Genomic DNA, 54572 nt, shown 5'->3' on the forward strand with positions numbered 1-54572 from the left:
GCGATCGCCGCCGCGCACGCGGTTGCGCGGGCGATTCGCCGGCACGGGATCGGCGGATCGATCGGCATCGATTTTCCGACCATCGCCGGCAAGGTGCAACGCGGCGCCGTCGCCGCCGCGATCGACGAATCGCTGCCGCCCCCCTTCGAGCGCACCGCGATGAACGGCTTCGGCTTCCTGCAGATCGTCTGCCCGCGCCCGCGTGCGTCGATCCCCGAGATTTTGCGCGCCGATCCGGTCGGCGCCGCGGTGCGCGCGACGCTGCGTACGCTCGAGCGGACCCCGCCGACCGCGTCGCGCCGCCACACGCTGCCTGCCAGCGTCCACGCACGCCTCATGGCGCGCGCCGAGTGGCTGGCGGAACTCGCACGCCGCACGGGCGTCGTCCACGAACTGGAGAGCGCATGATGTCCACGACCACCACGTCCGTCAAATGCCCGATCTGCGACCAGCCCGCGGTGCCTGCGTACAAGCCGTTCTGCTCCAGCCGGCACCGCGATCGCGATCTGTTGCAGTGGCTCGGCGAAGGCTATCGCATCCCCGGACGCGCAATCTCGCAAACGGGGCTGGACAGCGCCGAAGACGCCGACTAAACGCGCCCTTCCGATCGCAAGGTCGGACCCTCTTCCGGTCCCAGACCGGACGTGCCCGGATAGCTCAGTTGGTAGAGCATGCGACTGAAAATCGCAGTGTCGGCGGTTCGACCCCGTCTCCGGGCACCATTTTTCTTCTAGCGATTTGAATGGGCGACAGCCTCGCCGGGCAGCGCCCGAGCCAGACGCTCGTACAGCCCCTCCCCGCGCGTTCTCATCACCGTACTGCCAACTCGTCGCAGTTCGCTTTGCGTGGCTCTCTATCGGCGAGTGTCGCTGACTTGCGACGACACTGTCGGGAGGGACCGCGTCGCTAACACCAGGCATGCGGTCGATCGCGTCGAGATCATCGACGACGAAACCATCACGTATGGAAGCCCGCAGGTCATGACTGGGAGAATGGAGATGTTTGTGGTGACACCACTACGCTAGCCATCCTCGGGATGGACAGTCAGCCTTCCCAATATAGTGGGAAAACTGGAGCGGGCGAAGGGATTCGAACCCTCGACCCCAACCTTGGCAAGGTTGTGCTCTACCCCTGAGCTACGCCCGCTCTGGCGCCTATGTCTCCGGTCTGAAGCGACACGGTGACTGGGTGAGGCGCGCTGTTAGCCCGGGGTTTCGAGATCGGCAAGCACCTTTTCGACTTTAATGTGAAATTCTGTCGAAACGAGATTCCGCTTGGAGACTCGACCCATAGAACATTACAAGAACACCGTGAACGAGTCGTCCGCCCTGATCGCCCGCCTCAAGCGGATCGCCACGATGGGAATGCCGATTCAGGCCGACGACCGGTCCGCCGATAGTTGGCTGGCACAGGGTATGCCGCCCGCGCAGCTGCACGAGGTTTTCGCGACGATGGACGACGCCGCCTGCGGTGCGGGGTTCGCGGTCGCCTGTGCGCTGGTGGGCGGTGCGGCGCCGGTGATGTGGCTGCGTACCGAGGCGAGCGAGCGCCAGGGCGGACGGCTGCATGCCGGCGGGCTGGTCGAGATCGGTCTCGACGTGTCGTCGCTGGTGCTGGGCGTGGTCGAGGACGAGGCGAGCCTGTTGCGCGCCGCGGCCGATGCCGCGCGGTGCCCCGGATTGGGGATGCTGCTGATCGAATCCTGGGGTCGGGCGCCCAAGATCGACCTGACCGCGACGCGGCGGCTGATGCTGGCGGCCGAGGCATCGGGCGTGACGATCCTGAGCCTGCGGATCGGTGCCGACCCGGTCCCGAGCGCGGCGGCGACGCGCTGGCAGGTCGGCGCGCTTCGCTCGCGGCCGCTGGAGGCCGATGCACCGGGCAAGCCTGCCTTCAATATCGAATTGCTGCGTCGACGCGGAGGCCAGGCCGGGCTTCGCTGGCGTGTGGAGTGGGACCGTGACACGTATATCTTCAACAAACTCGCTGCTGAAACCGCCGCCGGCGACACCGCAGACGCCCCGCTCGCCGTCGTCCCGATCGGAGCCGGGGATCCCGCGGCGCTATCTCGCGCTGGTGTTTCCGTGGCTGCCGATCGAGCGGCTGCGGACGATGCGGCCGCATCTGTTCGTCGGACGGGATGAGACCCCGGTCGCCTTTGTCGAGACGGTGGCGGGCGGAATCCGGCTGAAGGCGCTCGACCGCGCGGCGGTGCGCGCGGGGCTGGAGCCGGGGCTGACGCTGGCGGATGCGCGCGCGCGCGTTCCCGAGCTCGAAGTCTATGACCATGATTCGCATGCCGATCACGAATGGCTCGAGCGGCTGGCCGACGGGTGCCAGCGCTATACGCCCTCGGTCGCGCTCGACGCGCCCGACGGGCTGATCCTCGATATCGCCGGGTGCGTGCACGAGTTCGAGGGCGAGCGCCGGCTTGCCGCCGATCTCGAGGACCGGCTGGCGCGGCGCGGGCTGCTGGTACGCCACGCGTTCGGCGACACGCCCGATACGGCGCGCGCGCTGGCACGCTATGCCGGTGCGCCCGCCCCCGATGAAAAGCGCGCGGTCAAGCGGTTGCCGGTCGCCGCACTCGGGCTCGACGAGGATGCGACGACGGCGTTGTGCCGGGCCGGGCTGAAGACGGTCGGCGACGTGATGGCGCGCCCGCTGAGCGTCATCGCCGCGCGGTTCGGCGAGGAGGCGGCGATGATGATCCGCCGGCTCGACGGATCGGTGAAGGGGCCGATCGTCGCGCGGCGCACCGTGGCCAAAATCGGCGTCGAGCGCCGCTTTGCCGAACCGATCACGCGGACCGACTATGCGCTGGAGATACTGGCCGAACTGGCGGCCGAGGCGAACGTCCAGTTGACCGAGCGCCATGAAGGCGGCCGGCGCTGGGAAGCGCGGCTGTTCCGGGCGGACGGCCTGGTCCAGCGGTTGCGCATCGAGACGGGCCAGCCGACGCGCGACGTGGCGCTGCTGATGCGGCTGTTCCGCGAGCGGATCGACAGCCTGGCCGATCCGCTCGATCCCGGGTTCGGCTACGACCTGCTCCGGCTCGACGTCGCGCTCGCCGAGACGCTCGATGCGTCGCAGTTGAAGCTGGAGGGCGGCGAGGCGCAGCGGGGCGATGTCGCGCAGCTCGTCGACCAGCTCAGCACGCGGCTGGGCCGGACTCGCGTACGCCGGTTCTCGGCGCGCGACAGCCATATTCCCGAACAGGCCGAGCTGATGCTGCCGGCGGCCGAGACCCCTGCCCCGACCGCATGGATCACCCCCGAAAAGGGCGAGCCCCCGCTCCGTCCGATCTATCTGTTCGATCCGCCGCAGCCGATCGAATCGATGATGTCCGAGGTCCCCGACGGACCGCCGCACCGCTTTCGCTGGCGCCGCACCGTCCACGACGTCGCGCATAGCGAGGGGCCGGAGCGGATCGCGGGCGAATGGTGGCGGCGCGAGGATATCCCGACGCGCGATTATTACCGCATCGAGGACCGGCGCGGCCGCCGCTTCTGGATCTTCCGCCACGGGCTGTATTCGGAGGTGGAGACGCCGCGCTGGTATCTCCACGGCCTGTTCGCGTGATGCGTATCGATCGCCTCGCACCATGACCCGCTTCGCCGAACTGGTCGCGGCGACCAATTTCTCGTTCCTCGACGGGGCCAGTGATGCGGGCGCGATGGTCGGCCGCGCGGTGGAGCTCGGGCTCGGCGGGATCGGGATCGCTGATCGCAACACCGTGGCGGGCGTGGTCCGCGCGCATCAGGCGTTGAAAAAGGCCCGCGACGGTTTGCTGGGCATGGCGATGCCGCCGATCGACTTCCGGCTGGTGGTCGGCGCGCGGCTCGTGTTCGAGGACGGGACGCCGGACATCGTCGCCTATCCCGCGACTCGAGTCGGCTGGGGGCGGCTGACCCGGTTGCTGACGGTCGGCAATCGCCGTGCGGAGAAGGGCGGTTGCATCCTCGGGCTCGGCGACCTGATCGCGCATTACGCGGACATGATGCTGGTGGTGATGCCGAAGAGCAGCGCGCGCGGTGCGACGCCGGTGTCGCCACTGCCGGAGGGCGATGCGCTGCCCGAACGCCGCGAGCGCGACCTGCCGACGGTGCTCCAGGCGGTGAAGCGACTGGGCGCGGACTCGGTCTGGCTCGGCGTGACGATGCCGCGCGGCGGTCGCGATCGGCGGCGGCTGGCACAGTTCGGGCGGATTGCGGATGCGGCAGGCGTCCCCGTGCTGGCCACGACGGACGCGCTCTATGCCTATCCCGACGATCGCGACCTGCACGACGTCGTCACCTGCATCCGCGAGCGCACGACGATCCACAAGGCGGGGCGGCTGCTCGCGGCGAACGGCGAGCGGCATCTGAAGCCCGAGGAGGAGATCGTGCGGCTGTTCCGCGATCGCCCCGACGCGGTGGCGCAGAGCGCGCGTCTGCTGCGCCGAATCGCCTTCACGCTCGACGACCTGAAATACGAATATCCGCACGAGCCGATTCCGGCGGGGTGGGACGCGCAGGCGTGGCTCGAGCATCTCGTCTGGCAGATCGCGCTCGACCGCTACGACTATCTCGTGCCGGCCAAGATGCTGAAGCTTTTGTACGAGGAGTTCGTGCTGATCCGCGAGCGCAAATACGCCTATTATTTCCTGACGGTGCACGACATCGTCCGGTTCGCGCGCGCGCAGGATCCGCCGATCCTGTGCCAGGGGCGCGGCTCGGCGGCCAATTCTGTCGTGTGTTACCTGCTCGGCGTCACCTCGGTCGATCCGATGAAATACGACCTGCTCTTCTCGCGGTTCGTCTCGAGCGAGCGCGACGAGCCGCCCGATATCGATGTCGATTTCGAGCATGAGCGGCGCGAGGAGGTGATGCAGTATATCTATCGCCGCTATGGCCGCGAGCGCGCCGCGATCGCCGCGACCGTCATCCATTACCGCCCCAAGAGCACGGTGCGCGAGGTCGGCAAGGCGCTGGGCCTGACCGAAGACGTGACGCAGCGGCTGACGAGCACGGTGTGGGGCAGTTTCTCGAGCCGGTTCCAGGAACAGCGCTTTGCCGAAACCGGGTTCGACATCGACAACCCGGAGATCGCGCGGCTCCGCGGGATGGTCGACCGGCTGCTCGAATTCCCGCGCCATCTGTCGCAGCATGTCGGCGGGTTCGTGCTGACGCAGGGGCGGCTCGACGAGATGGTGCCGATCCATAACGGCGCGATGGAGGACCGCACCTTCATCGAATGGGACAAGGACGATATCGACGCGCTCGGGCTGATGAAGGTCGATATCCTCGCGCTCGGGATGCTCACCTGTATCCGCAAAAGCTTCGACCTGATGCGCGAGCACGGCCACGGCGATCACCTGCTCGACACGATCGCGGTCGCCGAGGATCCGCGCGTCTACGACATGCTGTGCAAGGGCGACAGCATCGGCGTGTTCCAGGTCGAGAGCCGCGCGCAGATCAACATGCTGCCGAGGCTCCGCCCGCGCGTGCTGTACGACCTGGTCGTGCAGGTCGCGATCGTCCGGCCGGGACCGATCGAGGGCGACATGGTCCATCCCTATCTCCGGCGACGCAGCGGCAAGGAGAAGGTCGAGTTCCCGTCGCCCGATCCGAAGTTCGGGCCGCCCGACGAATTGCAGCAATTGCTGCGCTTCACCTACGGCGTGCCGCTGTTCCAGGAACAGGCGATGAAGCTGGCGATCGTCGCGGCGGGGTTCACGCCGAACGAGGCGAACCAGCTGCGCAAGTCGATGGCGACGTTCCGCAAGGTGGGCGGCATGGACAATTTCCAGGCCAAGCTGGTCGGCGGGATGGTCGCGCGCGGTTATCAGGCGGAGTTTGCCGAGCGGTGTTTCAAGCAGATCGAGGGGTTCGGGTCGTACGGATTCCCGGAGAGCCATGCGCTGTCGTTCGCGCGGCTGGTCTATGTGTCGTCGTGGATCAAATGCTTCCACCCCGCGGTGTTCTGCTGCGCGCTGCTCAATTCGCAGCCGATGGGGTTTTATGCGCCCGCGCAACTCGTGCGCGATGCGGTGGAGCACGGCGTGACCGTGCTGCCGGTCGATGTGAATGCGAGCGGATGGGACAATGTTCTCGAATCCTCCCCGGCACGGGGAGGGGGACCACGCGAAGCGGGGTGGAGGGGGGCTTCCGCAGACGGATCGCTTGCGTCTGCCACTGTTACAGACGGTGCGTTTGCGTCTGCCACTGTTACAGACGGCGCGATTGTGGATGCCACCCTTCCAGGCGGGACGTTTGCGGCGCGCCCCCTCCACCATCCTGCGGATGGTTCCCCTCCCCGTTCCGGGGAGGATTTGCGGCTTGGATTCCGGCAGGTCGATGGGTTCCGTCAGGACTGGGCCGACGAGATCGTCCGCGTTCGGACCACGCCGTTCGCCAGCATCGAGGACCTCGCGCGCCGCGCGAACCTGCCGCAGCGGGCGATGAACCTGCTCGCGGATGCCGACGCGTTCCGGTCGGTCGCCAAGCCGCGGCGCGAGGCATTGTGGGATGTGCGCCGGACGCCGCCCAAGCAGCTCGCGCTGTTCGCCGCGGCGGAGGTGCCCGAGCTTGGCGAGGAGCCCGACGCGCATCTGCCGGCGATGCCGCTGTCCGAACAGGTGGCCGCGGATTACCAGACGACGCGGCTGTCGTTGAAGGCGCATCCGATGAGCTTTCTGCGCGCGCGGTTCGCAGCGGAAGGCATCCTGTCCAGCGCGCAGGCCAACGCCACCAAGGACGGACGCCGCGCGAAGGTCGCGGGCGTGGTGCTGGTCCGCCAGCGCCCGGGCAAGGGCAACGCGATCTTCGTGACGATCGAGGACGAGACCGGGATCACCAACGGGCTGATGTGGGCGCGCGATTTCGAGGCGAACCGGCGCGCGGTGATGGCGTCGCGGCTGATGGTGCTGGAGGGCGTGATCCAGCGCAGCGAGGAAGGCGTCACGCACCTGATGACCGCGCGCGTGCAGGACCGCAGCGACATGCTGCGGCTGTTGTCGGAGGATCACGCGATGGAGCCGCCGCTGGCGCGCGTCGACGAGGTGATCCGGCCGGTGCTGACGCGGAGTCCGGACGCTCGCGCGCACCACCCGCGCGCGACACACCCTCGCGATGTGCGCGTCCTGCCCAAGTCGCGCGACTTTCATTGATGGCGTGGCCAGTGCTGCAACCAACCCCCAGCTTCCCGCCGTCACCCCAGCATAAGCTGGGGTCGCATGGTGTGGCGCTCGTCACGTGCCACGTGACATACCCCAGCTTTCGCTGGGGTGACGGGTTTGGGACGGTAGATGCCGCGACGGCCGGGCGCGCATTGTCCTTTGCCCGCGACATTCTGAAAGCTGGCATTCGCGGCGTCCGCCCCCCAAATAGCGCATCTGGATTACACGGGAGTTGAACTTGGCCACGCTTGGAATGTCCCCCGCGGAGAAGGACGCCGTCGAAGCGTTCCGTCGCGATGTCGTCGAACCGTCGATGATGAAGCTCGTGATCATCGATTTCTGGGCGGAATGGTGCGGGCCGTGCAAGGCACTGACCCCGACGCTGGAGAAGGTTGCCGCGGATTATGCCGACAAGGGCGTCGTGCTGGCCAAGGTCGATACCGACAAGAACCAGTTCATCGCCGCGCAATTCCAGATCAAGTCGATCCCGACCGTCTATGCGATGTTCCAGGGCCAGCTGGTCGCCGACATGACCAGCGCGCGCACCGAGTCGCAGCTGCGCGTGCTGCTCGACCAGTTGCTCAAGCAGCTGCCGATCGAGGCCGAGCCGGCGGATCCGGCCGCCGATGTCGAGCCGCTGATCGCGATCGGCGAAGAGGCGCTTGCCGCGGGTGACGGCGAGCGTGCGCTGGGGCTGTTCCGCGAGATCGCCGAGATCGCGCCTGAGCATCCACAGGTCCATGCCGGCTTCGTCCGCGCGCTGGTCGCGACCGGGCAGCTCGACGAGGCGAGCGACTGGCTGGCGAATCTCGATCCGGCGATCGCCAAGGATCCGGCGATCCACCGCGCGCAGGCGGCGCTCGCGCTCGCGCAGTCCGCCCCGCCGGTTGCGGACCTGTCGCCGCTGCTCGCTGCGGTCGAGGCGAACCCCGACGACCTGGACGCCCGCTTCGCGCTCGCCAACGGCCAGATGGCGGCGAACGACCGCGATGCGGCGGCGGACACGTTCCTCGGCATCATCGCCACCGAGCGCGACTGGAACGAGGGCGCGGCGCGCGCGCAGTTGCTCAAGCTGTTCGAGGTTGTCGGGCTCGAAGACCCCTGGGTCTCTGGACAGCGACGGCGTCTGTCTGCGATCCTGTTCGGATGACCACCGAGTCGCCCCCGCGTGCTACCACACGACTGTCGATCTTCCCGCTGCCGGGGGCGCTGCTGTTCCCCGGCATGCACCTGCCGCTGCACATGTTCGAGCCGCGCTATCGGGCGATGATCAGCGATGCGATGGCGCGCGACCGGCGGATCGGGATGATCCAGCCGCGGGGCGGCCCGCATGACGATGCGGATGCGCTGTACGACATTGGCTGCGTCGGCAAGATCGCCGAGGTCGAGGCACTCGACGACGGGCGGTACAATGTCGTGCTGGAAGGCATCGCGCTGTTCCGGATCGTCCGCGAGCTCGACGTGACGACCGCGTTCCGGCAGGTCGAGGCCGAGCTGCTGCCTTTGGTTGAGGATGACGCCTTGTCGCTCGGGCGGCGGTCGTCGCTCGAGATGGAATCGCGCCGGTTCGCGGACATGCAGGGCTATGCGGTCGACTGGGATGCAGTCGGGCGGCTCGACGACGAGAGCCTGGTCAACGGCATCGCGCAGATCGCGCCGTTCGATTCGGCGGCCAAGCAGGCGTTGCTCGAGGCGCCGGACATCGAACACCGCGCCGAGCTGATCATCCAGCTGATGCAGTTCTTCGGGCGGCACGATGGCGACGAATCGGTGACGTTGCAGTGAGCGCGCTCGACCCCTGGCTGCTCGAGCGCCTGGTCTGCCCGATGACGCGCACGCCGCTGCGCTATGACGAGCCTGCACAGGAACTGGTGTCCGAGGCGGCGGGCCTCGCCTATCCGGTCCGCGACGGCGTTCCGGTGATGCTGGTCGAGGAAGCCCGACGGATCGACGCCCCCGCCTGATGCACTTTGCCGACCGTCGCCTGCTGGTTCTCGGCGCGGTCTGGGGGATCGGCCTCGTCGCATCGGGCTGGGCACCGTTCGATCGCGCGACGTGGTGGATGGAGATCGCCCCCGTGCTGATCGCGTTCCCGGTGCTGGTCGGTCTGCGCCGCCGCTTCGTCTTCACCGACCTCGCACTGCTGTTGATCGCGGTCCACGGCCTCGTGCTGATGCTGGGCGGCGCCTACACCTATGCGCGCGTGCCGATCGGGTTTGCGGTGCAGGACTGGCTGCATCTCGCGCGCAATCCCTATGATCGGTTCGGGCATCTGATGCAGGGATTCGTGCCCGCAATCGTCCTGCGCGAAGTGCTGGTGCGGACCGGCGTGATCGCTACGGGCCGGGTGCTGGCGATCACCGTGCTCGCTTACTGCCTGTCGGTCAGCGCGCTGTACGAGCTGATCGAGTTCGGGGCCGCGGTCGCGCTCGGCCAGGGCGCGGACGCGTTCCTGGGGACGCAGGGCGACCCCTGGGATACGCAATGGGACATGCTGATGTGCCTGATCGGCGCCGCGCTGGCGCTGATCCTGCTGTCACGGCCGCATGATCGGCAGATCGCCCGCCTCAGATCGTGAGGCCTTGCAACAGCTTGGGCAGATCGCCGCTTTCGCCGCGCGCCTCGGCCATGAAGCGATCTTTCAGCGGCGGGATCGCGTTGACCGCGCTGATCCCGAAACGCCGGACCGCGCTGGCGGTCTTGCCCGGCAGGCCGAACAGGCGGGTGAGCGTGTCGGTCGCCGCCGCGGTCATGAACGTGTCGAGCCCACGCCAACGCTGGTAGCGCGCGAGCAGCGCGGCATCGCCGAGATCGAGGCCGAGGCGCTTGCCCTCGACCAGCACTTCGGTGAGCGTCGCGACGTCGCGGAAACCGAGGTTGAGGCCCTGCCCCGCAATCGGGTGGATGCCGTGCCCTGCGTCGCCGACCAGCGCGAGCCGCGTGTCGGTGATGCGCGCGGCGTGGTGGAAGCCGAGCGGATAGGACGAGCGCGGCGTCGCCATCGACAGCGCGCCGAGGAATCCGCCCATGCTCTTTTCGGCTTCGGCGAGGAATGCGCGGTCGCCGAGCTTCAACATGCCGGGGGCGTTCTTCGCGTCGACCGTCCAGACGATCGCGGAGCGGTGACCGTCGGCGTCATCGGGAAGCGGGAGCAGCGCGAACGGGCCGCTCGAGTAGAATATCTCGTATGCGACGTCGTCGTGCGGGCGTTCGTGGTGGAACGCGGCGATGATCGCGGTGTGATCGTACGACCAGCGCGCGATGGTGATCCCCGCGGCCTCGCGAGTCGGCGAGTTGCGGCCCTCCGCGGCGATCAGCAGCGGGGCGCGGATCACGGCGCCCGAGTCGAGCGTGACGGTCACGCCCGAGTCGGCGCGGTCGACCGACGTCGCACGCGTCGTCATGCGCAGGTCGACATTGGCGGCTGCGGTGGCGGCATCGAACAGCGTGCGACGGATCAGCTTGTTCTCGTACATCGTGCCGAGCGCGCCATCGTCGGCGGCGGGGACAAAATCGAGCGCGCCGGGTTCGAGCCCGTCGCTGACGCGGATCTGGCGGATCGCACAGCCCTGCCCCGCCAGCGTCGCGCCGACGCCGATCGCGTCGAGCATGCGGTGGCTCGCGCTCGCCACCGCCGACGCGCGGCCGTCAAAGCCCGGCGCCAGCGTCACCGCGGGGTCTGCCGGGTCGATCACGATCGTCGAGATGCCGTGCACGTCGAGCGCCACGGCGAGCGTCGCGCCGACCAGCCCGCCACCGAGGATGATTACATCTGTGTCCATGACGCCGCTCTATCCCGCCAGCCGGTCGCTGCCAACGCCGATCCGGGCGCGGTTTAACCCGTGTTGTCCGCGCGCGACCGCGCATTGCCGACGGGGTCGGCTTGACGTCCGACCAGCCCAGCGCGATGCACTAACCCTATTATAGTGATTCTGGAGAATACGGGTCATGGCCAGCCGCGCGCAGCCAGCCTTGTGGCGTGAGACGGTGAAAGCGGGTGCCGTCCGCAGCGGTGCGCTGATCGCGGCGATCGCGTTGTTCGTCGGCACGCTGCTGATGGCGCTGGCGCTGGCGAGCTATCACCCGAGCGACCCTGCGCTCAACACCGCGTCGGGCGGGTCGCCGGCCAATCTGGTCGGCCCGCCGGGCGCGTGGTTCGCCGATATCGCGCTGACCCTGTTCGGCCCCGCGGTCGCGCTGCTGCTGCCGATCGGGCCGATTCTCGGGCTGCGGCTATGGCGCGATCTGCCGCTGGGCCACTGGGTGCGGATGCTGCGCGGCGCGGCGATCGGCGTCGCGCTGATGGCGAGCGCGCTGGCGTTCGTCTCGGGCTCGTCGGTGCTCGCGCTGCCCGCCGGATGGGGTGGCGTGATCGGGCTGTCAGTCGCGAGCGCGGTTCACTGGGCGCTGAGCTTTGTCGGCGAGCCGGTCGCCGAGCTCTGGTCCGCGCGCGCGATCGGGCTGGTCGCGGCGATCGCGGGCGCGATCGTCTGGGGCAAGAGCATCGAGATCGATCTCGGCGAGCGCAAATGGCGCTTTCCCCGCCGCAATCGCACCGAGGCGCTCGGCTATGACGGCTTTGCGGAGATCGACGAGGACGACGACGAGCCGCTGACCCTGACGCGCAAGCCGGTCGAGCCGCGCGCGCTCGCCGAGCCCGACCCGCGCCCTGCCCCGGTCATCGCCGATCGCCAGACTGCGCCGAGCCAGGCCAAGCCCAAGGAGCGCCAGTCGTCGCTCGACCTGCGCGACAATTTCACGCTGCCCAGCCTCGACCTGCTGACCCCGTCGCCGCCGAGCCAGGGCAATGTCGTCGACAAGGCGGGGCTCGAGCGCAACGCAAGGCTGCTGGAGAACGTGCTCGACGATTTCCACGTGAAGGGATCGATCATCGAGGTGCGGCCGGGCCCGGTCGTGACGATGTACGAGCTGGAGCCCGCGCCCGGCATCAAGGCGAGCCGCGTGATCGCGCTGGCCGACGATATCGCGCGCAACATGTCCGCGATTTCCGCGCGCGTCGCGGTGATCCCGGGGCGCAACGTGATCGGCATCGAGCTGCCCAATGCGCGGCGCGAGGCGGTGTCCTTGCACGAGCTCGTCGGCAGCCAGACGTTCGAGGACCAGTCGGCACAGCTGCCGATCATCCTTGGCAAGAACATCGCGGGCGATTCGGTGATCGCCGATCTCGCGCCGATGCCGCATCTGCTGGTCGCGGGTACGACGGGGTCGGGTAAGTCGGTCGGCCTCAACAGCATGATCCTGTCGCTGCTGTACAAGCTGACGCCGAACCAGTGCCGGATGATCATGATCGATCCGAAGATGCTCGAACTGAGCATGTATGACGACATCCCGCATCTGTTGTCGCCGGTCGTCACCGATCCCGCCAAGGCGGTGCGCGCGCTGAAATGGGCGGTCGAGACGATGGAGGATCGCTATCGCCAGATGTCCTCCGTCGGCGTGCGCAGCCTCGCCGGGTTCAACGACAAGGTGCGTGGCGCCAAGGCCAAGGGGCAGCCGCTCGGGCGGAAGGTGCAGACGGGCTATCACCCGGATACCGGCGCGCCGATGTACGAGGAAGAGAAGCTCGAATACGACGTGCTGCCGCAGATCGTGGTGATCGTCGACGAGCTCGCCGATCTGATGATGACCGCGGGCAAGGAGGTTGAATTCCTGATCCAGCGGCTCGCGCAGAAGGCACGCGCGGCGGGCATCCACCTGATCATGGCGACGCAGCGGCCGTCGGTCGACGTCATCACCGGCGTCATCAAGGCCAATCTGCCGACGCGGATCAGCTTCCACGTCACGTCGAAGATCGATTCGCGCACGATTCTGGGCGAACAGGGCGCCGAGCAGCTGCTCGGCAAGGGCGACATGCTCTACATGCCGGGCGGCAAGGGCATCGTCCGCGTCCACGGGCCGTTCGTGACCGATGACGAGGTTCGGCTGGTGGCGGATCACTGGCGCTCGCAAGGGCTGCCCGACTATATCTCGTCGGTGACCGAGGAGCCCGAGGAGAGCTTCGCGCTGGAGGGATCGCCGACGGGTGAGGATTCGGCGGAGGACCAGCAATATCGCCAGGCGATCCAGCTGGTATGCGAGTCGCAAAAGGCGTCGACCTCGTGGCTGCAGCGGCAGTTGCGGATCGGGTATAACTCGGCCGCGCGGTTGATCGAGCGGATGGAGAAGGACGGCATCGTCGGCCGCCCCGATCATGTCGGGCGGCGCGAGGTGCTGCGCGATACCGAGGGGCATGCGATCTAAGAACGCGGTGCAATCCTCCCCCGCCAGGGGGAGGTGGCAGGCGTCAGCCTGACGGAGGGGGCGGACAGGAATGGCCGCCGTTCCGTGTCCTCCCCCTCCGTCGCCTTCGGCGCCACCTCCCCCTGGCGGAGGAGGATTGGCGGGACCTGCGACCGTTTCGCCGCATGCGACATGACGGAGGGTTTCGGACGATCGAGGTGCGGTCTACGGGGGAAACACAAGTTACGGACGACAGGTGGGATTGATGGGGTATCGGCGATTGGGCGTGGCGGCGTTGGCGCTCGCGATATCCGGGCAGGGTTGGGCGCAGGACACCGCGAAACAGACCCCCGGCAGCACCGCCACCGACACGCAGCACCGGCCGCGTTCAGGCGTTCGCCGCGACAGCGATCTGTCTCCCTCCGCGCTGACCGCGGATACGCGCCGCACCCCGCCGCCCGGGCTATTCGCCGACTGGTTCGATATCCGCAAGAAGCTGGCGGATCGCGGTATCGGGCTGAGCGCGCGCTATGCCTCGGAAAGCGGCTATAACTTCTCGGGCGGCGACCGGAAATTGCTCCGCGAGACCGGCCAGTTCGACGTCGGCGTACTGCTCGATCTCGACAAGGTCGTCGGGCTGCAGGGCGGTGCGTTCCAGGCGACCGTGACCTATCGCCGCGGCCGCGATCTGGGCGCTGACGCCAATCTCGGCGTGCTGCAACAGGTGCAGGAAGTGTATGGCCGAGGGCAGACGCTGCGCCTGACGCAATTCTGGTACGAGCAGATGCTGGGCGAGAAGCTCGAGCTCAAGATCGGGCGGACCAATCCCGGCGAGGATTTCGCGGTATTCTCCTGCTATTTCCAGAATCTCAGCTTCTGCGGGGCGCAGCCGGGCAATCTGGTCGGCGATTACTGGCAGAACTGGCCGGTCGGGCAATGGGGCGCGCGGCTGCGCTACGACGTCAACGACCATGTCACGCTGAAGACCGCGGCGTATGAGGTGAACCCGCGCAACCTGGAGAAGGACTTCGTGATCGGCCGGTTCCACGGCGCGACCGGCGCGCTGATCCCGGTCGAGGCCGAATGGCGGCGCGGCGACGATGATGGCCGGGTCGGCGCGTACAAGGTCGGCGGCTGGATCAACACGTCGAACGGCGACGACGTGTATTACGACGTGAACCGCCAGCCGATCGCGATCACCGGCATGGCGCCGCTCCGCCACGACGCGCGCTACGGCGTATATTTCAACGTCCAGCAGCAGATCACCGGCACGTCGAAGGACGGCAAGTCGGTGACCGGTCTCAGCGTGTTCCTCAACGCGACGCAGGCCGATCGCGCGACCTCGACCACCGATAACCAGATTGCGGCGGGGCTGTTCTACAAGGGGCTGGTGCCGTGGCGACCGGGCGACATCCTGGGCATCGGCGTCGCGCGGACCAATGTGAACGGGCGCGTCGCGAAGGGACAGGCACTCGATCCGACGCGGCCGGCGGTGCAGGATGCGGAATATGCGTCGGAGATCTATTACAGCGTCCATCCGACCAAGTGGCTGGAATTACGGCCGAACGTGCAGTTCATCCACAATCCGGGCGGCGTGCATGGCGCCCGCGATGTCGGCGTGCTCGGGTTGAAGGGGGCGATCACGCTGTAGGGGGCGACGGTCCTCGCGCCCTCCCCGTCATCCTGACGAAAGTCAGGATCCAGAGTAATATCCGCGGCGCTGCTTGATCCTGGGTCCTGACTTTCGTCAGGATGACGAAGTACCGAATTCAGTGGCGGTTCAAGCGCGGGCCGGCAATTGTCCGCGCTTCAAGGAGATTTCGATGTTCAATACCCGCCCCGCGGTGATCGCGACGATCGCCGCCCTCTCGGTCGCCGCCGTCCCCGCCCCTGCCGTCGCGCAGGCGAGCGGCGATCTCGCTGCCGTCCAGAAGCATCTCCAGTCGGTCGAGACGATGACCGCCAGTTTCTCGCAGGCGGATCGCAACGGCAAGGTGCTGACCGGCGTGCTGACGCTGAAGAAGCCAGGCAAGCTGCGCTTCCAGTACGAGAAGGGCGTGCCGATCCTGATCGTCGCGGAGGGCGGCGCGCTGACCTTCATCGATTATTCGGTGAAGCAGGTGCAGCGCTGGCCGATCAAGAACTCGCCGCTGGGCGTACTGCTCGATCCGACTCGCGACATCACGCGCTATGCCAAGCTGGTGCCCGGCTATGACCAGCGCATCGTGTCGGTCGAGGCGAACGACCCGAAGCACCCCGAATATGGCCGGATCACGCTGGTGTTCGTGCGCAACGCGGGCGCGCCGGGCGGGCTGATGCTGCAGGGCTGGGTCGCGCTCGACAGCCAGAACAACCGGACGACGATCCGCCTGACCAACCAGAAGTTCGGCGACGCGGTCAGCGACAACACCTTCCGCTGGAACGATCCGCGCCGCACGGGTGGAAGAAAGTAACAAAACTTTCGCGTCATTCATGCCAGCGACAGGTTTCGGTCCCTAGAGAGTGGGCCGCGGATGTGGGGCATTCGGGATTTTTCCCCCTGTTGCCCGGATGGTTTCTCCACAGTCTGCCTGCGTGACGAACGCTGAGTCGGCCCTCGCTCCATGCCCCCGGAGCGGGGGTCATTTCATGTGAAGGGCGGCGCGAAAAAGCATTTTGCGCGACTCGCCCGAACACGGCCGACGGGCCCCCTCTTTCTCTAGGGCCCGGTCGACGACAGCGGCTTTGCCGATGGCGCCTTCTACCGTCTTCGAAGCTCGAGACGCTTGCTTGTCCCGCCCCCCACGCGACGCTACATCGCGGCTGTGAAAATCGCCTCCTGGAACATCAACTCGGTCCGGTTCCGGATCGCCATCGTCGAACAGTTTCTGCGCGACGAGCAACCCGACATCCTGTGCCTGCAGGAAACCAAGGTCATCGACGGCGACTTCCCGTTCGAGGCATTCCGCGCGCTGGGCTATGAGCACATCGTCCTGCACGGCCAGCGGATGCACCACGGCGTCGCGATTCTCAGCCGCGTGCCGATCGTCGAGGACGACCGGTTCGACTGGCAGGCGAACAGCGAGGCGCGTCATGTCGGCGTCCGGCTTCCCAACGGCGTCCGGCTGGAAAATGTCTACATCCCCGCCGGCGGTGACGTGCCCGACCGCGAGGCGAACCCCAAATTCGGCCAGAAGCTCGATTTCCTCGAGCGGATGACGCGCTGGTCGGAGACGCTCGCGGGGCCATCGATCCTGGTCGGCGATTTTAACATCGCGCCGCTCGAATCGGACGTGTGGAGCCACAAGCAGCTGCTCGACGTCGTCAGCCATACGCCGATCGAGGTCGAGGCGCTCGCCCGGTTGCAGGCGGCGGGCGACTGGGTCGATCTCGGCCGCCGCTTTCACCCGGCGCCCGCGCGGCTCTACACCTGGTGGAGCTACCGCGCGAAGGATTGGGAGGCGTCGGATCGCGGGCGGCGGCTCGATCACATGTGGGCCACCGGTGCGGCCGCGGACGCCGCGGTCGAGCATCACGTATATGAGCGGTGCCGCAGTTGGCTGAAGCCCTCCGACCACATCCCGATCCTCACCGAGTTCGCGTTTTGAGCGATCCGCGCGCTGCGGCCCGCGCGGTGGACGCGTTGCGGCGCGGGTGGCCGATCGCGATCGACGGGCTGGTCCTGCTCGCGGTCGAGACGGCGGATGCAGCGCGGCTGGCGGCGTTCGATCCGGACGCGACGGGGGGCGTGCTGATCTCGTCGGGGCGCGCCGCGACGTTGAAGCTGGCGAACCAGCTGGCCGCCGCGGATCCGACCGAGCCCGTGCTGGTCGATCGCGCGCCGTGGATCGACTTTGCCGCGGCGACCGCGCTGGCCGATCCGCAATTCGACCTGGCGACACCGATGAAGGGGCCGTTCCGGACGGTCCCGGTGGCCGATCCGCAGGCGGCCGCGGCGGCGCTGCGGCTCGCGCGGATCGCCGGGCTGTTGCCCGCCTTCTTCCTCGGCACCGGCGAGCCCGAGGTGGCGATCGCCCACGCCGATATCGATGCGCACGAGGATGCGACCCGCCTGACTCTCGCGACGCGCGCGCGGCTGCCGGTCGAGGGCGCGGAGGATGCGGAGATCGTCGCGTTCCGCAGCCCCGAAAGCGGCGACGAACATATTGCGTTGCTGATCGGCCAGCCCAATGGCGAGCCGCCGCTCGTCCGGCTGCATAGCGAGTGCCTGACGGGCGACGTGCTCGGCAGCCTGAAGTGTGATTGCGGGCCGCAGTTGCACGCCGCGATCCATGCGATTCGCGACAGTGGCTGGGGTATCCTGCTGTATCTGCGGCAGGAGGGGCGCGGGATCGGGCTGGTCAACAAGCTGCGCGCCTATGCGTTGCAGGACCAGGGCTATGATACGGTCGATGCCAACACACGGCTGGGCTTTGCGGTCGATGCGCGCGATTTCGGCGTGGCGGCGCGGATGCTGACGTTGCTCGGGCAGCGCGAGGTGCGGTTGCTGACGAACAACCCGGCCAAGGTCGCCGGGCTGGCGGCGGCGGGCGTGACGGTGATCGAGCGCGTGCCGCATTTCTTGCCGTCCAATCCGCATAACGCGCAGTATCTCGCGACGAAGCGCGACCGCACGGGGCACCAGTTCTGACCGACATCCCGCCTTCCAGGCGCCTGATCGTCGTGTTCGGCGCGGCGGTCCGTCCCGACGGCCGCCCGAGCCCGACGCTCGCGCGACGGATCGCGTTCGCGGCGGCGGCGGCGGCGCGCTATGTCGATGCGGACCTGTTCTGCTCGGGCGCGAAGGGCGCGCATGGGCCTTCCGAGGCGTCGGTGATGGCGGAAATGCTGGCCGAGACGGTCGACCGGTCGCGGATCCATCTCGACGAGGCGAGCGTCGATACGTTGCAGAGCGTGGTCGCCGCGACCGCGTTCGCGCGTGCGGGCGACTATGCGCAGTGCATGATCTGTACTGACGGCTATCACCAGCCGCGGATCCGCATGCTGTTCACGATGCTGGGGATGCCCGCGAGCGCGATCCATGTGCCGCATGGCGGGAGCCGTCGGTATCAGCTGAAGATGCGGACTCGGGAAGCGGCGGCGATCCCGTATGACCTGGTCGCGGGGATCGGCGCGATCTGGCGGCGTAAGCGGGGCTAACCGCTACTGCGGACGCGGCCGCTTTGCGTCTGCGCATTTCTCAAGCGGGGACCTCCCCGGCGAAGGCCGGGGTCCAGTTGGGAAGGCCGATGTAACGAAGGTCCGTCCGCCGTTTTGGCCGTTCCCCGACTGGGCCCCGGCCTTCGCCGGGGGGGGGGGGGGGGGCTTTTTTCCCCAACCCAAAAAACCGGGGGGGGGGGGGGGGGGGGGGGAGCTATTGTCCCCAACGTCAAGAACCGGGGGCGAGCTTATCCCAGCAGTCGCGCGACGTCGTCGAAGCTGTCGGCCAGCGCGTCGACGCCGATCGCCTTCAGCCGTGCGCCATGGTCTGCGTTGCAATGCGAGCCGGCGGACAGGCCGATGACATAGCCGCCCGACGCCACCGCACCGGTCGCGCCGACGGGGGAGTCTTCGAGGATCGCAGCCCGCGTGATGTCGACGCCGAGCTGGCGCGCGCCGAACAGGTACAGATCGGGCGCGGGCTTGCCGTTCGTCACATGCTCGCGGCCGCTGTAGAGATGGTCGCCGAACGCATCGCGCAGGCCGATATGCTCGAGATGGCGCGCGATCCAGCTGACCGGGCTCGACGAGACGATCGCCTTGGGCAGGTCGGCGGGGAGCGACCGGACGAACGCCACCGCCCCCTCGATCGCGTCGACGCCCGCGGCCATGACGCGCGCGTCCTCGGCTCGCCGCGCGGCGTAGAACTCGTCGGGGAGCGGCCGGTCGATCCAGCGCTCGATCGCGTCGATGAACTGCGGCCCGGCGAGTCCCATGAAGTTCGCCATCGATTCGTCGGCGGTCGTCGGATGGCCCGCGGCGGTGAGCCACTCCGCGATGTGTCGGTTGCCGACGGCTTCGCTGTCGATCAGGACGCCGTCAAAGTCGAACAGCAATGCGTCGAAGTTCATGCCGCGACGCCCCGCGCGCCGAACAGCGCACTGCCGATGCGGACATGCGTCGCACCGATCGTCACCGCGGTCTCGAAATCGTCGGACATGCCCATGCTGAGCCCGGTCAGCCCGGACTCGCGCGCGAGCTTGGCGAGGAGCGCGAAATAGGGTGCGGGTTCGATATCGGCGGGCGGCAGGCACATCAGCCCGGCGATCGGCAGCCCGGCGGCGCGCGCTTTTTCGAGCAAAGCGGGCAGATCGGCAATCGCGCAGCCGCCCTTTTGCGGTTCGTCGCCGATATTGACCTGGAGGAAACAGTCGGGTCGCCGATCGCCCGCGGCCATCGCCTTGCCCAGCGCCTCGACCAGCGAGGGGCGATCGACCGCGTGGATGCAGTCGAACAACGCGACCGCCTCGGCGGCCTTGTTCGACTGGAGCTGGCCGATCAAATGGAGCTCGACGTCGGGATAGGCCGCGCGCAGGGCGGGCCATTTCTCCGCCGCCTCCTGAACGCGATTCTCGCCGAATGCGCGCTGGCCCTGTTCAAGCAGCGGCGTAATCGCCTCGGCGGGGTGCGTCTTGGAGACCGCGATCAGCGTGACGTCGCTCACGCGGCGATCGGCGATGTCGGCGGCCTTGGCGATCCGGGTGCGGATGGACTCGAGCGGCGTGGTGTCGTCAGATGTCATGGCCCGCGCTATAGGCAGCGACGTGTCGGTCCGAAAGCCCATCCCCGAGCGCTGGTTGATGACCGACGAGCGGATGGGCGACGCCTGGTGGCCAGCACTCCGGCGATTGCCGCCCGGATCGGGGGTGGTGTTTCGCCATTACGCGACGGCGACGGCAGAGCGACGCTTGCTGTTGCGACGGGTTCGACGGCTGGCGCATGCGCGGCGACTAGTGCTGGTGGTGGCCGGGACCTCGACGATTCGCACCGACGGCGTTCATGGTGGCGCACGCACGCGCGGGATCAGGACGTGGCCGGCGCATTGCCGGGGCGAGGCCTTGGCAGGCGAGCGCGCGGGGGCCGATGCGTTGTTCGTGTCGCCGGTCTACGCGACGCGATCGCATGAGCGCGCGGTTGGGTTGGGTCCGGCGCGGGCCGTTCGGATCGCGCGTGGGCTCGGTACGAAGGTCGTGGCGCTGGGCGGGATGGACGCGGCGCGGTGGCGACGGATCCGGCGGTTCGGGTTCCATGGCTGGGCCGCGATCGATGCCTGGATGCGCTAGGGTTGGCGAGGAGGTCGGCTAGCGCCCCCTCCCCCGTCATCCCAGCGCACGCTGGAATCTTGTCGTTTGGCGGGCGTCGCGAGCCACGAGGGATACCCCAGCTTTCGCTGGGGTGACGGTTTTTGATGAGCCCGCGGCAGTCGGTCTGCAATAAGCACGCGTTCTGCCGCTGTTTGGCAACTGGTCGGCATGCGCTCCGCAAGCCGCGTTACCACGCTTAGAAGCGGAAGGCGGTGCCCAGATAGACGGCTTGGCTGTCGCGGCGGTCGTCATCGACCTTCACGAAGCGCTCGCGGTCCGAGCGGTAGCGGACGCCCGCCGTCACGGCCAGGTTCCGCGTCAGCGCGTAGGAGCCGCCGAGATCGACCGAGTAACTCGGCATATCCTCGATCAGGTGCGGCGTGTTCGGCAGCGGACGATCGGCGGCAGCCTTGACGGTGCCGCTGAACCGCTTGGCGCTGTAGCTGATCGCCAGATCGGCCGCCTGGCGGCTGCCCGGCAGGCCGCCGAGATCGAGCTTGTTCACGTCACCCGAGATCGCGAACCGCTTCCAGCCGACCGACATGCCCAGATTATACGCGATCGGCGCGATGCCGACGGTCGGCGTCGTCGATGCGAGGCTGGCGGTGTTGGCGACGCCGCGGTTGGTCTGCGCACGGACCGCGACGGTCACCGCGCGATTGTCCTGCCGCGTTTCGGCGGGGGTGAAGCGGAACCGGCCGGCGTCGAAGCCGCCGCGCGCGAACATCGCGGCAAGGCGGGGATCGGCGGCGGCGGGGGTGAACGATCCGATGCCGCGGACGGCCGCGACGTTGCGCTTGGCGATCCGAGCGGGCTGTTCGCTGGCGCCGAAGGCGGGCGCGACGATGGCGGCGGTGGCGACAAGCGCCCCGGCAACCACCCCGACAATACCCCCACGCGTCATCACAACGAATTTGTCCTTCGAATCCCGTAATCGGATCCTGTTAAACAGCACCTAACATGAATTGATCCGTAGCAAAGGCCGCAGACCTACGCATTATCCCCCATCGTCACCGAATTGTCCGACAGTGTTGCAATCAGCACACAGATCGCTGCGATAGCGCTACCGATCGGGGCCCGCTCCGCTGCCGAAGCGATCCCCGCGCCGACGCTCGTCTGCCTATGTGGCGTCTGCTTGCGGGCGCGCGGGCACGCCTGTAGAGCAAGGGCTGATTTTCTTGCCAGGATGATGCCCATGTTCCGCCGCTCGCGTATCGCAGTCGTGCTGTTTGCCCTGCCTCTCGTCGCATGCGGCGGCGGTTCCGCCCGTCCCAAGGCCGATCTGGCGGCTTCGAAGATCACCACGATCGGCGTGAACAGCTATCTGTGGCGCGCGAGCCTCGACACGCTGGGCTTCATGCCGCTGCTCCAGACCGATTCCAACGGCGGCGTGATCGTCACCGACTGGTACACCAACCCGCAGACCCCGACCGAGCGCATGAAGGTGACCGTGTCGATCCTCGATCAGGATCTGCGCGCCGATGCGCTGCGCGTCGCCGCCCTCCGCGAAGTCAATCGCAACGGCCAGTGGGTGTCGTCGCCGGTCCAGGCCGCGACCACGCAGAAGCTCGAGGATATCATCCTGACCAAGGCTCGCGACCTGCGCCGCGCCTCGATCGCGGGCTGAGGACACACTCATGGCGTCGCGTTTCAATGCGTTGAAGGCGGACGCGGCGTGGCAGAAGGTCTGGGACGAGCGCAAGACGTTCGCCGCTGACGATTCTTCGACCAAGCCGCGTTCGTACGTGCTCGAGATGTTCCCCTATCCGTCGGGGCGCATCCATATGGGGCATGTCCGGAACTACACGATGGGCGACGTGCTCGCGCGGTTCCGTCGGATGAAGGGCATGGAAGTGCTCCATCCGATGGGCTGGGACGCGTTCGGCATGCCCGCCGAGAATGCGGCGATGGAAAAGGGCGTGCATCCGGGCACCTGGACGCGCGCCAACATCGCGACGATGAAGGCGCAGCTCAAGCGCCTCGGCTTCGCGCTCGACTGGACGCGCGAACTGGCGACGTGCGAGCCCGATTATTACGGGCATGAACAGGCGCTGTTCCTCGACCTGTTCGCGGCGGGGCTCGTCTATCGCAAGGAATCGGCGGTCAACTGGGATCCGGTCGACATGACCGTGCTCGCCAACGAGCAGGTGATCGACGGGCGCGGCTGGCGATCGGGCGCGCTGGTCGAGCGGCGCAAGCTGTCGCAGTGGTTCCTCAAGATCACCGACTTTGCCGACGAGCTGGTCGACGGGCTCGGCGCGCTCGAGCATTGGCCCGACAAGGTCAAGCTGATGCAGGAGAACTGGATCGGCCGCAGCCAGGGGTTGCAGTTCAAGTTCGCGCTCACTGCTCCCCTCCCGCTTGCGGGAGGGGTCGGGGGAGGGCCTGACACGACCGCGGCGACGGCGATTGGGGAGGCCTCCCCTACCCTGACCCCTCCCGCAGGCGGGAGGGGAATCGATTCGGTCGACGTGTTCACGACTCGTCCCGACACGATGTTCGGATCGAGCTTCGTCGCGGTCGCCGCGGATCATCCGATCGCGCGCGCGATCGCTGAGACGAACCCAGATGCGGCTGCGTTCATCGAACTCTGCAAGCGCGGCGGCACCACCGCGGCGGAGCTCGATACGCAGGAGAAGCTGGGCTTCGACACCGGCATCCGCGCGACGCATCCGCTCGACACGACGTGGCAACTCCCCGTCTACATCGCGAACTTCGTGCTGATGGACTACGGCACGGGCGCAGTGTTCGGCGTGCCCGCGCACGACCAGCGCGATCTGGATTTCGCGCGCAAATACGACCTGCCGGTCAAGCGCGTCGTCTCCGAAGGCGATGACGAGGCTCCCGTGTTCGTCGGCGACACCGCCTGGACGGGTGCCGGCGCTCTGGTGAACTCGCACTTCCTCGACGGGATGGATATCGAGGACGCCAAGCGCACCGTGATCGAGCGCGCCGAGGGCGAAGGCTGGGGCAAGGGCACGACCGTGTTCCGCCTGCGCGACTGGGGCGTCAGCCGCCAGCGGTATTGGGGCACGCCGATCCCGATCATCCACTGCGACGCGTGCGGCGCGGTGCCGGTGCCCAAGGACCAGCTTCCGATCGTGTTGCCCGAGGACGTCTCGTTCGACATCCCCGGCAACCCGCTCGATCGCCATCCGACGTGGAAGAACGTCCCCTGCCCGTCCTGCGGCGGCGCAGCACGGCGCGAGACCGATACGCTCGACACGTTCGTCGATTCGTCGTGGTATTTCATCCGCTTCGCCAGCCAGCCGGACGCAAAGCCGTTCGACCGGACGGGCGCGGAGAAGTGGCTACCGGTCAACCAGTATATCGGCGGCGTCGAGCATGCGATCCTGCATCTGCTCTACGCGCGCTTCTGGACGCGCGCGCTGAAGCATATCGGCATGCTCGACATCGCCGAGCCGTTTGCCGGGCTGTTCACGCAAGGCATGGTCACGCACGAGACGTACAAGTCCGCGGACGGCCGCTGGCTCGGCCCTGACGACGTGCGCGACGGCATCGAGATCGCGACGGGTGACGCGATCACCGTCGGTCGCATCGAGAAGATGTCGAAGTCGAAGAAGAACGTGGTCGATCCCGAGCCGATCGTCGACCAGTACGGCGCCGACGCGGTGCGCTGGTTCGTGCTCTCCGACTCGCCGCCCGAGCGCGATCTGCCCTGGAGCGAATCGGGTATCGAAGGCGCGTGGCGGTTCGTGCAGCGTCTCTGGCGTCTGATAGAGTCCGACGGTGCCGCCAAGGCCGAGGGCGACGACATCGCGTTGCGCAAGCTCTGCCACCGGACGACCGTCGGTATCGAGAGCGATATCAATGCCTTGCAGTTCAACAAGGCCGTCGCACGGCTCTATTCCTTGTGCAGCGCGATCGAGAAGGCGGCGCCCTCCGCGGATCGCGAAGAGGCGGTCCGCACGCTGCTGCTGCTCGTCAGCCCGATGGTCCCGCACGTCGCCGAGGAAGCCTGGGCGACCGCGGGGAATGACGGCCTGATCGCCGACGCCGCCTGGCCGATCGTCGATCCGGCGATGCTGGTCGACGACGAGGTCACGATCGCGGTGCAGGTCAACGGCAAGCTGCGCGATACGCTGGTGTTCCCCAAGGGCGCCCCGAAGGACGCGGTCGAGGCGGCCGCGCTCGCCTCGGAGAAGATCGTCCGCCTGCTCGAGGGCAAAGCGCCCCGGAAAGTGATCGTCGTGCCCGACCGTCTCGTGAACATCGTCGCATGAAGCGGCTAGCGATCCTCGGCGCGCTCGCGCTGGCACCGCTCTTGTCCGGCTGCGGGCTGCATCCGCTTTATGCGGGCGGCAGCAGCGGTCCGGTCGCGGGCGCGCTCGGCCAGGTCGAGATTGCGCCGATCGCGGGCAAGAATGGCTGGCTGATGGCGACGGCTCTCAGAGATCGCCTGCCCTCGAACGGCGCGCCGGCGCTGTACCGGATCGATATCCGCCTCGACGACCAGATCAGCGGGCTCGGCGTGCGGACCGACGACAGCGTCTCGCGCGAACGCCGGACGCTGCGCGCGCGCTATCAGCTCGTGCGGATCGGCGACAATTCGGTGCTGCTCGATGCGACCGCGGGATCGGATGCCGGCATCGACGTCGTCCGCTCCGAATATGCGACGATCGCGGCCGAGAATACCGCGCTCGAACGCCTCTCGGCGATCGTCGCGGACCAGATCGTCGCGCGCATCGCGCTGTACGCGCGCAATACGCCTGCCGTCGCCGCGGCGCAGGGCACCGCACCGGCGAAGTGAAGGCGTCCGCTGGCCAGATTCGCGGTGCGCTGGCCAAACCGGGTGCGGAGATCCGCCTCTACCTGCTGCACGGCCCCGACGAGGCCGGCGCCAGCGACCTCGCGCGCCTGCTCGCCAAGGCGATGGGAGCCGATGCCGAACGCGTCGATCTCGACGGATCGACGCTCAAGAGTGATCCCGGCCGGCTGACCGACGAGGCCGCGTCGCTGTCGCTGTTCGCGGGCGCACGGTTCGTCCGCGTCGCCTCGGCGGGGGAGGAAAGCCTCGAGGCGTTCACCAACCTGTTGGCCGCCGAGCGTGTCGGCAATCCGGTCGTCGCGATCGCGCCGACGGTCAAGTCGACCGCGAAGATCGTCAAGCTCGCGATCGATTCGCCGCGCGCGATGGCGTTCGCCTGCTACGCCCCCACCGCGCAGGATGCCGAGCGGCTGGCGACGACGATCGCGGGCGAGAACGGGCTGCGTCCTGCCCCCGGCGTCGCGCGACGGCTGGTCGACACGACCGGCGGGGATCGCGCGGTCATTTCTCGCGAGATCGAGAAGTTGGCGCTGTACCTCGACGCCGCGCCCGATCGGCCGGCGGACCTCGATCATCATGCGCTCGACGCGGTCGGTGCAGACTTGGGCGACGCGGAAATGAGCCGCGCGATCGATGCGGTGATCGAGGGACGAGTCGACGATCTCGGCGCCGAACTGGCCGTGCTCGAAGAGGCGGGGACGTCGCCGATCCCGTGGCTCCGCCAGCTCGTCCGCCGCCTGATCGCGCTGGCCGACATGCGCGGCGAGATCGACCGGGGGGACTCGGTCGATGCGGTGATGAAGCGGCACCGGGTGTTCTTCAAGGAGGAGGCGAGCACCGCGCGCTCGCTGCGCCGCTGGACGCCCGTCATGCTCGCGACGGCGATTCAGAGGGTCCGGACTGCCGAGCGTGCGATCATGGCGTCGGGGAATGCCGGCGGGGTTGTGGCCGAGGCGGCTGTCGTCGCGCTGTCGCTGGCGATCGCACGGCGTAACTAGCTCGCCGGCGCGTCGTTCCTTTGGCCGTCCTCCCCACAACCACCCCCACCTCCGTCATCCCGGCGCACGCCGGGACTTTTGGACAGGCCGCGTTCTCTTGTGAAACGGACCGCAACCGTGGGTCCCGGCGTCCGCCGGGATGACGGGGGGTGTGGGGGTGGCCCCCATTCTCCGCTCCCTCCCCTCACCCCGTTCGTCCTGAGCGAAGTCGAAGGAAGGTTCCGTGCGCAGGTGCTTCGACCTCGCTCAGCACGAACGGAGGGGGATCGGTCCGGGCTCGCGCGTGACCTAGATCGCGCCGCCCGTCAGCCGCTGGCAGACCATGTCGAGCTGATCGAGGGTCGAGTAACTCAGCGTCAGCGTGCCCCCGGTCTCGGTATGCGCAACGCGCACCTGGAGCCCCAGAAGGTCCGCCAACTGCCGCTCCAGCGCCGCGATGTCCGCATCCGGGATCCGCGGCTCGGACGGCCCACCGCTGCGGTTCCGCCCGGGCTTTGCGTCGCGCGCCAGCTTCTCCGTCTCGCGCACCGATAGCCCGCGCGCCACGACCTGATCCGCCAGCGTCTCGACATCGGGCGATCCCAGCAACGCGCGCGCATGCCCCATCGACAGCGATCCATCGACCACCTGCGATTGGACCTGCGCGGGCAGTTCGAGCAGCCGCAGCAGGTTCGCGACATGGCTGCGCGACTTGTGGACGATCTTGGCGAGCACCTCCTGCGTGTGGCCATACTCGCCGGCCAGCCGCTGATACGCCTGCGCCTCTTCGATCGCGTTGAGATCCTCGCGCTGGATGTTCTCGATCAGCGCGATCTCGAGCGTCTCGGCGTCGTCGAAGTCGCGGACGACGACCGGCACCTCGTGCAGTCGCGCACGCTGTGCCGCGCGCCAGCGCCGCTCGCCTGCGACGATCTGATAGTCGTGGCCATGCGGCCGGACGACGATCGGCTGGATCAGCCCGCGCGATGCGATCGACGCCGCGAGTTCGTCGAGCATCGCCTCATCGAAATGCCGCCGCGGCTGATCGGGATGCGGCGACAGCGAACTGACCGGGAGCATCCGGACGCCCGACGACTGCGGCGCGGGCGCGCCATCGGCCGACACTGGCGTCTCGCGCGCCATCTCGCCGAGCAGCGCGTTGAGGCCCCTGCCCAGCCCCGGCCGTCCGCGCTTGTTACCCTCGCTCATGCGGCCGCCTGTGCCGACGCGGGAAGACGTCCGATCAGCTCACGTGCCAGCGCGATATAGGCCTGCGAACCCGAGCAGCGGTGATCGTAGATCAGCGCCGGAAGCCCGTGGCTCGGCGCCTCGGACAGCCGCACGTTGCGCGGGATGACCGTCTCGAACACCACTTTCCCCAATACCGCACGGACGTCTGCCGAGACCTGGTCGGTCAGGCGGTTGCGCCGATCGAACATCGTCAGCGCGACGCCCAGGATCGACAGGCCCGGATTGAACCGCTGGCGGATCCGCTCGACCGTGCTGAGCAATTGCGACAACCCCTCGAGCGCAAAGAACTCGCACTGAAGCGGCACGAGCAGAGAATCCGCCGCGACCATCGCGTTGATCGTCAGCAGCCCTAGCGACGGGGGGCAATCGATCAGCGCGATATCCCATGCCCCGCGCGCGACCTTCATCGCGCGATCGAGGCGGTGCGTGCGCGCGTCGAAGTCGACCAGCTCGATCTCGGCCCCCGACAGGTCGACGGTTGCGGGCACGATATCGAGCCGCGGCACGCGCGTGTGGACGACCGCATCGTCGATCGACGTCTCGCCGATCAGCACGTCGTAGCTCGACCGCTCACGCTGCGAATGACCGATGCCGAGCCCGGTCGATGCGTTGCCCTGCGGATCGAGATCGACCAGCAGCACGCGCATGCCCGTCGCCGCCAGCGCGGTCGCGAGATTGATGGCGCTGGTGGTCTTGCCCACCCCACCCTTTTGATTGGCGACCGCGATGGTGATCATCGCGCGCTCACCGTATCCAGAACCACGATCGACGACTCCGGGTTCGTGACGCTTTGTTCCACGTGGAACATAAACCGCCAATGCTGATTGAGCGCGGCCAGCTCTTCCTCATCGAAACGCCCCCGAGGAAGCAGCCACCGCGTCTCCTTTGTGGCGCAGTGCGCCGCGCCACGCAAAAGGTTTTGCAGCGACGCGACAGCGCGCGCCGAAATGATCGCAGCGTCGGCGGTCGCATTCTCGACCTTCGACGCGTGGACGCGGACCTGCTCACCGAGCCCGAGCCGGGCGACGCAGAGCTGCAGGAAGTCCGCACGGCGGCGGCGCGGCTCGACGAGATCGATCGGGCCTTCGCGTACGAGTGCGACGACCATGCCGGGAAAGCCCCCGCCCGTGCCGATATCGAGCCAGCGTTTCGCGCCCGTGTTGGCGCCTGCGAGCGCAACGAGCTGGAGCGAGTCGACGACGTGGCGATCCCAAATCGTCGGGATCGTCGACGGCGCGATCAGATTCTGGTGCGGTGTCTCCGCGACGACCATGTCGACGAACGCCGCCAATCGGTCGGTCGCCTCGGGGCCAAACCGGTCGGTGACCCAGGCCTTTGCGTCGTCTTCGGTCATGCGGGGACTCGTTTCGTATGCAATAGGACCGCCGACAATGCGGCGGGCGTGATCCCGCGGACGCGGGCGGCGGCGGCCAGCGAGGTCGGACGGGCGGCGCTCAGGCGATCGATCATCTCGTTCGACAGGCCGGGTATGCGATCATAGGCCAAGTCCTCGGGGAGGCGGATCGCCTCGTCGGCACGCAGCCGCGCGACCTCCTGCGCCTGCCGTTCGATATACGGCGCGTAGCGGGCGTCCTCTAAGACTTCGTCAACGACCGCGGTCGGAATGCTGTCTGCCGCATCCGGCGCGACATGCGCGAGCGTCACGCCGTCGAACCGGAGCCAGTCGAACGCGCTCCGCCGCGCGCCGTCACGACCGATTGCCGCACCCTGGTCGGCGACGTGGGTTGCGGTGCGTTCGCAGTCGAGTGAGGATCGGAAGCGGGCGCGATGCTCGGCCAGCACATGCTGGTGCGCGAGACGCTCCGAACCGAGGCACCCAGCCGCTTCCGCAATGCCGCCAAGCCGGGTCTCGGCATTGTCCGCGCGCAGCGACAATCTGAACTCTGCGCGCGCTGTGAGCATCCGATAGGGCTCGGTCACGCCCTGCAGCGTGAGGTCGTCGATCATGACGCCGAGATAGCTCGACGCGCGATCGAGGATCACCGGCGCCAGGTCGCACGCATAGGCCGCGGCATTAAGCCCGGCGACGAGCCCCTGCCCCGCCGCCTCTTCATACCCCGTCGTGCCGTTGATCTGGCCGGCGCAGAACACGCCGTCGATCGCGCCGAGCGCGAGCCGCGTGTCGAGCGCGCGCGGATCGATATGGTCATACTCGACCGCATAGCCGGGCATCGTCATCGTCACGCGTTCGAGACCGGGGATGCTCGCCAGCATTGCGGCCTGGACCTCGACCGGGAGCGAGGTCGACAGGCCGTTCGGATAGACCGTCGCGTCGTCGAGCCCCTCGGGTTCGAGGAACACCTGGTGCCCGTCGCGATCGCCGAAGCGGTGAACCTTGTCCTCGATCGACGGGCAATAGCGCGGCCCCGCGGCCTCGATCGCACCGGTGAACAGCGGCGAGCGATGGAACGCCTCGCGGATGATCGCGTGGGTTTGGTCGGTCGTGCGCGTGATCGCGCAGGCGATCTGCGGGAGCGGACGCGCGCGAGTCATCGACGACATCGTCCAGGGATCGAGGTCGGAGGGCTGCTCGGCGAGTGCGCCCCAGTCGATCGTGCGGCCGTCCAATCGCGGTGGCGTACCCGTCTTCAGCCGCGCCATCGGCAGGTCGCGGGCGCGGAGCTGGTCCGCCAGCGGCTTGGCCGCACGTTCGCCAATCCGTCCGCCCTCCTCGCGATCGTCGCCGCGAAAGATGCGGCCGCCGAGGAACGTGCCCGTCGCCAGCACGACCGCGCGCGCCTTGACGATCGCGCCGTCCGCCAGCACGACACCCGCCATGCGATCGCCCTCGAAATGGAGCGCGATGGCCTCCGCTTCGACGATCGACAGCCCCGCGGTCGCCGCCAGCATCGTCTGGATCGCGTGCGAATATAACCGACGATCGGCCTGGATCCGCGGTCCCTGGACCGCCGATCCCTTGCTGCGATTGAGCATCCGGTAATGGATCGCGGCAGCGTCTGCGGCGCGTCCGATCAGCCCGTCGAACGCGTCGACCTCGCGGACCATGTGCCCTTTGCCGAGCCCACCGATCGCGGGGTTGCAGGACATGGCGCCAATATGCCGCGCGTCGAACGACACGAGCGCGGTGCGCGCGCCCCTGCGCGCCGCCGCGGCTGCGGCTTCGGTTCCGGCATGGCCACCGCCAACCACCACTACATCGAACATGCCACCGCCCTAGAACGGCGCAGGGAGCGCGTCAAAGATGTTCCACGTGGAACATCACTTGCCGATGCAGAATCGCCCGAACAGCGCGTCGAGCATCTCCCCCGTCGCGTCGAGGCCGAGCACGCCGGCGAGGATTGCGCGCGCCTGACGGAGGTGCTCGGCGACGATAAGCGCATCCGAGCCGGGATAGCGCAGCGCATCGACCGCAAGGCGGCATTGCCGCCGCTGGTGCGCCTTGAGCGCGATCGCGTCGCTGCGCGGGAGCATCGCCGCCGCGCGGGCATGCAGGGCCGCCCATAGCCGATCAAGCGACCCGCGATCGGTCTGCGCTATGGCGAACGCGCGGCCCGGCGGGATCGCGCCCCGCCCCGGCAGGTCGGCGCGCGCGTGGATCCAGATCGCGTCCGAGCGCGGCGGTGGCGTGTCGGCCAGCCAGAGGACGATGTCCGCGGCGGCCAATGCATCCTCGGCGCGCGTCACGCCAATCGCCTCGATCGGGTCCTGCGTGTCGATCAGCCCCGCGGTATCGGTCAGCACATAGGCGACGCCGTCGCGGGTCACGGGCAGTTCGATCCGGTCGCGCGTCGTCCCCGAGATCGGCGAGACGATCGCCGCGTCGCGCTCGCCAAGCAGATTGAGCAAGGTCGACTTGCCGCTATTGGGCGGGCCACCGATCACGACACGCAGCCCGTCCTTGAGCCGCTCGACCGGTGGGGCGGCGACCACCGTTTCGATCTCGGTGGCGAGCGCCTCCACCCCGGCGACGATCGCATCGAACGCCGCGCTGTCGCTGGCAACATCGTCCTCGTCGGCAAAGTCGAGCATCGCCTCGATGTGCGCGGACAGCATCGCAACCGAGTCCATCCACCCGCGCACCGCCTGGCTCACCCGCCCTTCCGCCGCGGTCATCGCCGCGACGCGCTGCCCCTCGGTTTCGGCTTCGAGCAGGTCTGCGAGGCCCTCGGCTTCGGTGAGGTCGATGCGGCCGTTGGTGAGCGCTCGGCGGGTGAACTCGCCGGGTTCGGCGGGACGAAGCCCGGCGACCGCGGACAAGGCCAGCTCGACCGCGGCGATCACCGCCCGACCGCCATGGCAGTGGAACTCGACGAGATCCTCGCCGGTCGCGGTATTGGGGCCCGGGAAGACGATGACCAGCGCGCGGTCGAGCAACGCGCCCCCCGCATCGCGCAAGCCCCGCAGGCTCGCATGACGCGGCGCGGGCAGCGGCCCCGCCAGCGCCTGCGCCGCGGCGAACGCGTGTGGGCCGCTCACCCGGACGACAGCGATCGCCGCGGGCGGGCGCCCGCTCGATACCGCAAAGATCGTTTTCACGGGAAACTCAGCTGCTTTTCGTCGCGGTGTCGAACATGCGTTTCCACATCGCCATCCCCGCCTCGCCCATCGGCTGCCACCCGCGCATCATCGATTCGAGCATCTCGGGCTTCATCTGGCCGTCGGGGATCGCGTCCATCATCATCGCGACATAGCGGTCATGGATCGGCGTCAGATCGGGCAGCCCGACCGCGCGGCGCGCCTCTTCCGGGGTACATTCAATCTCGATATTCATCTTCATGTGCGACACCCCCGATGACGCTTGAGCGGCCGATCGGGGCGCTGCATAGCAAGGCCATGTATGCGCGCGATGCCGCCTCGATCGCAACGCCAATCGGGCTGGTCCGCGTGACCGGCACCGCGGACCGGATCGACTCGATTGCGATACTGGCGGGCGGCGATGCGGTCGCGACCGATGCGCCGGCGATCCGCGAGGCGCTGCGACAGATCGAGGCGTATTTCGCAAGGCGGCTGACGGCATTCGATCTGCCGCTCGCCCCCTCGCCTACCGACCGCGGCGCGGTCCTCCGCCAGGGGATCGTCGACATCGGCTACGGCCAGACCGCGAGCTACGGCGCGCTCGCCAAGTCGATCCGGTCGAGCCCGCGCGCGATCGGCCAGGCGTGCGCGCGCAATCCGTTTCCGATCATCGTCCCCTGCCACCGAATTCTGGGAGCCGGGGGCAGGCTTGGTGCGTATTCCGCGGGCAACGGCCCCATCACGAAATCCAGGCTGCTCGACCACGAACGGCCGCAAGGAGGATTGCTATGACGAACACCACCACTATCCCGACGCTCGCCGGCGATGGCGACTTCACCGCGTATCGCGCGACCCCGGCCGGGACGCCCAAGGCCGCGATCGTCGTGATCCAGGAGATCTTTGGCGTTAACGCCGGCATCCGCCGCAAGTGCGACACGCTCGCCGAGGCGGGCTATCTGGCGATCGCGCCCGACCTGTTCTGGCGGCTGGAGCCCGGCATCGAACTCGATCCCGACATCAAGCCCGAGTTCGACCGCGCGCTCGAACTGATGGGCCAGTTCGACCAGGACAAGGGTATTGCCGATATCGAGGCGAGCATTCGCGCCGTCCGGAGCGAACTCGGTGACGGTGCTAAGGTCGGCGTGGTCGGCTACTGCCTCGGCGGTCGTCTCGCGTTCATGACCGCGGCGCGCACCGACGTCGATGCGAGCGTCGGCTATTACGGCGTCGGGATCGACGGGCTACTCGGTGAGAAGAACGCGATCGCGCATCCGGTGCTGCTCCACGTGCCGGAGGAGGATCACTTCGTCGACAAGGATGCGCAGGCCGCGATGCACGCCGGGCTCGACGATCACCCCAAGGTCACGATCTACGATTATGCGGGCGAGGATCACGGCTTCGCCACCGAGTTCGGCGAGCGCCGGTCGGATACGTCGGCGAAGCTGGCGGACGAGCGGACGGCGGAGTTCTTTGCCGAGCATCTGGGCTAAGGGCCCCCCTCACCGCAACTGTCGTCATTCCCGCGGAGGCGGGAATCCATACTGGCTGGCGTCGCTTAAAAATCGCCGCCCTTTGAGGATATGGATCCCCGCCTGCGCGGGGATGACGATGGTGGGGTTTGTGTCGGAGCGCACAATACCCGGCATGACGACCAAGCGACGGACATGAAAAAGGCCTCGCCGGACGATCCCGGCGAGGCCTTTTTTGCTATCTCAAGAATGGCGTGATTAGCCGAGCAACGAGATGATCCCGAGCGTCTCGCCGGTACCGACCCAGCCTTCGTAGATCATCTTCACCGCGACCACGAGAATCACCACCAGGCCGATATAGGCGATCCAGCGATACCGGTTGATGACGCGCGCGATGTAGTTCGCCGCCAGACCCATCATCGCGACCGACAGCAACAGGCCGATCACGAGGATGCCCGGATGCTCACGCGCCGCACCCGCGACCGCAAGCACGTTGTCGAGGCTCATCGACACGTCGGCGACCGCGACCGCCCAGGCGGCGCTGGCAAAGCCCTTCGACGACTTGATCCCCGAGCGCTCGTCGCCCTCGATCTCTTCCGACCCGGCATTCTCCGCGCCCTCGCGGATTTCGCGCCAGAACTTCCAGCTGACCCACAGCAACAGCAAGCCGCCCGCGAAAATCAGCCCGACGATGCCCATCAGCCACGTCACGATCAGCGCGAAGAAGATGCGCAGGACGAGCGCCGCGCCGATGCCGATCAGGATGACCTTCTTGCGCTGGTCGGCGGGAAGCCCCGCGGCGAGTGCGCCGACGACGATCGCATTGTCGCCTGCGAGGACGAGGTCGATCATCAGGACCGATCCGAACGCGGCCAGCGCCTTGGGATCGCCGAGGTTGGAGAAGTCGGCGACGATGTGCTGCCAGATCTCCAGCGGCGAGCCGGGTCCGGCGACTCCCGATGCGGCGGTGGCCAGCATGGCGATGATACTCAAGATGTCAGCTCCCGGTGACGGGCCACCGCCGGTGCGCGGGGGTGGCGGATTTCGAAGGGTTTAATAGCAAAGCGGCACGCGAAAGCCATTGCTCTCGCGTGCCGCCTGGTCGGTCTTTTGGGCGGACATGGGCAAAGCCCATGTCGTCGGTCGGAGCTTCGCCCCGCCGGCCGAACCGGTGCGGCCTGCTGCAGCTTGCAGCAGGCCGCACTCGGTTACTGATTCATGCTGTCGAAGAAATTCTCGTTGGTCTTCGAATCCTTCATCTTGTCGAGCAGGAACTCCATCGCGTCGATCGTGCCCATCTGCATCAGGATGCGACGCAGGACCCACATCTTGGAAAGCTTGGCCTTGTCGACCAGCAGCTCTTCCTTGCGCGTGCCTGACTTGCCGACGTCGAGCGCCGGGAAGATGCGCTTGTCCGCGACCTTGCGATCGAGCACGATTTCCGAGTTGCCGGTGCCCTTGAACTCCTCGAAGATCACCTCGTCCATGCGGCTGCCCGTATCGATCAGCGCGGTGGCGATGATCGAGAGCGAACCGCCCTCCTCGATGTTGCGTGCGGCACCGAAGAAGCGCTTCGGACGCTGGAGCGCATTCGCATCGACACCGCCCGTCAGGACCTTGCCCGACGACGGCACGACGGTGTTGTACGCACGCCCCAGACGCGTGATCGAGTCGAGCAGGATCACCACGTCCTTCTTGTGCTCGACCAGGCGCTTGGCCTTTTCGATCACCATCTCGGCGACCTGTACGTGGCGCTGTGCGGGTTCGTCGAACGTCGAGCTGACGACCTCGCCCTTCACGCTGCGCTGCATGTCGGTGACTTCCTCGGGGCGCTCGTCGATCAGCAGGACGATCAGGAACACCTCGGGGTGATTGTCGGTGATCGCCTTGGCCATGTTCTGCAACATGACCGTCTTGCCGACACGCGGCGGGGCGACGATCAGCGTGCGCTGGCCCTTGCCCTGCGGGCTGACGATGTCGATCACGCGCGCCGACTTGTCCTTGACGGTCGGGTCGGCGGGATCGAGCGTCAGCTTGCTCTCCGGGTAGAGCGGCGTGAGATTGTCGAAATTGACGCGGTGGCGGACGACGTCGGGATCGTCGAAATTGACGGCCGTGAGCTTCACCAGCGAGAAATAGCGTTCGCCATCCTTCGGCCCGCGAATCTCGCCCTCGACCGTGTCACCGGTGCGCAGGCCGAACTTCCGCACCTGGTTCGGCGAGATGTAGATGTCGTCGGGCCCGGCGAGATAGTTGCTCTCGGGCGAGCGCAGGAAGCCGAAGCCGTCGGGCAGCACTTCGATTGTGCCGAGCCCCATGATCTGGTCGCCATTGTCCGCCTGCACCTTCAGGATCGCGAACAACAGGTCCTGCTTGCGCAGCGTCGAGGCGCTCTCGACCCCCAATTCCTCGGCCAGCTGGACCAGCTCGGCAGGCTTCTTTTTCTTCAGGTCTTTGAGATGCATGGGGATTTCCGGATAGCGATCAACGGGAACAGGTTCGGTCTGCGCGTGCGCTGGAAAGCGGAACTGGGCGAGCCGAACAGGCAGGACCACACGACCGGGCAGGACGCCAGGAGGCCGTGCTGAAAATCGGGGTAGAATTGAGGGGGCGGTTAGTCAAGCGGGAGTGCGCGTCCACCCTCGGCCGTCATCCTGGGCTCGACCCAGGATCCAGAGCCACACGCGGTGTCCTCCGCCGCTCTGGATCCTGGATCACGTCCAGGATGACGTGGAGAATCAGAACGGCTTCACGATCGCCAGCACGACGATCAGCGTCACCGCCAGCGCAGGCACCTCGTTGAGCATCCGCAGCTGCTTGCCCGTCAGCGTGGGCTTCCCCGCCGCGAGCTTCTTGGCATAGCCGACCGTCCAGCCGTGATAGCCCGACAGCGCCAGCACCAGCAGCAGCTTGAGGTGCAGCCACCCCAGCCCCGGCGCGCCATCCGCCAGCCCGAGGTTCAGCGCCAGCGCGATCCCGAGCACCCAGACAACGATCATCGCCGGCGTCAGGATGATGTGGCGAATCTTGCCCTCGCGCTCGACCCAGTTTGCCGCCTCGGCCGCGTTGCCGGCCGCCAGCGCTTCCTGATGGTAGACGAGGTAGCGCGGCAGCATGAACAGCCCCGCCATCCAGAAGATCACGAAGATCAGGTGCGCGGCCTTCACCCAGTCATAGGCCGCCCCGAGAAAACCGCTCATGTCGTGCTCCTGACGCGGGCGATGAGCTGCTCGACATGCGCGATCGGCGTGTCGGGCAGGATACCGTGGCCCAGATTGAAGACGTGCGGCCGATCGACGAACGCCGCGAGGATCCGGTCGATCGCCGCATCGAGATCCGCGCCGCCCGCGATCAACGCGAGCGGATCGAGATTGCCCTGCACGGGCATGTCGGCAGGCAGCGAGGCATGCGCCCAGACCGGATCGACCGTCTCGTCGAGCCCGATCGCATCGACGCCGGTCTCGCGCGCATAGGCGGGAAGCTTGCCCCCTGCCCCCTTTGGAAAGCCGATCACCGGCACGCCGGGGCAGCGCGCATGGAGGCGATCGACGATCGACGCGGTCGGCGCGATCACCCAGCGTTCGAACTGCGCGGGCGAGAGCGATCCCGACCAGCTGTCGAACAGCTGCACCACATCGACGCCCGCCTCGATCTGCCGCGCGAGATATTCGACCGTATTGTCCGCGATCGCATCGATGATCGCGCCGAACGCGGCCGGATCGGCATAGGCGAAACGCCGCGTCTCGGACTGGTCCTTGGACCCCTTGCCCGCCACCATATAGGTCGCGACCGTCCAGGGAGAGCCCGCAAAGCCCAGGAACGTCGTCTCGGGCGGCAATGCCGCGGCGACCTTGGCGACGGTGCCGTAGACCGGCTCCAGCCGCCCCATGACCGGCTGCAACCGATCGAGCGCATGATCGACCAGCGCGGGTTCGAGCCGCGGCCCCTCGCCCACCCCGAAGCTGAGATCCTGACCGAGCGCCCAGGGGATCATCAATATGTCCGAGAACAGGATCGAGCCGTCGAACCCGAACCGGCGGATCGGCTGGAGCGTCACCTCGGCCGCGGCGTCGGGATCGGTCGCCAGCGCAAGGAATCCCCCCTTCTCGGCCCGGAGCGCGCGATATTCGGGGAGATAGCGCCCCGCCTGCCGCATGAGCCACAGCGGCGGGACGGCCTGACGCTCCCCGCGAAGAGTCGCCAGGAGGGGCTTGGTGGCGGGCGAATTGGAGGTCGGATTGGTCAGCGGAGCACCCTTCTTCTACTATAAGAAGATTCAAGAAATAGGTTGTTGCAGTGGTTGGGCGGTTGAACCCGGGACTTATGCGGTGATCCCGGAATTGCCAACAGCTTGACCCCCGCGCACCGCGACAAACGCGCTGATTCGATTCAAGGCTCCCCATTACCCACAGCCTGTGGATAAAATCCGGCCCTGTGCGCGAGCGTGTGGATAGAATCGCTGTTATCCACGGCGCCACGGTCGCTTGGCGAGGGCAGCGAGTTACGCTAGCCGTTTTCCCCATGTTATCCACAGATTCACACCCACGGACCCGCCCGCTGGGGATAAAACGCCCATGATGCGGCTCCATCTGCATTTGTTGTCGGATTCGACCGGCGAGACGCTGGAGAACATCGCTAAGGCGGCGCTGGCGCAATATGATGACGTCGAGACCGTCCGCCATTTCTGGCCGATGGTGCGGACCGAGGCGCATCTCGAGCGGATCCTGCAGGAGATTGCGCAGAACCCCGGGCTGGTCGTGTTCACATTGGTGAACCCCGCGACGCGGCGGATCCTCGAGCAGCGGTGCCTGGCCCTGGGGCTTCCCGCGGTAGCCCCGCTCGACCCGGTCAACGACGCTCTTTCCGGGTTGCTGGGGCAGCAGGCAAAGGCGCGGCCGGGTCGCCAGCACGTCCTCGACGCGGCCTATTTCGCGCGTGTCGATGCGATCCAGTGGACGATCGCGCATGACGACGGGATCGCGTGGGAGGAATGGGAGGAGGCCGATATCGTGCTCGCGGGCGTGTCGCGCTCGTCGAAGACGCCGACCTCGATCTATCTCGCCAACCGTGGCTACAAGACCGCGAACATCCCGATCGTGGTCGAGAGCCCGCCGCCAAAGATCCTCTATGCGCTCCGCCGGCCGCTGATCGTCGGGCTGACGACGAGTGCCGACCGGCTGATCCAGGTACGGCGCAACCGGTTGCTGTCGCTCCACCAGGCGCCCGATACCTCCTATGTCGAGGAGGAGGCGGTGATGCGCGAGCTCGCCTTTGCGCGGCGGATGTTCGCGGACAATGGCTGGCCGGTAATCGACGTCACGCGGCGGTCGATCGAGGAAACCGCGGCGGCGATCATCGCGCTGTGCAACCAGCGGCAGATCGAAGCATGAGCCTGATCCTGGCCTCGCAAAGTGCCTCGCGCCGGGCCATGCTGACCGCGGCGGGGGTGGCGTTCGACGCGACCTTTGCGGGCGTCGACGAGGATGCGGCCAAGGCGGCACTGCGCGACCTGTCGCCGCGCGATCTCGCCGATGCGCTGGCCGAGCTGAAGGCCCTCAAGGTGTCCGCGCGGATGCCGGGGCAGCTCGTGCTCGGCAGCGACTCGCTGGTCGCGCTCGAGGACGGCACGATCCTCGACAAGCCCACTGACCGTGACGACGCGGCGGCGCATCTACGTCTGATGTCCGGCAAACGGCACGATCTGTGGAGCGCGGCGGTGATCGCGGAGAATGGCCAGGCGATCTGGCGGCATGTCGAGCGCGCGAAGATGCACGTCCGCCCGCTGTCCGAGGCGTTCATCGAGACGTATCTGGAGGCGGAATGGCCGGCGATTGCGGGCTGCGTCGGCTGCTATCGGATAGAGGGGCCTGGGGCGCAGCTGTTCGCCAGGATCGAGGGGAGCCAGTTTACGGTGCTGGGGATGCCGTTGCTGAACGTGCTCGATTTTTTGCGCGTGCGCGGCGAGTTGCCGGCGTAATCTTCTCCCTTCTCAATTTTCACTTCCCCATGCCCCGCACCCGCACCCGCACCCGCACCCGCACCCGCACCCGCACCCGCACTTACACCGCCTGCCACATTCACCGTCACCCCAGCGGAAGCTGGGGTATCTCACGAGGCAGACGACGCCCGCCAAACGGGAAGATCCCAGCTTTCGCTGGGATGACGGGGTGGAGGGGAACGGCGTGGGGGGATGACGGCGCGGACGGAGCAAATGCAGCCCCGTGGCAATTCCACCGCGGTAGACTAAACCGTCTTCCAGACTGGATCCCCGCCGTCGCGGGGACACACGGAGCCTTGCATGACCCGACCCTATGCCGAAGTGATCGGCGATCCGATCGCGCAGTCGAAATCGCCGCTGATCCACGGATTCTGGCTCAAGGCGCTCGGGATCGACGCCGACTATCGTCACAAGCTCGTCACCGCCGACGATCTCCCCGCCTATTTCGCCGATCGCAAGGCGGACCCGGACTGGCGCGGGTGCAACATCACGATGCCGCACAAGCTCGCCGCGCTCGACCACGTATCCGACCCCGGCGACGTCCGCGGGTCGATCGGCGCGATCAACACCGTGTTCCGCAACCAGGCGGGCGACTGCATCGGCACCAACACCGATGCCGCCGGATTCTGGGCGCCGATCGACGATCTCGACATCGCCGGCCAGCCGGTAACGGTGATCGGCGCGGGCGGCGCGGCGCGTGCGATCCTGTTCGCGCTGTCGCGGATGGGCGTCGGCCCCGTGACGATCCTCAACCGCAATCCGCTCAAGGGCGCGGCGTTGCTGTCGAGCTTCGGATTGAAGGGTCAGGCGCTGCCGATTGGTCCCGCCGCCCCGCCCTCGCGGCTTCTCGTCAATGCGAGCGTGCTCGGCATGGCGGGCCAGCCTGCGCTCGAGATCGACCTTGGCGCGCTCGAGCCAGACTCGCTCGTGTACGACATCGTCTATTCGCCGCTAGAGACAGACCTGCTCAAGGCGGCGCGTGCGCGCGATCTGGAAACCGTCGACGGGCTGGAGATGCTGATCGGCCAAGCTGCGGTCGCGTTCGAGATATTGTTCCACGTGGAACCACCGCGCGATCGCGATGACGATCTCCGGGCGTTGCTGGTCAAATGATCATCGGCCTCACCGGATCGATCGGGATGGGCAAGTCCGCCGTCGCCGCGATGTTCGCCGACGAAGCCATCCCGGTGTTCGACGCCGACGCGGCGGTGCACCGGTTGCAGGGGGTCGGCGGTCGACTGGTGGCGCCGATCGAGGCCGCCTTCCCCGGCACGACCGCAGACGGCGCGGTCGATCGCGCGAAGCTTGGCGCGGCGGTGTTCGGCGACGATGCCGCGATCGAGCGACTCGAAGCGATCGTCCACCCGGCGGTCGGCGAAGAGCGCGCCGCGTTCCTGGCAAGGCATGCCGGCAAGCGAGTCGTGTTCGACGTCCCTCTCCTTTTCGAAACCGGTGGAGACCAGCGAGTCGACGTGATCGTCGTCGTCTCCGCCGCGCCCGACGTCCAGCGCGCGCGCGTCCTGGCGCGTCCCGGCATGACCGCGGAGAAATTCGCGGCGATCCTCGCCCGCCAGACCCCCGATGCCGAGAAACGCGCGCGCGCGGATCATGTCATCCATACCGATACGAGCTTCGACGAAACGCGGGCGCAGGTTCGCGCGGTGCTTGCGTCCTTGGAAATCTGAGCCGATACCATGGCGATGCGCGAGATCGTCTTCGACACCGAAACCACCGGCCTCAGTTTTTCCGGTGGCGACCGCATGGTCGAGATCGGCTGCGTCGAGATGCTCAACCGGGTCGAGACCGGGCGCACCTTTCACGCTTATTATCATCCCGAACGCGACATGCCGGTCGAGGCGTTCAACGTCCACGGGCTCAGTCAGGCGTTCCTGTCCGACAAGCCGCGATTCGGTGATGCGGTCGAGGAGCTGCTCGAATTCGTCGGCGACTCGCCGATGATCGCGCACAATGCCGGCTTCGATTTCTCGTTCCTCAACGGCGAGCTGACCAAGTGCGGCCGCCCGATCGTTCACATGCAGCGGATGGTGGACACGCTTCAGATTGCGCGCAGCCGTCATCCGGGCGCCAAGCACTCGCTCGACGCGCTGTGCTCGCGTTTCGGAATCGATCGCAGCCACCGCGTCCTCCACGGTGCGCTGCTCGACGCGCAGCTGCTCGCGCAGGTTTATGTCGAGCTGATGGGCGGTCGCCAGATCGGCCTCGGGCTGCTCAGCAACACTGGCAGCAGCGCTTCGACTCCGGTCGTCGCACAGGCGCCTCGGGTCGTTCGCCCGCCGCGGGTTTTCGTGGCGAGCGAGGGAGACCTTGCGGCGCATGCGGCGTTTATGAAGGGGATCAAGGATCCGATTTGGGGGGCCGTGGCGTCCGGATGACGCCGGCAGGGTGGAGCCAACAGGACCGCCCGAAGACAGTAACGTCGACAAGGAGACGAACATGGATATCCGGATTTCTGGTCATCAGGTTGACACTGGCGAAGCGCTGAACAGCCATGTGGAAGACCGACTCCAGGGTATCGCCGACAAGTATTTCGCGCGCGCCATCTCGGCCGAGGTCACGTTCGGCAAGGGGCCGCACGACGCCGGCTTCAAATGCGATATCGTCGCGCATGTGATGAAGGGCCTCGTGCTCAAGGGGCATTCGGACGCCTATGATGCCCGCGCCGCGTTTGACGGTGCCGCTGCCAAGATCGAGACCCAGCTCCGCCGCTACATGCGTCGCCTGAAGGATCGCCACGCCGGCGAAGCGGTCGCGATGGCCGAGAGCAACGGCTACGACAATGCCGGCTACACGCTGTTCCAGGAAAGCATCGAGGAGGACGATGTCGCGGACGCACCGCTGATCATCGCCGAGACGCGTGTCGACATCCCCGAGGCGACGGTGTCCGATGCGGTGATGATGCTCGATCTGCGCAACACCGCCGCATTGCTGTTCATGAATGCGGGTACCGGCGCGCACAACATGGTCTATCGCCGCGGTGACGGCACGATCGGCTGGGTCGAGCCACAGCGCGCCGCGGCGTCTTCCGCTACGACGCAATAAGAAGCGTCCAATACGGCGTCCGTCTCTCGGCTGCGCCTTTACGCCCCCGTGCAACCCGCTAAGGCGGACCTGCGCGGGGGCGCCTTGAGACAATGTACAGCATGACCGATTTCAGTGATATGCTGCGTCCCGACGCAGTGCAGACGGGCGTTGTCGCCGCGACGAAGAAGGCGGTGTTCCAGCATATCGCGACGATGGCCGCCGAAACCGTCGATGCGGACGTCAAGACGATCAACGAGCGACTGACCGCCCGCGAGAAGCTCGGCTCGACCGGGTTTGGCGGCGGCGTCGCGATCCCGCATGCCAAGCTGGACGGGCTGGCACAGGTGACGGGCGTCTTCGTCCGGTTGGCGCAGCCGGTGGATTTCCAGGCGGTCGACGATTTGCCGGTCGATCTCGTCTTCATGCTGCTCTCCCCTACCGATGCGGGGGCGGTCCATTTGAAGGCGCTTGCGCGCGTTTCGCGGCGGCTGCGCGACAAGGCGTTTCTCGAAAAACTGCGCGGGGCGGGTTCGCCCGATGCGCTCTACGCGCTGTTCACCGCCGACGAGGTGCGCGATGCCGCCTGAGTCGGCTGGCGCAGAGGCGCATTTTCGCGCGCTGGAATCGCTCTACGCGCAGGCGCCGATCAATCGCTTCTTCGAATCCTCGCTCGAAATCCCCGAAGCGGGTGTCGCGCGGATTCATTTCACGATCGACGAACGCCATTATCACGCGGGTGGCGCCGCGCATGGGACGAGCTATTTCAAGATGCTCGACGATGCGGCGTTCTACGCGTCGAACAGCCTCGTCACCGATCGTTTCCTGCTGACGACCGCGTTCAACCTCCTGCTCACGCGGCCGCTGAAGGTCGGACCGGTGATCGCCGAGGGCCGCTGGATCAGCGGCAAACGGCGCGTGTTCGTCGCGGATGCGCGGCTAATCGATGCGGACGGCGAGGAGGCCGCGCGCGGCACGGGGACTTTCATGCGCTCGCGGATCACGCTCGCCGGCCTGCCCGGATACCGCGCGCCGGCATGAGCGGCCGGCTGCCCAGCGGCGTGCTCGTCAGCGCCCTCCTTCGCCGAGTCAACGACGCCGGCGGCTTTGGCGCGGTGATGGCGAAAGGCGATCCGCAAGGGGGCGCGATCCTGGTCATCGCGGTCGACAAAGGGGCCCCTCCCCGCCTGCTGGAACGCGGGCTCGGGCCCGATGGGCGGACGGTGATGATCGACTCGACTCCGGCCGAGGACCCCGACGGCTATTGGCGGCGGCGGCGCGCACGCGACCCCGATCTGTGGGTCATCGAGGTGGACATCGCAGCGGCGGAACGGTTCGCCGCTGAAACGATCCTCGACGATTGACTCGAAAGCCCCCCCAATAGAGGGGGATTCCAACATTGAATGGCGTTGTGCTGGGCCGGGTGCGATCCGGATCAGTTACGCAGTCGGGGGGATGCTCGGACGATCGGCTTGTACGATCGCTTTCGTGGTTCAACCGCATCTGAATAAGTTTGAATGACGATTCTTCAGCGGGCTGCGACGATCGCAGTCATGACCTTCTCTCTCGCCGGCTTGCTCGGCAACAGCGCTCCCGGCAAGGCAACCGGTCTCGATCGCTCGACCACCAATCTCACTGCTCTTGCTAATCTAAACGCCCTCTCCCCGCAGAATGTTCCGCAGATCGCTCCAGTCGCAACCCCCGTTGCTGCCGTCGAGCCCGTCGCCACGAACGCTGCCACGGCCGAAGCCGAAGAATTCGACACGCTCGCCCAGGCCGTCGCCGCGCAGGACAGCGCCGCCGCCGACGATGCGCTCCAGTGCCTTGCCGGCGCGATCTATTTCGAATCCAAGGGTGAGCCGCTGACCGGCCAGCTCGCCGTCGCCGAAGTCATCATCAACCGCGCCAAGTCGGGTCGTTTCCCCGCCGACGTCTGCGCCGTCGTCAAGCAGCGCGGCCAGTTCAGCTTCGTCCGCGGTGGCCAGATCCCCACGATCAACGCCGGCACCGCCTATCGCACCGCGATCGCGGTCGCCAAGGTCGCGCTCGCAGACGCCTGGAACAGCCCAGCCGAGAAGGCGCTGTACTTCAACACCGCCGATCGCCGTCCTTCGGTTCGCGCGGTCAAGGTCGCCTCGATCGGCAACCACGTCTTCTATCGCTGAGCGCGTAACACTCTCGGGCGATCCGTCGCCACCAGCGATACCACAATCCGTGAATGAGCTTGCCTCGTTCGCGGATTGTTCTATTTCCGGGCTATGCTCGACATGCCACCGGACTCCTGCATCGACAAACCGGGATCACCCCCCGATGCCATGATGTGCGCCGCTGACGTGGCGCGCGGCGTGATCCGGATGCTGCTGCGCCACGACCTTGTAGCGATGACCGAAGTACCGCTTGATGGCGGCCGTCGCGCCGACCTCATGGCGGTCGATGCGCGCGGGCAGATCGTGATCGTCGAGATCAAGGTCTCGCGCGCGGACCTGCTCGGCGACGGGAAATGGCCCGACTATCTCGCCCATTGCGACCGGTATTTCTGGGCGGTGCCGGCGGGGTTCGACACCGCGCCGCTGCACGGCCCCGTGTTCCTGCCCGAGCGGACCGGGATCATCGTCGCGGACCGCTATGATGCGGCGATCGTGCGCGAGGCGCATACCACCCCCCTGCCCGCGCATGTCCGCAAGCGCGGGACGCTGGCCTTTGCGCGGCGCGCCGCACGGCGGTTGATCGCACAGATCGACCCCGATGCGGATGGGTTGGCGTTCTGAGCACGCCCGTCATCCTGACGAAAGTCAGGATGACGGATGAGGGATTCGTGGCGAGTGCCCGTTCAGAACTTCGGCCCCGAGACCGCCTTCTTCACCTTCTTCGGCGCATCGGCGAGCAGCTTGGTCACGACCGGGTTGCGGCCGTCCTGCTTGGCATAGTCGCGCGCGGACATGCCCGCCATGATATCCGCCTGGTCGGGATCGGCGCCCTCGGTCAGCAACACCCGGATCATGCCGACGTCGCGCCGCTGCACCGCGCGGATCAGCGGCGTTTCGCCCGCCGAATTGGCAAGGTTCGGGTTCGCGCCCGCGGCGGTCAGGATCGGGATCATGCCCGTCTGGCCCAGCGTCACCGCCAGCAGCAACGGGGTGTTGCCCTTGCCGTCGCGCAGGTTCGCGTCGGCGCCCTTCTGCAACAGGAACCGCAGATACACCTCGTCGCTGCGCTTGATGACGATGTGGAGCGCGCCCTCGCCGCTGGTGACGTCGCGCGTGTTGATGATGTTGCTGCCCGGGCGGCCGAGCATCTCGAGCACGTCGTTGTTCTTGGCATCGCGCACCGCGGACAGGAACTTGTACCCCTCCGACTGGCCTTGCGCGAAGGATGGCGTGGCGACGCCCAGCGCCGGCGTGAGAATGGCGGCGGCGAGCATCAGGCGAATACGCATCGAGAGACTTCCTTGGTTCGTCCTGGATATAGGCCGACGCTTGCGCCGCAGTAGCGAACAGATCAAGGCTGGCGGCATCATGACCATGCGTTTCATCCTTTTCAGCGCCCTTGCCCTAACGGCGTGCAATGCCTCCGCACCGCCCGCAAAACCCCCGCTCGAAGGCGCCCGGATCGGCGGGGCCTTCGCGCTGACGGACCAGAATGGCCAGGCCGTCACCGAGCGGAGTTTCGCCGGCAAATACCGGATCATGTATTTCGGCTACACCTTCTGTCCCGATGTGTGTCCGACGGATGTCCAGGCGATCGGCGCCGCGGTGAAAACGCTCGAGTCGAGCGACCCCGTACTGGCGGCGAAGATCGTCCCGGTGTTCGTAACGGTCGATCCGGCACGCGATACGCCGGCGGTGCTCAAGCAGTTCGTCTCGGCCTTCCACCCGCGTATGGTCGGGCTGACCGGCACCGATGCGCAGATCGCCCGGATCAAGACCGACTATGCGGTCTATTCGAGCAAGGGCGATGCGTCGCCGGGCGGCGGCTACCTCGTAAACCACTCCCGCCAAGCCTATCTGATGGACCCGGACGGCAAGCCCCTCGCTTTGCTGCCGCAGGAAAAAGGGCCCGATGCCGTGGCGACAGAGATCAAGCGCTGGGCCCGGTGAGCGCACGCTTCTGGGAAGATACGCCGATCGAGCAACTCGATCGCGGCCAATGGGAGGCCTTGTGCGACGGCTGCGGCAAATGCTGCATCCACAAGCTCGAGGATGAGGAAACCGGCGAACTCGTCGCGACCAATGTCTCGTGCCGCCTGCTCGACCGGCGCAGCGGGCAATGCTCCGATTACCGGCACCGGCACGCCTATGTGCCCGAATGCGTGCGGCTGACGACCGGCAACGTCCACGGGATCGACTGGCTGCCCTCGACCTGCGCCTACCGCCTGCGCGCCGCGGGCGAGCAGCTGCCCGAATGGCATTACCTGGTCTGCGGCGACCGCGAGGCGGTCCACCGCGCCAAGCAGTCCGTGCGCGGCTGGACCGTCAGCGAGGACGAGGCCGGCGAGCTCGAATATCACGTGATCGACCGCGAACTGTAAGCCGGTGCGCGCACGATGATTGAGGGTCTGGAGATCGTCCGTCACCCCCGTGCGCGTCGCGCGCGTCTGTCGATCGATCCCGCGAGCGGCCGCGCGCGGCTCGTGCTGCCCAAGCGGGCGGCGCTGAAGCAGGCGCTGGCCTGGGCGGAGGACAAGGCCGACTGGATCGCCGAACAGCGCGCGTTGCTGCCCCTGCCCCGCCCGTTCGAGCCCGGTGCGGTACTGACCGTCGCCGACGAGGCGCTGACAATCGCATGGGAACCAGGGAGCCGCCGGACGGTCGTCCGCGATGGCGCGGTCCTGTCGCTGTCGGGGCCGCCCGAAACGATTTCCCGTCGCGTCGAGGCCTGGCTGAAACGCACCGCGCTGGCCGTCCTGGAAACCGAAACCGCCGAATATGCCGCCAAGGCCAAGGTAACCGTCGCACAGGTCGCGGTCGGCGACGCCAAGGGCCGCTGGGGCAGCTGCGCCTCGAGCGGGGTCATCCGCTATAGCTGGCGGCTGATCCTGGCGCCGAGCTGGGTCCGCCGCGCCACCGTCGCGCACGAAGTCGCACACCGGGTCCACATGAACCACGCGCCGGTGTTCCACGCACTGGTCGAGCAGCTGTACGGCGAAGACCCGACCCCCGCGCGCGTCTGGCTACGCACGCACGGCGCAGGGCTTCACTGGTTCGGGCGGTCTTCCTGATCCCGGTCGCTCTGGAAGCGCTGAGTCTGGACCTGGTCGCGCGGCACGTCGCGCTGGAGTGGCTGCCGCCCCGCGGGTGACGGCTCGCGCCGTTCGCGCCCGGTGACACGGTCGATCCAATCCTGGTTCATCTGCTGCGGCGGTGCCACGGGCGGCGCCGGAGTCTCGGGCTGATCCGCATCGGGCCGCGCCAGCGTGTCGCCGGTCTGCGAGTCGGTCGGAACGGGCACGCCGTCCTGCGCGATCGGGTTGCCATCCGCATCGACCGCCATCTGGCCATTGTCGGGCTGGCCAAAATAGCTCTCCTCGTCGGGTTCGAGCTGCCATTCGGGCAACGTCACCTGCGTATCGAACTGTTCGATCGGACGGCTGGCGGTCGCGGGCTTCATGAACGCCGCCCAGGCCTTGGCCGGCGCGGTGCCGCCGTGCAACCCGGCGATCGGCCTGGCATCGTCGCGACCCATCCACACGCCGGTGGTGATGCCGCTGGAGAAGCCCAGGAACCAGCCGTCCTTCGATGCGCTGGTCGTCCCCGTCTTGCCCGCGACGGGGCGGCCGATCTGCGCGGCGCGACCGGTGCCGGTGTTGACCGCGGTCTGCAGCAGATCGGTCATCTCCGCGGCGACATAGGGCGCGACGAGCACATGGCTGCGGTCGACCTCATGCGTGTAGATCGTCTGGCCATTGGCCGTCACGCGCGTGATTCCATAGGGCGTGACCGCGACGCCCTTGTTGGCGACCGAGGCGAAGGCACGCGTCATGTCGATCACGCGCACTTCCGAGGTGCCGAGCACCATCGACGGATGCGTATTGACCGGCGTCGTGATCCCGAACCGCCGCGCCATGTCCGCGACCGTGGTGAAGCCGACCTCCTGGCCCAGCTTGGCGGCCACGGTGTTGAGCGAATAGGCGAACGCGGTGCGCAGCGAGACGGCACCGGAATTGCGCCTGGAATCGTTGCGCGGGCTCCAGCCGCTGATCGTGACGGGCTCGTCGACGATCGAATCCGCGGGCTTGTGGCCCGCCTCGAGCGCGGCAAGGTACACGAACAGCTTGAACGACGAGCCCGGCTGGCGGACCGCCTGCGTCGCGCGGTTGTAGATCGACGAGACGTAATCCTTGCCGCCGACCATCGCGCGCACTTCGCCGCCCCGATCGAGCGCGACTAGCGCGCCCTGCGCGCCCGGTGGCGCATTGGCGCGGATCGCCTCGTCCGCCTGGCGCTGCATCGTCAGGTCGAGCGTCGTCCAGACCTCGAGCGGCTCGGTCGTCTCGTCGATCAGCGTATCGAGCTGCGGCAACGCCCAGTCGGTGAAGTAGCGGACGCTGTTCTGCTTGGGTTCGGGCGCGAGCTTGAGGCCCGATATATCGGCATCGGCCGCCTGCGATGCGGTGATCGCCCCCGTCTCGCGCATCGTCTCCAGCACCACGCCCGCGCGGCCCATCGCGGCCTCGGCATCGGCGGTCGGCGAGTAGTTGGACGGCGCCTTGACGAGGCCTGCGATGACCGCGGCCTCGGCCAGGCTCAGATGATCTGCGCCGTGACCGAAGAATTTGCGGCTCGCGGCGTCGATCCCGTACGCGCCGCCGCCATAATAGACCTTGTTGAGATAGAGTTCGAGGATCTGGTCCTTGGTGAACTTCCACTCCAGCGCGAACGCCAGGATGCCCTCGCGGAACTTGCGGCCGAACTTCTTCTGGTTGTTGAGGAAGACGGTGCGCGCAAGCTGCTGCGTGATCGTCGATCCACCTTGCGTCCAGTGGCCGCGATCATAGCGCACCTTCACCGACCGCGCGACGCCGACCGGGTCGATGCCGATATGCGAGCGGAAGCGGCGATCCTCGACCGAGACGGTCGCGTCGCGCATCACCTGGGGGATCTGGCTGTACGGCAGCCATTCGCCGAAGCTCGGCCCCATCGACACGATCACCGTGCCGTCGGCGGCATGGACTCGGATCATCTGGCCGTTCGGCGAGGATTTCAGGCTGTCGAAGCTCGGCAGCTGCGACATCGCGACATAGACCGCGATCGCCAGTGCACCGAGTGCGAGCACCCCGATCCCGACACAGAGCTGAAGGGTGACGACCAGCCGCCGCCGCCAGCGTGACGCCGGTGGAGTGGGGGGCCGACGGGACGGGGAAGCAGAACGCGTACGAGCCATGTAGCTCGCGGAATTACGCGCTATGCCCCCGCCCTACAAGCGGCATCAAGCCGCGGCGTTTGCTTTGCGCGGCCGGAATTCGAGCGACAGCGAATTCATGCAGTAACGCTGCCCGGTCGGTGGCGGGCCGTCGGGGAAGACATGCCCCATATGGCTGTCGCAGCGCGCGCACCGCGTCTCGATCCGCGTCATGCCATGGCTGCGATCCGCGTGATCGGTGACCGCATCGGGGCCGATCGGCTGCGTGAAGCTCGGCCAGCCCGAGCCCGAATCATATTTGTCCGCGCTGTCGAACAGTTCGTTCGAGCACGCCGCGCACCGGTAGATGCCATCGGCCTTGTTGTCGTTCAGCGCGCCGGCAAACGCGCGTTCGGTGCCCGCCTCGCGCAGCACGTGATATTGTTCGGGGGTGAGTCGCTTGCGCCACTCGGCTTCGGAAAGATTGAGCTGATCCATGGGTTTGAATCTCGTGCTGGCGGGACGGATTTCAAGATGCCGGGAGGGCGAAGGTCAGGTCTGGCCGATCCGCGTTGCATTGGCGATGATCTGGATCAAGCCAGGGCGCAAAAGCGGGAGCAGCCACGCCGCGCGCCTGCTCTCCGCCACCTGCCGGACGGCGCCGGCGATACCGATCGGGCGGGCGAGGCGACGCGCGAAATCCTCCTGCCACCGCTCGGCGGATCCGGGCCCGCCGCGGACATAGGCCTGGGCGGCGGCGACCCCGCTGGCGAGCGCGATGCCCATCCCTTCCCCCGCGAGCGACGGGATGACTCCGGCCTGGTCGCCGAGCCGGAACAGCGCACCCACGCCCACGCGTTGCCGCCAGCCATAGGGGACGTTGGCGATCGCATCGATCGACGCACGTCCGTCGATCAACGCGATCCATTCGCCGAGCGCGGGCATGTCGCGCCCTAGTGCTGCCAGCAGCTGCGCAGGTGATCCGGCAGCCTGCAAGCGCGACCGATGCACCGCGAGGCACAGGTTCGCGGTGCCATCCTCCTGCAAGGCAAGCCCCGCATAGCCGCGATCGAACAGGTGCAATTCGATGCCACCGTCGAGCGCGCGGCGCAGCGCAGGGGAGGGCGCGATCCGGACCCGCAGCCCCAGCGTCGGATCGATACCGCGCGCAGTCTCGGGCCGCGCCATGCCGCGCACGTCCTGCTTGCCGCTCGCGAGGAACAGCGCGTCGGGGGTGAAGGTGGCGCCATCGGCGGTGCGCACCGTCAGGCCGTCAATCTCGCGCACGGTGACGCCGCGCTCGATCGGCGTGCCGAGCCGTGCAGCGTGCGCGAGCATGACGCTGTCGAGGCGGCGTCGCGTGACCGACACCGCGGCATGCGGCAGCGCGGCGTCCGCGCGCCGCGTCCCGGCATAGATGCGCGCGCGGGTCACGCGGGTAGGGTTGAGCATATCGGGATCGATCCCGAGCCCGGCCAGCGTCTCAAGCGTCCGCCAGCTCAGGAACCCGCCGCAGATCGCATCGCCCGTCTCGCGTGAGCGCTCGACGAGCAGATGTGGCAGGCCCGCACGTGCGAGCCCGATCGCCGTCGCGGCCCCGGCGAGCCCGCCGCCAACGATCAGCGCAGGCGTTCGACGCATAACCGGAACGGAAAGACGCGGCGGACGGTCGCGGCGGAAATATCGGCCTCGGCGAGGATCGGCGGCCACTCGTCGGGGCGATAGCTGCGCGCGATCGACAGCGTCCCGTCATGCCGGACGATCGGGTGCCAGCGCGCCAGCGTCGCGAGGATCGGGAAGCCCCAATGCGCAAAACCGTGGCGGTGCAGGTCGTTGACGAACCATCCCGCGCTCGCATGCCGCTCCATGAAGCGCAGGAACGCGACGAGCTGATCGCGGCTCATGTGGTGCGCGACGAGACTGCTGACGATGACGTCCCACGGCTCGTCGGCAAGGTCGGCATAGTCGCCGGTGACGTAGCGGATATCGCCGCCATGCGCGCGCGCCGCCTGTTCGCTGCGCGGGTTGAGATCGACCCCGACGAGCTCCGCCGCGATGCCGCGCGCGGCGGCCCAGCGTGCGATCCGCCGCAGCATGTCGCCATCGCCAAAGCCCACGTCGAGCAGCCGGAAGGTCTTGCGCCCCGCGATCGCCCGCGCGAGGAAATCGAGCGTCGGGCGGCGCGCCATCGTGACGGTGTTCACGCTCGCCAGATCGCCGACCACATCGGCATAGGTCGCGGCGTCGAGATCGTCCGCGTCCATCAGCTCCTCGGCCTGGCTGCGCGTGGCGAGCGTCATGGCGCGCTTCGGAATCCGAAGCCCTCCGCCGCCAGCCCCGGCCCGAACGCCAGCGCGACGCCGTGGCCGATCGGCGGACCCTTGAGCAGCGCCTCGAACACGAACATCAGCGTCGCCGACGACATGTTGCCATTGTCCGCGAGCACTCGGCGCGACGCCGCCAGCGCATCGGGGTTCAGGTGCATCGCATGCTCGACCGCATCGAGGATCGACCGGCCGCCGGCATGCACCGCCCAGCCGTCGATCGATTCGGGCGGCCGGCCATCGCTGACGACCGTGCGAAATGCCGCGTCGGACAGCGCGGCGGCGATTCGCCCGGGCACTTCGCCCGACAGGTGCATCGCGAAGCCCGCGTCGGTGACGTCCCAGCGGATCAGCGTCTCGCTATCGGGCAGCGACGCCGCGAACGGCGCCTCGAGCGCGAACCCGGCTGCATCCGCGGTCACCAACGCAGCAGCGGCGCCATCGCCGAATTGCAGCATCGCCAGCAGCGCCTCGATATCGTTGGCGGGTTGCAGGTGCAGCGTGGAGAGCTCGACCGTCACCACCAGCACGCGCGCGCTCGGCTCGGACCGGACGATGTGCCGCGCGCTGCGCAGCGCGACGATCGCGGCATAGCAGCCCATGAACCCGATCAGCAGCCGCTCGACGCTGGAGGACAGGCCGAGCCGGCGCGCGATGATCTGGTCGATGCCGGGGGCGACGAATCCCGTGCAGCTCGCCACCACCAGATGCGTGATGCCGTCGATCGCGATCCTGTCGCGCAGCGCCGCGATCGCGCGGATCGCGAGCTCGGGTGCGTGCTCGGCATAGAGCGTCATCCGTGCCGCCGTCCCCGGATGCGGCTCGGTCGCGTAGAAGCCGGCATCGTCGACCGGCGACCCGCCGGCCGCGGTCGGCGGCAACACCGACCAGCGATGCGCGATCCCCGACCGCGACGCCATCCGGTCGAAGACCTTGGTCGATCGCGAATCGGTTCGCGCGCGTGCCCAGGCGATGAATGCGGCGTGGATATCGTGATCGGGAACCGCCGTCCCCACGGCATTGAGATAGGCGGGCGGAGCGGCTGGGGAGGGGCTGGGCAGGGGAACAGGCATGGAAGCGGGCACAACGTCCTTTCGTCCGCGTGCGATGACACGCGAGTCGGCTGCTTAACGCATAGCCGATGCATATAGACGTTGCCGCGGCCGACAATCCGCATGCTGCGCTAAAATGAGGATGTTCCGGTATCCGTGGAGAGCAGTCCGCGGCCGTCGGTCGTCGCGGTCCCTCGCGCGCCTGCCCCTGCCTCGCCTGTGACGTGCGACGGCAGCGTCAGTCGCGGCTGACGCTTTCGAGATGGTCGTGTCCGACCCCGTATTTCTCCTCGACCAGCGACATGGCGAACCCGACATAGGCGGCGATCGCGTGATCGTCCGAGGTTTCCAGCGCGGCGCACGCCTCCTGCAGCAACGCATAAATTCGTGACGCGGCCATCATTCGGTCCCTCTTCAAACTGACGCCGCCCAGCAGACACGATTTCGCCCGGCGTCCTGGCGACCCAAGAAAAGTATACCATAGTATTGAATGGCCACAAACGCCGGGATTGCGCGAAATCAATACAAAATAACCCATAATGGGTTTGGGTAACAAAGTAAATAAAACCGGAATGGTGTGTAATCAGCGTTTAACTGGCAATTCTTACGCTGCATTTCGGGGCTATCCCGGATATACTGCATTTTTACATGGTAAACGGTGACAATCATGTCATGCTATGTGCAGATTTTTGGGTAGGGAATTGGCAGTAAGTACGCTGTCCCGGACAGGTGACACAATGGCGGTGCGAGCGATCCGGTGAGCGGGAGCCGGAGACCGCATTTCGCGTTGGAGACGGACAGAGGGAGTGATTGGTGAAGAACGAGTCGGTAGTGGATTTGATCAAGGACCTGACCGCCAAGCTTTCGGCGGTTGCGGAAGAATTCAACGGCCGTGTCGCCCATGCTGCCGATCCGGCGCCGACCAGTACCGAACCCAGCGAAACCGATCTGGTCGAACAGGCGCAGGCCGTGCTTGCCGAACGCCGGCTGCGGCGCCGGTTCCTGCCGTCCGAGCTGTTCCACGAACCGGCCTGGGACATGATGCTCGCGCTGTTCGTGTCGCGCGACGAACGCCAGCCGATGAACATCAAGGCACTGGTCAGCATGTCCGACGCGCCGGTGACCACCTCGCAGCGCTGGATCGAGCATCTGCACA

Annotated in this window: 58 protein-coding genes and 2 tRNA genes (2 of these 60 running past the window's edge); 38 read left to right on the forward strand and 22 right to left on the reverse strand. The window is 67.4% G+C overall.

The features are described 5' to 3' along the window. The 3 genes from C8J26_RS00770 to C8J26_RS00780 form a co-directional block, all read left to right on the forward strand. Positions 1-408 carry the end of a ribonuclease gene (locus tag C8J26_RS00770; RefSeq protein ID WP_107956353.1) on the forward strand. 552 nt of this gene lie to the left of the window's left edge, so 408 of the gene's 960 nt are visible here — the last part of the coding sequence; its start codon lies off the left edge, out of view; the stop codon is at positions 406-408. Further along, on the forward strand, positions 408-593 hold the full coding sequence (locus tag C8J26_RS00775; protein ID WP_107956354.1) for a DNA gyrase inhibitor YacG: 186 nt from the start codon (positions 408-410) through the stop codon (positions 591-593). The genes C8J26_RS00770 and C8J26_RS00775 overlap by 1 nt, the downstream gene beginning before the upstream one ends. A 53-nt stretch (positions 594-646) precedes the next feature. Then, a tRNA-Phe gene (locus tag C8J26_RS00780) sits at positions 647-722 on the forward strand. A gap of 349 nt (positions 723-1071) precedes the next feature. Here the strand turns inward: C8J26_RS00780 and C8J26_RS00785 are convergent. Continuing rightward, a tRNA-Gly gene (locus C8J26_RS00785) sits at positions 1072-1146 on the reverse strand. Between the two features lie 128 nt (positions 1147-1274). Between C8J26_RS00785 and C8J26_RS00790 the strand changes: the two genes are divergently transcribed. The 7 genes from C8J26_RS00790 to C8J26_RS00820 all read left to right on the forward strand — a co-directional run bounded on the left by C8J26_RS00790 (position 1275) and on the right by C8J26_RS00820 (position 9737). Next, positions 1275-2144 (forward strand): ImuA family protein, encoded by an 870-nt coding sequence (locus C8J26_RS00790; protein ID WP_244185099.1) that lies wholly within the window; start codon positions 1275-1277, stop codon positions 2142-2144. Next, positions 2113-3582: a Y-family DNA polymerase gene (locus C8J26_RS00795; RefSeq protein WP_244185166.1), complete on the forward strand. Its 1470-nt coding sequence runs from the start codon at positions 2113-2115 to the stop codon at positions 3580-3582. Before C8J26_RS00790 ends, C8J26_RS00795 begins: the two co-directional genes overlap by 32 nt. A 22-nt stretch (positions 3583-3604) precedes the next feature. After that, positions 3605-7150, forward strand: coding sequence for an error-prone DNA polymerase (locus C8J26_RS00800; protein WP_107956356.1), 3546 nt, complete (start codon positions 3605-3607; stop codon positions 7148-7150). Between the two features lie 262 nt (positions 7151-7412). Next, positions 7413-8309 carry a tetratricopeptide repeat protein gene (locus C8J26_RS00805; protein WP_107956357.1) on the forward strand — a complete coding sequence of 299 codons (897 nt, stop codon included), beginning with the start codon at positions 7413-7415 and terminating at the stop codon, positions 8307-8309. Further along, complete coding sequence (locus C8J26_RS00810) at positions 8306-8944, forward strand: LON peptidase substrate-binding domain-containing protein (protein ID WP_107956358.1); 639 nt, start codon at positions 8306-8308, stop codon at positions 8942-8944. The genes C8J26_RS00805 and C8J26_RS00810 overlap by 4 nt, the downstream gene beginning before the upstream one ends. Next, complete coding sequence (locus tag C8J26_RS00815; protein WP_082445394.1) at positions 8941-9123, forward strand: Trm112 family protein; 183 nt, start codon at positions 8941-8943, stop codon at positions 9121-9123. Before C8J26_RS00810 ends, C8J26_RS00815 begins: the two co-directional genes overlap by 4 nt. After that, positions 9123-9737, forward strand: coding sequence for a DUF2238 domain-containing protein (locus C8J26_RS00820; protein WP_107956359.1), 615 nt, complete (start codon positions 9123-9125; stop codon positions 9735-9737). The genes C8J26_RS00815 and C8J26_RS00820 overlap by 1 nt, the downstream gene beginning before the upstream one ends. Here C8J26_RS00820 and C8J26_RS00825 read toward each other — a convergent pair. Next, the gene (locus tag C8J26_RS00825; protein ID WP_107956360.1) at positions 9727-10941 is read right to left on the reverse strand and encodes a UbiH/UbiF/VisC/COQ6 family ubiquinone biosynthesis hydroxylase; all 1215 of its coding nucleotides are present in this window, start codon (positions 10939-10941) and stop codon (positions 9727-9729) included. The two genes, C8J26_RS00820 and C8J26_RS00825, sit on opposite strands and share 11 nt — an antisense overlap. A 166-nt stretch (positions 10942-11107) precedes the next feature. Between C8J26_RS00825 and C8J26_RS00830 the strand changes: the two genes are divergently transcribed. The 6 genes from C8J26_RS00830 to C8J26_RS00855 all read left to right on the forward strand — a co-directional run bounded on the left by C8J26_RS00830 (position 11108) and on the right by C8J26_RS00855 (position 18538). Then, on the forward strand, positions 11108-13420 hold the full coding sequence (locus C8J26_RS00830) for a DNA translocase FtsK (protein WP_055874972.1): 2313 nt from the start codon (positions 11108-11110) through the stop codon (positions 13418-13420). Between the two features lie 244 nt (positions 13421-13664). Beyond that, positions 13665-15050 (forward strand): carbohydrate porin, encoded by a 1386-nt coding sequence (locus C8J26_RS00835; protein ID WP_107956361.1) that lies wholly within the window; start codon positions 13665-13667, stop codon positions 15048-15050. Positions 15051-15222: 172 nt separating this feature from the next. Beyond that, positions 15223-15852: a LolA family protein gene (locus C8J26_RS00840; protein ID WP_056419737.1), complete on the forward strand. Its 630-nt coding sequence runs from the start codon at positions 15223-15225 to the stop codon at positions 15850-15852. A gap of 351 nt (positions 15853-16203) precedes the next feature. Next, on the forward strand, positions 16204-16986 hold the full coding sequence (locus tag C8J26_RS00845) for an exodeoxyribonuclease III (protein WP_107956362.1): 783 nt from the start codon (positions 16204-16206) through the stop codon (positions 16984-16986). Next, positions 16983-18029, forward strand: coding sequence for a GTP cyclohydrolase II (ribA, locus tag C8J26_RS00850; RefSeq protein WP_107956363.1), 1047 nt, complete (start codon positions 16983-16985; stop codon positions 18027-18029). Before C8J26_RS00845 ends, ribA begins: the two co-directional genes overlap by 4 nt. A 32-nt stretch (positions 18030-18061) precedes the next feature. Then, on the forward strand, positions 18062-18538 hold the full coding sequence (locus tag C8J26_RS00855; RefSeq protein WP_167398754.1) for a YdcF family protein: 477 nt from the start codon (positions 18062-18064) through the stop codon (positions 18536-18538). 248 nt (positions 18539-18786) lie between these two features. Here C8J26_RS00855 and C8J26_RS00860 read toward each other — a convergent pair whose 3' ends face one another. Both C8J26_RS00860 and C8J26_RS00865 read right to left on the reverse strand, forming a co-directional pair. Then, positions 18787-19449, reverse strand: a complete 663-nt coding sequence (locus C8J26_RS00860; protein ID WP_107956365.1) for an HAD family hydrolase — start codon at positions 19447-19449, stop codon at positions 18787-18789. After that, a complete protein-coding gene (locus C8J26_RS00865) occupies positions 19446-20120 on the reverse strand; it encodes a YggS family pyridoxal phosphate-dependent enzyme (protein WP_107956366.1) in 675 nt (224 codons plus the stop codon). Before C8J26_RS00865 ends, C8J26_RS00860 begins: the two co-directional genes overlap by 4 nt. Between C8J26_RS00865 and C8J26_RS00870 the strand changes: the two genes are divergently transcribed. Further along, positions 20119-20661: a thiamine phosphate synthase gene (locus tag C8J26_RS00870; protein ID WP_244185100.1), complete on the forward strand. Its 543-nt coding sequence runs from the start codon at positions 20119-20121 to the stop codon at positions 20659-20661. The genes C8J26_RS00865 and C8J26_RS00870 overlap by 2 nt on opposite strands. A 217-nt stretch (positions 20662-20878) precedes the next feature. On the opposite strand, the gene C8J26_RS00875 is transcribed toward C8J26_RS00870, so the two are convergent. Beyond that, positions 20879-21586 carry a hypothetical protein gene (locus C8J26_RS00875; protein ID WP_199861046.1) on the reverse strand — a complete coding sequence of 236 codons (708 nt, stop codon included), beginning with the start codon at positions 21584-21586 and terminating at the stop codon, positions 20879-20881. Between the two features lie 291 nt (positions 21587-21877). On the opposite strand from C8J26_RS00875, the gene C8J26_RS00880 reads away from it, so the two are divergent. Genes C8J26_RS00880 through holA form a run of 4 tightly spaced genes read left to right on the forward strand, consistent with a single transcriptional unit; the run spans position 21878 to position 26469 of the window. After that, entirely contained in the window at positions 21878-22309 is a 432-nt protein-coding gene (locus C8J26_RS00880; protein WP_056419732.1) for a DUF3576 domain-containing protein, read from the forward strand. A 10-nt stretch (positions 22310-22319) separates the two neighbouring features. Beyond that, positions 22320-24926, forward strand: a complete 2607-nt coding sequence (gene leuS / locus C8J26_RS00885) for a leucine--tRNA ligase (protein WP_107956367.1) — start codon at positions 22320-22322, stop codon at positions 24924-24926. Continuing rightward, complete coding sequence (gene lptE / locus C8J26_RS00890) at positions 24923-25453, forward strand: LPS assembly lipoprotein LptE (RefSeq protein WP_056419252.1); 531 nt, start codon at positions 24923-24925, stop codon at positions 25451-25453. The genes leuS and lptE overlap by 4 nt, the downstream gene beginning before the upstream one ends. Then, complete coding sequence (holA, locus tag C8J26_RS00895) at positions 25450-26469, forward strand: DNA polymerase III subunit delta (protein ID WP_107956368.1); 1020 nt, start codon at positions 25450-25452, stop codon at positions 26467-26469. The genes lptE and holA overlap by 4 nt, the downstream gene beginning before the upstream one ends. Before the next feature lie 288 nt (positions 26470-26757). Here holA and C8J26_RS00900 read toward each other — a convergent pair whose 3' ends face one another. From C8J26_RS00900 to C8J26_RS00925, 6 genes are read right to left on the reverse strand one after another with little or no spacing between them, the layout of a single operon-like run. Continuing rightward, positions 26758-27657, reverse strand: coding sequence for a ParB/RepB/Spo0J family partition protein (locus C8J26_RS00900; RefSeq protein WP_056419246.1), 900 nt, complete (start codon positions 27655-27657; stop codon positions 26758-26760). Beyond that, complete coding sequence (locus tag C8J26_RS00905) at positions 27654-28436, reverse strand: ParA family protein (RefSeq protein WP_107956369.1); 783 nt, start codon at positions 28434-28436, stop codon at positions 27654-27656. The genes C8J26_RS00900 and C8J26_RS00905 overlap by 4 nt, the downstream gene beginning before the upstream one ends. Beyond that, positions 28433-29053, reverse strand: a complete 621-nt coding sequence (gene rsmG / locus C8J26_RS00910) for a 16S rRNA (guanine(527)-N(7))-methyltransferase RsmG (protein WP_107956370.1) — start codon at positions 29051-29053, stop codon at positions 28433-28435. Before rsmG ends, C8J26_RS00905 begins: the two co-directional genes overlap by 4 nt. Continuing rightward, complete coding sequence (mnmG, locus tag C8J26_RS00915; RefSeq protein WP_107956371.1) at positions 29050-30885, reverse strand: tRNA uridine-5-carboxymethylaminomethyl(34) synthesis enzyme MnmG; 1836 nt, start codon at positions 30883-30885, stop codon at positions 29050-29052. Before mnmG ends, rsmG begins: the two co-directional genes overlap by 4 nt. Before the next feature lie 54 nt (positions 30886-30939). Continuing rightward, positions 30940-32217: a tRNA uridine-5-carboxymethylaminomethyl(34) synthesis GTPase MnmE gene (gene mnmE, locus C8J26_RS00920; RefSeq protein WP_107956372.1), complete on the reverse strand. Its 1278-nt coding sequence runs from the start codon at positions 32215-32217 to the stop codon at positions 30940-30942. 7 nt (positions 32218-32224) lie between these two features. Then, the gene (locus tag C8J26_RS00925; protein WP_056419235.1) at positions 32225-32458 is read right to left on the reverse strand and encodes a DUF6489 family protein; all 234 of its coding nucleotides are present in this window, start codon (positions 32456-32458) and stop codon (positions 32225-32227) included. A 14-nt stretch (positions 32459-32472) separates the two neighbouring features. On the opposite strand from C8J26_RS00925, the gene C8J26_RS00930 reads away from it, so the two are divergent. Together C8J26_RS00930 and C8J26_RS00935 are read left to right on the forward strand one after the other, a co-directional pair. Further along, positions 32473-32988: a methylated-DNA--[protein]-cysteine S-methyltransferase gene (locus C8J26_RS00930; protein WP_244185101.1), complete on the forward strand. Its 516-nt coding sequence runs from the start codon at positions 32473-32475 to the stop codon at positions 32986-32988. After that, positions 32985-33686 (forward strand): dienelactone hydrolase family protein, encoded by a 702-nt coding sequence (locus C8J26_RS00935; protein ID WP_107956373.1) that lies wholly within the window; start codon positions 32985-32987, stop codon positions 33684-33686. The genes C8J26_RS00930 and C8J26_RS00935 overlap by 4 nt, the downstream gene beginning before the upstream one ends. Positions 33687-33923: 237 nt before the next feature. Here C8J26_RS00935 and C8J26_RS00940 read toward each other — a convergent pair whose 3' ends face one another. The 4 genes from C8J26_RS00940 to hemE form a co-directional block, all read right to left on the reverse strand. After that, entirely contained in the window at positions 33924-34643 is a 720-nt protein-coding gene (locus C8J26_RS00940) for a TerC family protein (RefSeq protein WP_208631326.1), read from the reverse strand. Positions 34644-34873: 230 nt separating this feature from the next. Further along, on the reverse strand, positions 34874-36130 hold the full coding sequence (rho, locus tag C8J26_RS00945; protein ID WP_031395107.1) for a transcription termination factor Rho: 1257 nt from the start codon (positions 36128-36130) through the stop codon (positions 34874-34876). Between the two features lie 273 nt (positions 36131-36403). Further along, entirely contained in the window at positions 36404-36865 is a 462-nt protein-coding gene (locus C8J26_RS00950; protein WP_107956374.1) for a CopD family protein, read from the reverse strand. Next, positions 36862-37911, reverse strand: coding sequence for a uroporphyrinogen decarboxylase (hemE, locus tag C8J26_RS00955; protein WP_107956375.1), 1050 nt, complete (start codon positions 37909-37911; stop codon positions 36862-36864). Before hemE ends, C8J26_RS00950 begins: the two co-directional genes overlap by 4 nt. Before the next feature lie 328 nt (positions 37912-38239). On the opposite strand from hemE, the gene C8J26_RS00960 reads away from it, so the two are divergent. The 11 genes from C8J26_RS00960 to C8J26_RS01010 all read left to right on the forward strand — a co-directional run bounded on the left by C8J26_RS00960 (position 38240) and on the right by C8J26_RS01010 (position 45470). Beyond that, on the forward strand, positions 38240-39055 hold the full coding sequence (locus C8J26_RS00960) for a pyruvate, water dikinase regulatory protein (RefSeq protein WP_056419224.1): 816 nt from the start codon (positions 38240-38242) through the stop codon (positions 39053-39055). After that, positions 39052-39642, forward strand: a complete 591-nt coding sequence (locus C8J26_RS00965) for a Maf family protein (RefSeq protein ID WP_107956376.1) — start codon at positions 39052-39054, stop codon at positions 39640-39642. The genes C8J26_RS00960 and C8J26_RS00965 overlap by 4 nt, the downstream gene beginning before the upstream one ends. Before the next feature lie 321 nt (positions 39643-39963). Further along, positions 39964-40776: a shikimate dehydrogenase family protein gene (locus C8J26_RS00970; protein ID WP_107956377.1), complete on the forward strand. Its 813-nt coding sequence runs from the start codon at positions 39964-39966 to the stop codon at positions 40774-40776. Continuing rightward, positions 40773-41348 (forward strand): dephospho-CoA kinase, encoded by a 576-nt coding sequence (gene coaE / locus C8J26_RS00975; RefSeq protein ID WP_107956378.1) that lies wholly within the window; start codon positions 40773-40775, stop codon positions 41346-41348. Before C8J26_RS00970 ends, coaE begins: the two co-directional genes overlap by 4 nt. A 15-nt stretch (positions 41349-41363) precedes the next feature. Further along, the gene (gene dnaQ / locus C8J26_RS00980) at positions 41364-42056 is read left to right on the forward strand and encodes a DNA polymerase III subunit epsilon (protein ID WP_107956996.1); all 693 of its coding nucleotides are present in this window, start codon (positions 41364-41366) and stop codon (positions 42054-42056) included. A gap of 61 nt (positions 42057-42117) precedes the next feature. Beyond that, complete coding sequence (hpf, locus tag C8J26_RS00985) at positions 42118-42723, forward strand: ribosome hibernation-promoting factor, HPF/YfiA family (RefSeq protein WP_107956997.1); 606 nt, start codon at positions 42118-42120, stop codon at positions 42721-42723. A gap of 101 nt (positions 42724-42824) precedes the next feature. Then, positions 42825-43292: a PTS sugar transporter subunit IIA gene (locus C8J26_RS00990; protein WP_107956998.1), complete on the forward strand. Its 468-nt coding sequence runs from the start codon at positions 42825-42827 to the stop codon at positions 43290-43292. Beyond that, on the forward strand, positions 43282-43743 hold the full coding sequence (locus C8J26_RS00995) for a PaaI family thioesterase (RefSeq protein WP_107956379.1): 462 nt from the start codon (positions 43282-43284) through the stop codon (positions 43741-43743). The genes C8J26_RS00990 and C8J26_RS00995 overlap by 11 nt, the downstream gene beginning before the upstream one ends. After that, positions 43740-44066: a DUF1491 family protein gene (locus tag C8J26_RS01000; RefSeq protein ID WP_107956380.1), complete on the forward strand. Its 327-nt coding sequence runs from the start codon at positions 43740-43742 to the stop codon at positions 44064-44066. Before C8J26_RS00995 ends, C8J26_RS01000 begins: the two co-directional genes overlap by 4 nt. Before the next feature lie 189 nt (positions 44067-44255). Beyond that, positions 44256-44867: a cell wall hydrolase gene (locus C8J26_RS01005; protein WP_244185103.1), complete on the forward strand. Its 612-nt coding sequence runs from the start codon at positions 44256-44258 to the stop codon at positions 44865-44867. A gap of 93 nt (positions 44868-44960) precedes the next feature. Continuing rightward, the gene (locus tag C8J26_RS01010) at positions 44961-45470 is read left to right on the forward strand and encodes an MmcB family DNA repair protein (protein WP_107956382.1); all 510 of its coding nucleotides are present in this window, start codon (positions 44961-44963) and stop codon (positions 45468-45470) included. 62 nt (positions 45471-45532) lie between these two features. On the opposite strand, the gene C8J26_RS01015 is transcribed toward C8J26_RS01010, so the two are convergent. Beyond that, positions 45533-46138 (reverse strand): ankyrin repeat domain-containing protein, encoded by a 606-nt coding sequence (locus C8J26_RS01015; RefSeq protein ID WP_107956383.1) that lies wholly within the window; start codon positions 46136-46138, stop codon positions 45533-45535. Positions 46139-46217: 79 nt separating this feature from the next. Between C8J26_RS01015 and C8J26_RS01020 the strand changes: the two genes are divergently transcribed. Genes C8J26_RS01020 through C8J26_RS01030 form a run of 3 tightly spaced genes read left to right on the forward strand, consistent with a single transcriptional unit; the run spans position 46218 to position 47920 of the window. Beyond that, on the forward strand, positions 46218-46799 hold the full coding sequence (locus C8J26_RS01020; protein WP_056419712.1) for an SCO family protein: 582 nt from the start codon (positions 46218-46220) through the stop codon (positions 46797-46799). Beyond that, positions 46796-47230: a YcgN family cysteine cluster protein gene (locus tag C8J26_RS01025; RefSeq protein WP_398457037.1), complete on the forward strand. Its 435-nt coding sequence runs from the start codon at positions 46796-46798 to the stop codon at positions 47228-47230. Before C8J26_RS01020 ends, C8J26_RS01025 begins: the two co-directional genes overlap by 4 nt. Positions 47231-47245: 15 nt before the next feature. Further along, positions 47246-47920, forward strand: coding sequence for a M48 family metallopeptidase (locus tag C8J26_RS01030; protein ID WP_107956384.1), 675 nt, complete (start codon positions 47246-47248; stop codon positions 47918-47920). On the opposite strand, the gene C8J26_RS01035 is transcribed toward C8J26_RS01030, so the two are convergent. From C8J26_RS01035 to C8J26_RS20320, 6 genes are all read right to left on the reverse strand, one after another. Next, positions 47896-50082: a transglycosylase domain-containing protein gene (locus tag C8J26_RS01035; protein ID WP_107956385.1), complete on the reverse strand. Its 2187-nt coding sequence runs from the start codon at positions 50080-50082 to the stop codon at positions 47896-47898. The genes C8J26_RS01030 and C8J26_RS01035 overlap by 25 nt on opposite strands. 45 nt (positions 50083-50127) lie before the next feature. Further along, on the reverse strand, positions 50128-50538 hold the full coding sequence (gene msrB / locus C8J26_RS01040; protein WP_056419196.1) for a peptide-methionine (R)-S-oxide reductase MsrB: 411 nt from the start codon (positions 50536-50538) through the stop codon (positions 50128-50130). Between the two features lie 54 nt (positions 50539-50592). Beyond that, positions 50593-51681 carry an NAD(P)/FAD-dependent oxidoreductase gene (locus C8J26_RS01045; RefSeq protein ID WP_107956386.1) on the reverse strand — a complete coding sequence of 363 codons (1089 nt, stop codon included), beginning with the start codon at positions 51679-51681 and terminating at the stop codon, positions 50593-50595. Beyond that, positions 51660-52340 (reverse strand): methyltransferase domain-containing protein, encoded by a 681-nt coding sequence (locus C8J26_RS01050; RefSeq protein WP_107956387.1) that lies wholly within the window; start codon positions 52338-52340, stop codon positions 51660-51662. The genes C8J26_RS01045 and C8J26_RS01050 overlap by 22 nt, the downstream gene beginning before the upstream one ends. Then, entirely contained in the window at positions 52337-53437 is a 1101-nt protein-coding gene (locus C8J26_RS01055; protein ID WP_107956388.1) for a type III polyketide synthase, read from the reverse strand. The genes C8J26_RS01050 and C8J26_RS01055 overlap by 4 nt, the downstream gene beginning before the upstream one ends. A gap of 217 nt (positions 53438-53654) precedes the next feature. Next, the gene (locus C8J26_RS20320; RefSeq protein ID WP_167398755.1) at positions 53655-53819 is read right to left on the reverse strand and encodes a hypothetical protein; all 165 of its coding nucleotides are present in this window, start codon (positions 53817-53819) and stop codon (positions 53655-53657) included. A gap of 428 nt (positions 53820-54247) precedes the next feature. Between C8J26_RS20320 and C8J26_RS01060 the strand changes: the two genes are divergently transcribed. Beyond that, positions 54248-54572, forward strand: partial view of a helix-turn-helix domain-containing protein gene (locus tag C8J26_RS01060; RefSeq protein ID WP_234422499.1) — the 5' portion only. 119 nt of this gene lie beyond the right edge of the window; the window shows 325 of its 444 coding nt (coding positions 1-325); it begins with the start codon at positions 54248-54250; its stop codon lies beyond the right edge, outside the window.

This window comes from Sphingomonas aurantiaca, from assembly GCF_003050705.1.
In the GTDB taxonomy this organism is placed as follows: Bacteria; Pseudomonadota; Alphaproteobacteria; order Sphingomonadales; family Sphingomonadaceae; genus Sphingomonas; species Sphingomonas aurantiaca.

What these genes read in the sequence shown, in the direction of transcription:
- C8J26_RS00835 (WP_107956361.1), top strand. Translation starts at nt 13,665, where the DNA reads ATGGGGTATCGGCGATTGGGCGTGGCGGCGTTGGCGCTCGCGATATCC.
- lptE (WP_056419252.1), top strand. Translation starts at nt 24,923, where the DNA reads ATGAAGCGGCTAGCGATCCTCGGCGCGCTCGCGCTGGCACCGCTCTTG.
- C8J26_RS01035 (WP_107956385.1), bottom strand. Translation starts at nt 50,082, where the DNA reads ATGGCTCGTACGCGTTCTGCTTCCCCGTCCCGTCGGCCCCCCACTCCA.
- C8J26_RS00800 (WP_107956356.1), top strand. Translation starts at nt 3,605, where the DNA reads ATGACCCGCTTCGCCGAACTGGTCGCGGCGACCAATTTCTCGTTCCTC.
- C8J26_RS01020 (WP_056419712.1), top strand. Translation starts at nt 46,218, where the DNA reads ATGACCATGCGTTTCATCCTTTTCAGCGCCCTTGCCCTAACGGCGTGC.
- C8J26_RS00875 (WP_199861046.1), bottom strand. Translation starts at nt 21,586, where the DNA reads ATGACGCGTGGGGGTATTGTCGGGGTGGTTGCCGGGGCGCTTGTCGCC.
- msrB (WP_056419196.1), bottom strand. Translation starts at nt 50,538, where the DNA reads ATGGATCAGCTCAATCTTTCCGAAGCCGAGTGGCGCAAGCGACTCACC.
- C8J26_RS01010 (WP_107956382.1), top strand. Translation starts at nt 44,961, where the DNA reads ATGCTCGACATGCCACCGGACTCCTGCATCGACAAACCGGGATCACCC.
- rho (WP_031395107.1), bottom strand. Translation starts at nt 36,130, where the DNA reads ATGCATCTCAAAGACCTGAAGAAAAAGAAGCCTGCCGAGCTGGTCCAG.
- rsmG (WP_107956370.1), bottom strand. Translation starts at nt 29,053, where the DNA reads ATGACCGAAGACGACGCAAAGGCCTGGGTCACCGACCGGTTTGGCCCC.
- C8J26_RS01030 (WP_107956384.1), top strand. Translation starts at nt 47,246, where the DNA reads ATGATTGAGGGTCTGGAGATCGTCCGTCACCCCCGTGCGCGTCGCGCG.
- C8J26_RS01000 (WP_107956380.1), top strand. Translation starts at nt 43,740, where the DNA reads ATGAGCGGCCGGCTGCCCAGCGGCGTGCTCGTCAGCGCCCTCCTTCGC.
- C8J26_RS00995 (WP_107956379.1), top strand. Translation starts at nt 43,282, where the DNA reads ATGCCGCCTGAGTCGGCTGGCGCAGAGGCGCATTTTCGCGCGCTGGAA.
- C8J26_RS00820 (WP_107956359.1), top strand. Translation starts at nt 9,123, where the DNA reads ATGCACTTTGCCGACCGTCGCCTGCTGGTTCTCGGCGCGGTCTGGGGG.
- C8J26_RS00830 (WP_055874972.1), top strand. Translation starts at nt 11,108, where the DNA reads ATGGCCAGCCGCGCGCAGCCAGCCTTGTGGCGTGAGACGGTGAAAGCG.
- C8J26_RS01005 (WP_244185103.1), top strand. Translation starts at nt 44,256, where the DNA reads ATGACCTTCTCTCTCGCCGGCTTGCTCGGCAACAGCGCTCCCGGCAAG.
- C8J26_RS00925 (WP_056419235.1), bottom strand. Translation starts at nt 32,458, where the DNA reads ATGAAGATGAATATCGAGATTGAATGTACCCCGGAAGAGGCGCGCCGC.
- C8J26_RS00930 (WP_244185101.1), top strand. Translation starts at nt 32,473, where the DNA reads ATGACGCTTGAGCGGCCGATCGGGGCGCTGCATAGCAAGGCCATGTAT.
- C8J26_RS00950 (WP_107956374.1), bottom strand. Translation starts at nt 36,865, where the DNA reads ATGAGCGGTTTTCTCGGGGCGGCCTATGACTGGGTGAAGGCCGCGCAC.
- C8J26_RS00870 (WP_244185100.1), top strand. Translation starts at nt 20,119, where the DNA reads ATGGCCCGCGCTATAGGCAGCGACGTGTCGGTCCGAAAGCCCATCCCC.
- C8J26_RS00810 (WP_107956358.1), top strand. Translation starts at nt 8,306, where the DNA reads ATGACCACCGAGTCGCCCCCGCGTGCTACCACACGACTGTCGATCTTC.
- C8J26_RS01055 (WP_107956388.1), bottom strand. Translation starts at nt 53,437, where the DNA reads ATGCCTGTTCCCCTGCCCAGCCCCTCCCCAGCCGCTCCGCCCGCCTAT.
- C8J26_RS00860 (WP_107956365.1), bottom strand. Translation starts at nt 19,449, where the DNA reads ATGAACTTCGACGCATTGCTGTTCGACTTTGACGGCGTCCTGATCGAC.
- C8J26_RS00970 (WP_107956377.1), top strand. Translation starts at nt 39,964, where the DNA reads ATGACCCGACCCTATGCCGAAGTGATCGGCGATCCGATCGCGCAGTCG.
- C8J26_RS00795 (WP_244185166.1), top strand. Translation starts at nt 2,113, where the DNA reads ATGCGGCCGCATCTGTTCGTCGGACGGGATGAGACCCCGGTCGCCTTT.
- C8J26_RS00905 (WP_107956369.1), bottom strand. Translation starts at nt 28,436, where the DNA reads ATGATCACCATCGCGGTCGCCAATCAAAAGGGTGGGGTGGGCAAGACC.
- C8J26_RS20320 (WP_167398755.1), bottom strand. Translation starts at nt 53,819, where the DNA reads ATGATGGCCGCGTCACGAATTTATGCGTTGCTGCAGGAGGCGTGCGCC.
- C8J26_RS00865 (WP_107956366.1), bottom strand. Translation starts at nt 20,120, where the DNA reads ATGACATCTGACGACACCACGCCGCTCGAGTCCATCCGCACCCGGATC.
- C8J26_RS00990 (WP_107956998.1), top strand. Translation starts at nt 42,825, where the DNA reads ATGACCGATTTCAGTGATATGCTGCGTCCCGACGCAGTGCAGACGGGC.
- C8J26_RS00775 (WP_107956354.1), top strand. Translation starts at nt 408, where the DNA reads ATGTCCACGACCACCACGTCCGTCAAATGCCCGATCTGCGACCAGCCC.
- C8J26_RS00960 (WP_056419224.1), top strand. Translation starts at nt 38,240, where the DNA reads ATGATGCGGCTCCATCTGCATTTGTTGTCGGATTCGACCGGCGAGACG.
- C8J26_RS00965 (WP_107956376.1), top strand. Translation starts at nt 39,052, where the DNA reads ATGAGCCTGATCCTGGCCTCGCAAAGTGCCTCGCGCCGGGCCATGCTG.
- C8J26_RS01050 (WP_107956387.1), bottom strand. Translation starts at nt 52,340, where the DNA reads ATGACGCTCGCCACGCGCAGCCAGGCCGAGGAGCTGATGGACGCGGAC.
- C8J26_RS00825 (WP_107956360.1), bottom strand. Translation starts at nt 10,941, where the DNA reads ATGGACACAGATGTAATCATCCTCGGTGGCGGGCTGGTCGGCGCGACG.
- C8J26_RS01015 (WP_107956383.1), bottom strand. Translation starts at nt 46,138, where the DNA reads ATGCGTATTCGCCTGATGCTCGCCGCCGCCATTCTCACGCCGGCGCTG.
- C8J26_RS00935 (WP_107956373.1), top strand. Translation starts at nt 32,985, where the DNA reads ATGACGAACACCACCACTATCCCGACGCTCGCCGGCGATGGCGACTTC.
- leuS (WP_107956367.1), top strand. Translation starts at nt 22,320, where the DNA reads ATGGCGTCGCGTTTCAATGCGTTGAAGGCGGACGCGGCGTGGCAGAAG.
- C8J26_RS01045 (WP_107956386.1), bottom strand. Translation starts at nt 51,681, where the DNA reads ATGCGTCGAACGCCTGCGCTGATCGTTGGCGGCGGGCTCGCCGGGGCC.
- coaE (WP_107956378.1), top strand. Translation starts at nt 40,773, where the DNA reads ATGATCATCGGCCTCACCGGATCGATCGGGATGGGCAAGTCCGCCGTC.
- C8J26_RS00805 (WP_107956357.1), top strand. Translation starts at nt 7,413, where the DNA reads ATGTCCCCCGCGGAGAAGGACGCCGTCGAAGCGTTCCGTCGCGATGTC.
- C8J26_RS00940 (WP_208631326.1), bottom strand. Translation starts at nt 34,643, where the DNA reads ATGCTGGCCACCGCCGCATCGGGAGTCGCCGGACCCGGCTCGCCGCTG.
- hpf (WP_107956997.1), top strand. Translation starts at nt 42,118, where the DNA reads ATGGATATCCGGATTTCTGGTCATCAGGTTGACACTGGCGAAGCGCTG.
- C8J26_RS00900 (WP_056419246.1), bottom strand. Translation starts at nt 27,657, where the DNA reads ATGAGCGAGGGTAACAAGCGCGGACGGCCGGGGCTGGGCAGGGGCCTC.
- dnaQ (WP_107956996.1), top strand. Translation starts at nt 41,364, where the DNA reads ATGCGCGAGATCGTCTTCGACACCGAAACCACCGGCCTCAGTTTTTCC.
- C8J26_RS00880 (WP_056419732.1), top strand. Translation starts at nt 21,878, where the DNA reads ATGTTCCGCCGCTCGCGTATCGCAGTCGTGCTGTTTGCCCTGCCTCTC.
- C8J26_RS00840 (WP_056419737.1), top strand. Translation starts at nt 15,223, where the DNA reads ATGTTCAATACCCGCCCCGCGGTGATCGCGACGATCGCCGCCCTCTCG.
- mnmG (WP_107956371.1), bottom strand. Translation starts at nt 30,885, where the DNA reads ATGTTCGATGTAGTGGTGGTTGGCGGTGGCCATGCCGGAACCGAAGCC.